General features: G+C 38.5%; 60 protein-coding genes (1 of these 60 running past the window's edge). 53 read left to right on the forward strand and 7 right to left on the reverse strand.

Annotated features, from left to right (window positions below; all coding sequences use genetic code 11):
• Window positions 1-223 precede the first annotated feature (223 nt).
• The 7 genes from QME45_02860 (at window position 224) to QME45_02890 (ending at window position 6,675) form a co-directional block, all read left to right on the forward strand.
• A complete protein-coding gene (locus QME45_02860; GenBank protein MDI6617601.1) occupies window positions 224-964 on the forward strand; it encodes a hypothetical protein in 741 nt (246 codons plus the stop codon).
• A 21-nt stretch (window positions 965-985) separates the two neighbouring features.
• Entirely contained in the window at window positions 986-1,483 is a 498-nt protein-coding gene (locus QME45_02865) for an HD domain-containing protein (protein ID MDI6617602.1), read from the forward strand.
• Between the two features lie 202 nt (window positions 1,484-1,685).
• Window positions 1,686-2,159, forward strand: a complete 474-nt coding sequence (gene nuoE / locus QME45_02870; GenBank protein MDI6617603.1) for an NADH-quinone oxidoreductase subunit NuoE — start codon at window positions 1,686-1,688, stop codon at window positions 2,157-2,159.
• Window positions 2,125-2,715, forward strand: coding sequence for an ATP-binding protein (locus QME45_02875; GenBank protein ID MDI6617604.1), 591 nt, complete (start codon window positions 2,125-2,127; stop codon window positions 2,713-2,715). Before nuoE ends, QME45_02875 begins: the two co-directional genes overlap by 35 nt.
• Window positions 2,712-3,083, forward strand: coding sequence for a (2Fe-2S) ferredoxin domain-containing protein (locus QME45_02880; GenBank protein MDI6617605.1), 372 nt, complete (start codon window positions 2,712-2,714; stop codon window positions 3,081-3,083). The genes QME45_02875 and QME45_02880 overlap by 4 nt, the downstream gene beginning before the upstream one ends.
• Before the next feature lie 44 nt (window positions 3,084-3,127).
• A complete protein-coding gene (nuoF, locus tag QME45_02885; GenBank protein ID MDI6617606.1) occupies window positions 3,128-4,921 on the forward strand; it encodes an NADH-quinone oxidoreductase subunit NuoF in 1,794 nt (597 codons plus the stop codon).
• Between the two features lie 17 nt (window positions 4,922-4,938).
• Window positions 4,939-6,675 carry an NADH-dependent [FeFe] hydrogenase, group A6 gene (locus tag QME45_02890; protein ID MDI6617607.1) on the forward strand — a complete coding sequence of 579 codons (1,737 nt, stop codon included), beginning with the start codon at window positions 4,939-4,941 and terminating at the stop codon, window positions 6,673-6,675.
• 113 nt (window positions 6,676-6,788) lie between these two features.
• On the opposite strand, the gene QME45_02895 is transcribed toward QME45_02890, so the two are convergent.
• Genes QME45_02895 through QME45_02910 form a run of 4 tightly spaced genes read right to left on the reverse strand, consistent with a single transcriptional unit; the run spans window position 6,789 to window position 9,944 of the window.
• The gene (locus tag QME45_02895) at window positions 6,789-7,502 is read right to left on the reverse strand and encodes a PHP domain-containing protein (protein ID MDI6617608.1); all 714 of its coding nucleotides are present in this window, start codon (window positions 7,500-7,502) and stop codon (window positions 6,789-6,791) included.
• 5 nt (window positions 7,503-7,507) lie between these two features.
• Window positions 7,508-9,130: a [Fe-Fe] hydrogenase large subunit C-terminal domain-containing protein gene (locus QME45_02900; protein MDI6617609.1), complete on the reverse strand. Its 1,623-nt coding sequence runs from the start codon at window positions 9,128-9,130 to the stop codon at window positions 7,508-7,510.
• Window positions 9,131-9,143: 13 nt separating this feature from the next.
• Window positions 9,144-9,572 (reverse strand): ATP-binding protein, encoded by a 429-nt coding sequence (locus QME45_02905; GenBank protein ID MDI6617610.1) that lies wholly within the window; start codon window positions 9,570-9,572, stop codon window positions 9,144-9,146.
• Window positions 9,573-9,590: 18 nt separating this feature from the next.
• The gene (locus QME45_02910; GenBank protein ID MDI6617611.1) at window positions 9,591-9,944 is read right to left on the reverse strand and encodes a DRTGG domain-containing protein; all 354 of its coding nucleotides are present in this window, start codon (window positions 9,942-9,944) and stop codon (window positions 9,591-9,593) included.
• A gap of 328 nt (window positions 9,945-10,272) precedes the next feature.
• On the opposite strand from QME45_02910, the gene QME45_02915 reads away from it, so the two are divergent.
• From QME45_02915 to QME45_02940, 6 genes are all read left to right on the forward strand, one after another.
• Window positions 10,273-10,485, forward strand: a complete 213-nt coding sequence (locus tag QME45_02915) for a DUF3006 domain-containing protein (GenBank protein MDI6617612.1) — start codon at window positions 10,273-10,275, stop codon at window positions 10,483-10,485.
• Between the two features lie 69 nt (window positions 10,486-10,554).
• Entirely contained in the window at window positions 10,555-11,880 is a 1,326-nt protein-coding gene (locus QME45_02920) for an LCP family protein (protein ID MDI6617613.1), read from the forward strand.
• Window positions 11,881-12,081: 201 nt separating this feature from the next.
• Window positions 12,082-12,771: a metallophosphoesterase gene (locus QME45_02925; GenBank protein MDI6617614.1), complete on the forward strand. Its 690-nt coding sequence runs from the start codon at window positions 12,082-12,084 to the stop codon at window positions 12,769-12,771.
• 163 nt (window positions 12,772-12,934) lie between these two features.
• On the forward strand, window positions 12,935-14,254 hold the full coding sequence (lysA, locus tag QME45_02930) for a diaminopimelate decarboxylase (protein ID MDI6617615.1): 1,320 nt from the start codon (window positions 12,935-12,937) through the stop codon (window positions 14,252-14,254).
• A 20-nt stretch (window positions 14,255-14,274) separates the two neighbouring features.
• Entirely contained in the window at window positions 14,275-15,210 is a 936-nt protein-coding gene (locus tag QME45_02935) for an LD-carboxypeptidase (protein MDI6617616.1), read from the forward strand.
• Window positions 15,207-16,406: a M20 family metallopeptidase gene (locus tag QME45_02940; GenBank protein ID MDI6617617.1), complete on the forward strand. Its 1,200-nt coding sequence runs from the start codon at window positions 15,207-15,209 to the stop codon at window positions 16,404-16,406. Before QME45_02935 ends, QME45_02940 begins: the two co-directional genes overlap by 4 nt.
• A 5-nt stretch (window positions 16,407-16,411) precedes the next feature.
• Here the strand turns inward: QME45_02940 and QME45_02945 are convergent, their stop codons facing one another.
• The gene (locus QME45_02945) at window positions 16,412-17,317 is read right to left on the reverse strand and encodes a putative manganese transporter (protein MDI6617618.1); all 906 of its coding nucleotides are present in this window, start codon (window positions 17,315-17,317) and stop codon (window positions 16,412-16,414) included.
• A gap of 321 nt (window positions 17,318-17,638) precedes the next feature.
• On the opposite strand from QME45_02945, the gene ftsH reads away from it, so the two are divergent.
• From ftsH to QME45_02960, 3 genes are all read left to right on the forward strand, one after another.
• Window positions 17,639-19,387 carry an ATP-dependent zinc metalloprotease FtsH gene (gene ftsH, locus QME45_02950; protein ID MDI6617619.1) on the forward strand — a complete coding sequence of 583 codons (1,749 nt, stop codon included), beginning with the start codon at window positions 17,639-17,641 and terminating at the stop codon, window positions 19,385-19,387.
• A gap of 147 nt (window positions 19,388-19,534) precedes the next feature.
• Window positions 19,535-19,801 carry a hypothetical protein gene (locus QME45_02955; protein MDI6617620.1) on the forward strand — a complete coding sequence of 89 codons (267 nt, stop codon included), beginning with the start codon at window positions 19,535-19,537 and terminating at the stop codon, window positions 19,799-19,801.
• A gap of 147 nt (window positions 19,802-19,948) precedes the next feature.
• Entirely contained in the window at window positions 19,949-22,666 is a 2,718-nt protein-coding gene (locus QME45_02960; protein ID MDI6617621.1) for a cation-translocating P-type ATPase, read from the forward strand.
• 29 nt (window positions 22,667-22,695) lie between these two features.
• Here QME45_02960 and QME45_02965 read toward each other — a convergent pair whose 3' ends face one another.
• Entirely contained in the window at window positions 22,696-23,088 is a 393-nt protein-coding gene (locus tag QME45_02965) for a hypothetical protein (GenBank protein MDI6617622.1), read from the reverse strand.
• Between the two features lie 348 nt (window positions 23,089-23,436).
• Between QME45_02965 and hypF the strand changes: the two genes are divergently transcribed.
• From hypF to QME45_03065, 20 genes are all read left to right on the forward strand, one after another.
• On the forward strand, window positions 23,437-25,758 hold the full coding sequence (hypF, locus tag QME45_02970; GenBank protein ID MDI6617623.1) for a carbamoyltransferase HypF: 2,322 nt from the start codon (window positions 23,437-23,439) through the stop codon (window positions 25,756-25,758).
• Complete coding sequence (locus QME45_02975; protein MDI6617624.1) at window positions 25,712-25,957, forward strand: HypC/HybG/HupF family hydrogenase formation chaperone; 246 nt, start codon at window positions 25,712-25,714, stop codon at window positions 25,955-25,957. Before hypF ends, QME45_02975 begins: the two co-directional genes overlap by 47 nt.
• Window positions 25,923-27,008 carry a hydrogenase formation protein HypD gene (hypD, locus tag QME45_02980; protein MDI6617625.1) on the forward strand — a complete coding sequence of 362 codons (1,086 nt, stop codon included), beginning with the start codon at window positions 25,923-25,925 and terminating at the stop codon, window positions 27,006-27,008. The genes QME45_02975 and hypD overlap by 35 nt, the downstream gene beginning before the upstream one ends.
• Window positions 27,009-27,022: 14 nt before the next feature.
• Window positions 27,023-28,030 (forward strand): hydrogenase expression/formation protein HypE, encoded by a 1,008-nt coding sequence (gene hypE / locus QME45_02985; GenBank protein MDI6617626.1) that lies wholly within the window; start codon window positions 27,023-27,025, stop codon window positions 28,028-28,030.
• A gap of 21 nt (window positions 28,031-28,051) precedes the next feature.
• Window positions 28,052-28,420, forward strand: a complete 369-nt coding sequence (locus tag QME45_02990) for an NADH-quinone oxidoreductase subunit C (protein ID MDI6617627.1) — start codon at window positions 28,052-28,054, stop codon at window positions 28,418-28,420.
• An 18-nt stretch (window positions 28,421-28,438) separates the two neighbouring features.
• Entirely contained in the window at window positions 28,439-29,521 is a 1,083-nt protein-coding gene (locus QME45_02995) for a nickel-dependent hydrogenase large subunit (protein MDI6617628.1), read from the forward strand.
• Window positions 29,522-29,534: 13 nt separating this feature from the next.
• A complete protein-coding gene (gene hypA, locus QME45_03000) occupies window positions 29,535-29,876 on the forward strand; it encodes a hydrogenase maturation nickel metallochaperone HypA (GenBank protein MDI6617629.1) in 342 nt (113 codons plus the stop codon).
• A 1-nt stretch (window position 29,877) separates the two neighbouring features.
• Window positions 29,878-30,537, forward strand: coding sequence for a hydrogenase nickel incorporation protein HypB (gene hypB, locus QME45_03005; GenBank protein MDI6617630.1), 660 nt, complete (start codon window positions 29,878-29,880; stop codon window positions 30,535-30,537).
• A gap of 20 nt (window positions 30,538-30,557) precedes the next feature.
• Entirely contained in the window at window positions 30,558-31,076 is a 519-nt protein-coding gene (locus QME45_03010) for a Na+/H+ antiporter subunit E (GenBank protein ID MDI6617631.1), read from the forward strand.
• Window positions 31,073-31,333: a monovalent cation/H+ antiporter complex subunit F gene (locus tag QME45_03015; GenBank protein ID MDI6617632.1), complete on the forward strand. Its 261-nt coding sequence runs from the start codon at window positions 31,073-31,075 to the stop codon at window positions 31,331-31,333. Before QME45_03010 ends, QME45_03015 begins: the two co-directional genes overlap by 4 nt.
• Window positions 31,330-31,680 carry a monovalent cation/H(+) antiporter subunit G gene (mnhG, locus tag QME45_03020; protein MDI6617633.1) on the forward strand — a complete coding sequence of 117 codons (351 nt, stop codon included), beginning with the start codon at window positions 31,330-31,332 and terminating at the stop codon, window positions 31,678-31,680. Before QME45_03015 ends, mnhG begins: the two co-directional genes overlap by 4 nt.
• Window positions 31,677-31,928, forward strand: coding sequence for a DUF4040 domain-containing protein (locus QME45_03025; protein MDI6617634.1), 252 nt, complete (start codon window positions 31,677-31,679; stop codon window positions 31,926-31,928). The genes mnhG and QME45_03025 overlap by 4 nt, the downstream gene beginning before the upstream one ends.
• Window positions 31,925-32,221 carry a hypothetical protein gene (locus QME45_03030; protein MDI6617635.1) on the forward strand — a complete coding sequence of 99 codons (297 nt, stop codon included), beginning with the start codon at window positions 31,925-31,927 and terminating at the stop codon, window positions 32,219-32,221. The genes QME45_03025 and QME45_03030 overlap by 4 nt, the downstream gene beginning before the upstream one ends.
• Complete coding sequence (locus QME45_03035; protein MDI6617636.1) at window positions 32,199-32,672, forward strand: MnhB domain-containing protein; 474 nt, start codon at window positions 32,199-32,201, stop codon at window positions 32,670-32,672. The genes QME45_03030 and QME45_03035 overlap by 23 nt, the downstream gene beginning before the upstream one ends.
• Window positions 32,669-33,019, forward strand: coding sequence for an NADH-quinone oxidoreductase subunit K (locus QME45_03040; GenBank protein ID MDI6617637.1), 351 nt, complete (start codon window positions 32,669-32,671; stop codon window positions 33,017-33,019). Before QME45_03035 ends, QME45_03040 begins: the two co-directional genes overlap by 4 nt.
• The gene (locus tag QME45_03045) at window positions 33,016-34,932 is read left to right on the forward strand and encodes a proton-conducting transporter membrane subunit (GenBank protein MDI6617638.1); all 1,917 of its coding nucleotides are present in this window, start codon (window positions 33,016-33,018) and stop codon (window positions 34,930-34,932) included. Before QME45_03040 ends, QME45_03045 begins: the two co-directional genes overlap by 4 nt.
• Window positions 34,933-34,958: 26 nt before the next feature.
• The gene (locus QME45_03050) at window positions 34,959-35,948 is read left to right on the forward strand and encodes an NADH-quinone oxidoreductase subunit H (protein ID MDI6617639.1); all 990 of its coding nucleotides are present in this window, start codon (window positions 34,959-34,961) and stop codon (window positions 35,946-35,948) included.
• Between the two features lie 18 nt (window positions 35,949-35,966).
• Window positions 35,967-36,407, forward strand: a complete 441-nt coding sequence (nuoB, locus tag QME45_03055; protein ID MDI6617640.1) for an NADH-quinone oxidoreductase subunit NuoB — start codon at window positions 35,967-35,969, stop codon at window positions 36,405-36,407.
• Window positions 36,408-36,824, forward strand: a complete 417-nt coding sequence (locus QME45_03060) for a 4Fe-4S binding protein (protein ID MDI6617641.1) — start codon at window positions 36,408-36,410, stop codon at window positions 36,822-36,824. It abuts the gene before it with no gap.
• 213 nt (window positions 36,825-37,037) lie between these two features.
• On the forward strand, window positions 37,038-39,419 hold the full coding sequence (locus tag QME45_03065; GenBank protein ID MDI6617642.1) for an AAA family ATPase: 2,382 nt from the start codon (window positions 37,038-37,040) through the stop codon (window positions 39,417-39,419).
• Window positions 39,420-39,650: 231 nt separating this feature from the next.
• Here the strand turns inward: QME45_03065 and ychF are convergent, their stop codons facing one another.
• Window positions 39,651-40,748 carry a redox-regulated ATPase YchF gene (gene ychF / locus QME45_03070; GenBank protein ID MDI6617643.1) on the reverse strand — a complete coding sequence of 366 codons (1,098 nt, stop codon included), beginning with the start codon at window positions 40,746-40,748 and terminating at the stop codon, window positions 39,651-39,653.
• Window positions 40,749-41,164: 416 nt separating this feature from the next.
• On the opposite strand from ychF, the gene QME45_03075 reads away from it, so the two are divergent.
• The 17 genes from QME45_03075 to sigE form a co-directional block, all read left to right on the forward strand.
• Window positions 41,165-41,338, forward strand: a complete 174-nt coding sequence (locus QME45_03075) for an aspartyl-phosphate phosphatase Spo0E family protein (GenBank protein ID MDI6617644.1) — start codon at window positions 41,165-41,167, stop codon at window positions 41,336-41,338.
• A gap of 248 nt (window positions 41,339-41,586) precedes the next feature.
• Window positions 41,587-42,015 (forward strand): division/cell wall cluster transcriptional repressor MraZ, encoded by a 429-nt coding sequence (mraZ, locus tag QME45_03080; protein ID MDI6617645.1) that lies wholly within the window; start codon window positions 41,587-41,589, stop codon window positions 42,013-42,015.
• A 15-nt stretch (window positions 42,016-42,030) separates the two neighbouring features.
• Window positions 42,031-42,966, forward strand: coding sequence for a 16S rRNA (cytosine(1402)-N(4))-methyltransferase RsmH (gene rsmH, locus QME45_03085; GenBank protein ID MDI6617646.1), 936 nt, complete (start codon window positions 42,031-42,033; stop codon window positions 42,964-42,966).
• Window positions 42,967-42,998: 32 nt separating this feature from the next.
• Window positions 42,999-43,484, forward strand: coding sequence for a cell division protein FtsL (locus tag QME45_03090; protein MDI6617647.1), 486 nt, complete (start codon window positions 42,999-43,001; stop codon window positions 43,482-43,484).
• A 21-nt stretch (window positions 43,485-43,505) separates the two neighbouring features.
• Window positions 43,506-45,680, forward strand: a complete 2,175-nt coding sequence (locus tag QME45_03095) for a stage V sporulation protein D (protein ID MDI6617648.1) — start codon at window positions 43,506-43,508, stop codon at window positions 45,678-45,680.
• A gap of 167 nt (window positions 45,681-45,847) precedes the next feature.
• Window positions 45,848-47,296 carry a UDP-N-acetylmuramoyl-L-alanyl-D-glutamate--2,6-diaminopimelate ligase gene (locus tag QME45_03100; protein ID MDI6617649.1) on the forward strand — a complete coding sequence of 483 codons (1,449 nt, stop codon included), beginning with the start codon at window positions 45,848-45,850 and terminating at the stop codon, window positions 47,294-47,296.
• A 12-nt stretch (window positions 47,297-47,308) separates the two neighbouring features.
• A complete protein-coding gene (gene mraY / locus QME45_03105) occupies window positions 47,309-48,265 on the forward strand; it encodes a phospho-N-acetylmuramoyl-pentapeptide-transferase (protein ID MDI6617650.1) in 957 nt (318 codons plus the stop codon).
• 81 nt (window positions 48,266-48,346) lie between these two features.
• Entirely contained in the window at window positions 48,347-49,417 is a 1,071-nt protein-coding gene (gene spoVE / locus QME45_03110; protein MDI6617651.1) for a stage V sporulation protein E, read from the forward strand.
• A 145-nt stretch (window positions 49,418-49,562) separates the two neighbouring features.
• Window positions 49,563-50,813 carry a UDP-N-acetylglucosamine 1-carboxyvinyltransferase gene (gene murA, locus QME45_03115; protein ID MDI6617652.1) on the forward strand — a complete coding sequence of 417 codons (1,251 nt, stop codon included), beginning with the start codon at window positions 49,563-49,565 and terminating at the stop codon, window positions 50,811-50,813.
• 55 nt (window positions 50,814-50,868) lie between these two features.
• The gene (locus QME45_03120) at window positions 50,869-51,630 is read left to right on the forward strand and encodes an FtsQ-type POTRA domain-containing protein (protein ID MDI6617653.1); all 762 of its coding nucleotides are present in this window, start codon (window positions 50,869-50,871) and stop codon (window positions 51,628-51,630) included.
• A gap of 17 nt (window positions 51,631-51,647) precedes the next feature.
• On the forward strand, window positions 51,648-52,373 hold the full coding sequence (locus tag QME45_03125) for a DUF881 domain-containing protein (GenBank protein ID MDI6617654.1): 726 nt from the start codon (window positions 51,648-51,650) through the stop codon (window positions 52,371-52,373).
• Window positions 52,374-52,766 (forward strand): small basic family protein, encoded by a 393-nt coding sequence (locus QME45_03130; GenBank protein ID MDI6617655.1) that lies wholly within the window; start codon window positions 52,374-52,376, stop codon window positions 52,764-52,766.
• Complete coding sequence (locus QME45_03135) at window positions 52,753-53,478, forward strand: DUF881 domain-containing protein (GenBank protein ID MDI6617656.1); 726 nt, start codon at window positions 52,753-52,755, stop codon at window positions 53,476-53,478. Before QME45_03130 ends, QME45_03135 begins: the two co-directional genes overlap by 14 nt.
• Before the next feature lie 96 nt (window positions 53,479-53,574).
• Window positions 53,575-54,840, forward strand: coding sequence for a cell division protein FtsA (gene ftsA / locus QME45_03140; protein MDI6617657.1), 1,266 nt, complete (start codon window positions 53,575-53,577; stop codon window positions 54,838-54,840).
• Between the two features lie 47 nt (window positions 54,841-54,887).
• A complete protein-coding gene (ftsZ, locus tag QME45_03145; protein ID MDI6617658.1) occupies window positions 54,888-55,976 on the forward strand; it encodes a cell division protein FtsZ in 1,089 nt (362 codons plus the stop codon).
• A 220-nt stretch (window positions 55,977-56,196) separates the two neighbouring features.
• Window positions 56,197-57,090 (forward strand): sigma-E processing peptidase SpoIIGA, encoded by an 894-nt coding sequence (gene spoIIGA, locus QME45_03150; protein ID MDI6617659.1) that lies wholly within the window; start codon window positions 56,197-56,199, stop codon window positions 57,088-57,090.
• 11 nt (window positions 57,091-57,101) lie between these two features.
• Window positions 57,102-57,671, forward strand: the 5' portion of a protein-coding gene (gene sigE, locus QME45_03155) for an RNA polymerase sporulation sigma factor SigE (protein ID MDI6617660.1). 165 nt of this gene lie beyond the right edge of the window; 570 of the gene's 735 nt are visible here — the first part of the coding sequence; the start codon lies at window positions 57,102-57,104; its stop codon lies beyond the right edge, outside the window.

Consider the following 57,671-nt stretch of genomic DNA (forward strand, 5'->3'; position numbering starts at 1 on the left):
TTCTTGGCCTGCTGCCGCATAAGAATCCTTAGAGCTTTTGAATGTCTGAACGCAGGTGAGTTTCAAAAGCTCTTGGATTCTTAAGGCTGCAGGCTTTAGAACTTACAAGACTTGAATCTGTCGAATGAGTGTTCAAAATAACATAAGTTCATATTGCGAATAGAAGTTTAGCCTTATCTTACAATCTGATGTCAGTTAGTTTTTTAATGGGGGGTCATATAAAGTGGATTATACTGTAATATCTGCCTTGGAAAGTCCCGAACAGAGAAATGTACATAATGAGCTCACATCTCACATCTGGCCTGAGTTTATTCTTCATGATCCGGTTTCAAATGGGAATTGGGGAAACTTATACAAGACATTTCCGGAATATCAGCTTACTATAATGATAAATGGTGAAGCGGCAGGTCTTATAAATTCCATACCGCTTTGTTTTAACGATAGTTTGGATATGCTGCCAGAAAAGGGTTGGGATTGGGCTTTGCTTAAAGGGTTTAAGGATAATGGGGACGAAAAGGAACCTGATATTTTATGCGGTCTTCAGATAGGGATAAGCAAAAAATTTCAGGGGAAAGGGCTAAGCTATCTGCTTGTCGATGAAATGAAGTCTTTTGCTGTTCGAAAAGGTTTTAAATCTTTAATTGTACCAGTAAGACCAAATCTAAAGAGCAAATATCCGTTAATTCCAATGGAGACTTATATCGGATGGAAAAGAGAAGATGGATTTCCATTTGACCCATGGCTCAGGGTTCACGTCAAACTTGGAGCAAAAATAATTAAAGTATGCCACAAAGCCATGTATATTCCCGGGAAAATAAAGGACTGGGATGAGTGGGCAGATATAAAAATGCTAAGTAGCGGCGACTATGTGATAGGCGGGGCATTAGTTCCGGTTAAGGCCTATGTTTCAAAGAATATCGCAGAATATATAGAACCTAATGTATGGGTATTGCATGAGCTGTAATATTAATCTGGAGTGGTGGAAATGGTAAACTTGATAAGTGAGATTACAGAGAAAATGATAATATATTTTGACGGCGATGTTAAGCGGATAAATCATGCGCTTAAGGTTCACGGATTTGCAAAAACTATAGGAGAGATAGAGGGCATATCCGGTGAAAAGCTTAAAATCCTTGAAGCGGCTGCCATTTTACATGATATAGGGATTAAGGAGAGCGAGAAAAAATATTCGTCATCTGCAGGCAAATATCAGGAAATGGAAGGGCCGCCTATCGCTCGCGATATTTTGAGAGAGTTTAATTTAAGAAAAGATTTTGTAGATAGGGTCTGTTATCTGATAGGGAATCATCATACATACGACAGAATTGACGGCATAGACTTTCAGGCGCTCATAGAAGCAGATTTCATCGTAAATATATTTGAAGATGGAATAGATGGGGAGCATGCAAGCAAAATTTGCCAAAAATACTTTAGAACCGATACAGGCATATCTTTTATTAAAAGCATGTATCGCATAAAATAGACAGAACGAAGTAAAAGTTTGATGAATTGAAATATTATAAATTGTTTCTATATGATTTCATAAAAAAAAGTGGTAAAATATTATAAGTCGCTATTTTACTGCTTTTTTTGCTTACATAAGTTAAAGAATTAACAAATAAGAAAAGGAGAGATTTGAAGTGAGTGATGCAACTTTAAACGATGGACAAAGCTGCGGATGCAAGGTGAAAACCCAGTCACAGATTGGAAATGAAAAGGTAAAAAAAATAATTGAAAATCATAAAAATACCAAGGGTGCTTTGATGCTTGTATTAAATGGAATTCAAGATGCATTTGGGTATCTTCCGAGGTTTGCACTTGAAGATGTATCGAAGGCATTGAATATTTCTCTTGCGGAAATATATGGTGTTGCGACATTTTATTCCAGGTTTACGCTTAAACCTAGAGGTAAACATACAATAAGCGTGTGCCTTGGTACTGCATGTTATGTAAAAGGTTCTAAAGAAATCTTTAGTAAACTCTTAGAATCGCTTAAAGTCAAGGGTAGCGGAGATACAACCGATGACGGCAGATTTACGCTTGATGCTACAAGATGCCTTGGCTGCTGCGGTCTAGCACCTGTTATGATGATCGATGGGGAGGTATACGGACGTTTAGTGCCCGATGACATTCCCAAGATACTGGAAAAATATAATTAAAATGAAAGAACTTTCACTGCATATACTGGATTTAGTACAGAACTCCATATCGGCAGGTGCCGATATGATAGAGATTTTAATTGATGAAAATACATCAAAGGATATTCTGGTTATTTCAGTTAAAGACAATGGCAAGGGAATAGATAAAAAACTTATAGAAAAAGTCAAAGATCCTTTTTATACTTCGCGAACAGAGAGAAGAGTAGGGCTTGGGATATCTCTTTTATCCGCTGCTTCTGAAAGGTGCGGTGGCTGCTTAAATATAGAATCCGAGATAGGGAAGGGAACAAAGGTCACGGCAAGCTTTATAGACAGTCACATAGATAGGGCGCCGATCGGTAACATGTGGGACACAATAGCTGAGATAATAGCATGTAATAATGATATAGATATTGTTTATAAGCAAAAGTATAATGAAAGTGAGTTTTGCCTGGATACGAGGGAGATAAGAAGAATATTGAAGGGAGTTCCAATTGATTCTCCAGAAGTATATAAATGGCTTGTAAATTTTCTGAAAAGCGGGATTAAGAATTTATATGGAGGTGTAGATGATTGAAGACAATTCAAGAGCTGGAGGAAATAAGAAAAAGAACGCTTCAGACGATAAATATCAGGAAGGATCGTTCAGGGACGAGGATCGTTGTTGGTATGGCAACATGCGGAATCGCTGCTGGGGCAAGACCAGTCCTTGCCAGTATTATGGATGAGGTAAGCAAAAATAATTTATCCGATGTCGTTGTGGCACAGACAGGATGCATCGGAGTATGCAGATTGGAGCCGATAGTTGAAGTTTATAGGCCCGGCGAGGAAAAAGTCACTTATGTAAGGATGACTTCTGACAAGGCCAAAAGGGTTGTTAGGGAACATGTGATGTTAGGCAAAGTTGTAAATGAATACACAATTGGTTCCGAAGAGAAAAAATAACTTATACTGCAAAAATAACATGTGATGGAAGGGGAGATAGATATATGAAGATGTATCGTTCTCATGTAATGATTTGTAAAGGTACAGGCTGCAGCTCTTCAAATTCGGAACAAATTGCACAGAATTTTGAAAAAGAACTCAAAGAGTATGGCCTTGATAAAGAGATAATTATAGAAAGGACAGGGTGTTTTGGCCTTTGCGCCCTTGGACCGGTTGTAATTGTTTATCCTGAAGCGGCTTTTTACAGCAGGGTGAAGCCTGAAGATGTTCATGAAATCGTAACCGAGCATCTTTTAAAAGGAAGGGTTGTTAAAAGATTATTATACCATGAGGCAATCGATGAGGGAAGGTTAAAATCGTTAAATGAGGTTCCGTTTTATAAAAAACAGGTCAGGAGAGCCCTCAGAAATTGCGGAGTTATAAATCCTGAAAATATCGATGAATATATAGCATTTGATGGATATAAGGCTCTTGAAAAGGTACTGACGCAGATGACTCCGCAGGAGGTTATAGATACTATTTCCCGTTCGGGTTTAAGGGGAAGAGGCGGAGCAGGTTTTCCAACCGGCAGAAAGTGGCAGTTTGCAGCGGCATCAAAGGATGATCAGAAGTATGTATGCTGTAACGCAGATGAAGGAGATCCAGGAGCATTTATGGACAGGTCCGTGCTTGAAGGTGATCCCCATTCTGTTCTTGAGGCAATGGCTATCGCAGGTTATGCCATAGGTTCAAATCAAGGATATATATATGTACGTGCCGAATATCCAGTGGCCGTCAAGAGGCTTACGATTGCAATTGGACAGGCAAGAGAATACGGACTTCTCGGTAAAAATATACTCGGCATGGGTTTTGACTTTGATATAGAAATAAGGTTGGGCGCAGGGGCATTTGTATGTGGAGAAGAAACCGCTCTTATGCGTTCGATAGAAGGCAAGAGAGGAATGCCGACGCCAAGGCCGCCTTTTCCGGCTGTCAAGGGGTTGTTTGCAAAACCTACAATACTCAATAATGTTGAAACTTATGCGAATGTTTGCCAGATCATATTAAAGGGACCCGAATGGTTTGCAAGCATAGGAACGGAAAAATCCAAAGGTACTAAAGTTTTTGCCCTCGGAGGTAAAATAAATAATACCGGCCTTGTCGAGATACCTATGGGAACTACAATGAGGGAGATAATATTCGATATAGGAGGAGGAATTCCGAACGGCAGAAAATTTAAGGCTGCGCAAACCGGAGGACCTTCGGGCGGATGTATTCCTGCATCCAAACTGGATGTGCCCATAGATTACGATAACCTTATAGCGCTCGGCTCCATGATGGGGTCAGGCGGACTAATAGTAATGGATGATACAACCTGCATGGTTGATATTGCAAGGTTCTTCCTGGAATTTACTGTCGATGAATCCTGCGGAAAATGTACGCCGTGCCGTGAAGGTACAAAAAGGATGCTGGAAATACTGGAGAGAATATGTTCCGGCAAGGGAGAAGAAGGAGACATAGAAAAACTTGAACATTTAGCAAAGATTATAAAGGATTCGGCACTTTGCGGATTAGGTCAAACAGCTCCAAATCCTGTATTATCGACGCTTAAGTATTTTAGGAATGAATATGAAGCCCATATAAAAGAGAAGAGATGTCCTGCCGGTAAGTGTCAGGCACTCCTGAAATACACAATAGATCCATCGCTTTGCAAAGGGTGCGGTTTATGCGCAAGAAACTGTCCTGCACATGCAATATCCGGGAAGATCAGAGAACCTCATACAATAGATCAGAAAAAATGCTTGAAATGTGGTTTATGTATGTCAAAGTGCCCGTTCAAAGCGATAAGTAAAAAATAAGGGAGGAGTGTTTGAACATGCAAATGGTTAATATAACAATAGATGGTATCAAGGCACAGGTGCCTTCCAATTATACTGTACTGAAAGCAGCAAAAAGTTTGAATATAGATATTCCTACTCTCTGCTATCTTAAGGGTATCAATGAAGTCGGGGCTTGTAGAATGTGCGTGGTGGAGGTTGAGAGAGCCCGCACGCTTCAAGCTTCATGTGTTCTCCCTGTAAGTGAGGGCATGGTAGTTAAAACAAACACGTTTAGGGTAAGAGAAGCAAGAAAGATGGTACTTGAACTCATACTTGCAAGGCATAACAGGGAATGTACGATATGCCCCAAGAATTTGAACTGTGAGCTTCAAAGGCTATGCGATGAGATGAATATTAAAGAAGTACCATATGAACCATATAAAATGGATAATAAAATAGATGATCTTTCACCCTCGATAGTAAGGGATCCCAGCAAATGCATACTCTGCGGAAGGTGTGTAAATGTCTGCAAAAAAGTACAGGGTGTAGGGGTCATAGATTTTACCATGAGAGGTATAAGGACGACTATTTCTCCTGCATTCGGGAAATCCTTGAATGAAGTTGGCTGCATAAACTGCGGTCAGTGCATAAAAGTATGCCCTGTAGGAGCACTAAGCGAAAAAGATGATACGGAAGAAGTCTGGAGAGCATTGTCAGACCCGGATATGCATGTAATTGTACAAACCGCACCTGCTGTTAGAGTAGGGCTTGGTGAAGAGTTCGGGATGGAAAGAGGAGCAAAAGTTACGGGTAAGATGGTTACCGCATTAAGAAGGCTTGGATTTGACAAGGTATTCGATACGGATTTCGGAGCGGATCTTACAATAATGGAAGAGGGAACAGAACTGCTGAACAGAATAAAAAATGGCGGAAAGCTTCCGATGATTACATCATGTTCCCCGGGATGGATTAAGTTCTGTGAACATTATTTTCCTGAATTCTTAGATAATCTTTCTACATGCAAATCTCCTCATGAAATGTTCGGCGCTATTGCAAAGACTTATTATGCAAAAAAGGCAGGTATTGACTCATCGAAAATATTTGTGGTTTCAATAATGCCATGCACGGCAAAGAAATTCGAATGCAAGAGACCAGAGCTTTCGAATAATGGCCTTCCTGATGTCGATGTGGTATTGACGACAAGAGAGCTTGCGAAAATGATTAAAGAGGCAAGGATAAATTTTGTAAAGCTAGAAGACAGCAAGTTTGATAATATACTCGGAGAATCGACGGGAGCGGCTGTAATATTCGGCGTTACAGGCGGTGTAATGGAAGCGGCCCTTAGAACTGTTTCAGAGGTTGCTACCGGCAAGGAACTTGGAAATATCGAATTTACATCTGTGAGGGGATTTGAAGGAATTAAAGAGGCACAGGTTGACATCGGAGATATGAAAGTAAAAGTAGCGGTTGCGCATGGAACAGGCAATGCTAAAAAACTCCTTGAGAGGATTAAAAACGGTGAGGCGGATTACCAGTTTATAGAGATAATGGGATGCCCAGGCGGATGTATAAATGGCGGAGGTCAGCCGTTTATAGAAGATAAGGATGAGATCGCAGATTCCAAAGTGAAAAGAATGGATTCGATCTATGAAATTGATAGAAGTATGCCCATAAGAAAATCCCACGAAAATCATGAAGTAAAGGTTTTGTATGATGAGTTTTTAGGTAAGCCAAACAGCAGCTTAGCCCATGAACTTCTCCATACGCATTATACAAAAAGAAGCAGATTTTAATATTTAAATACTAAGGAGCTGTCTCAAAATAAAGAAATAATACAAAATGTTGAGCAACTAAAATTTATGGAGTCAGTATTTTGTATATAAAATTTATTTAGAGACAGCTCCCTTCATTTACCCTTTATATAATTAAAAATTGCAGTACAGGTGAAATCGTCTATGTCCATAAAACTTTGCCTTTCAAAAATATCACCAAGGTAATGAGCATCCGATGATGTAATAGTTCTTAATCCCTTTAAATACGGGAACTTTTCAATAAAGGATTCAAAATGTTCGTATTTTGAAATCTCCACTGTTTTTATATTCAAAGTGGATGGAATGAATCCCAAGTTTGATATTATACTGTATGACGCCCTGTCTACATGTGCTGGTATGCACACGCCTTTAAAGCTTTTAACTATATCCCAAAGGTTGTCTATCAGGATATCCGCAGATGATAGAAGCAGTTTGCAGGCTTTTCCTATTACATTATCCATATCATCCATAATCAGCTGTTTTCCAAACAGCTGTTCATCATTTTCCACATCGGGCAAATTTTCATATATTATATTTCCGAATTCGATAGCGTTTCGAACATTTTTAAAATAGCATAGCATATGAACTTCCTCTTTTGTCTGGACTTCTATTCCCGGTATGAGCATAATCCCATTCCTTACAGACACATTGTATAGAGCCTGCAAATTAAAGGAACTATTGTGGTCTGTGACAGATATTATGTCCAATCCCTTGATTATAGACATATTCACTATATTGTTTGGAGTCATATCGTCATCAGCGCATGGTGAAAGCGCCGAATGAATATGAAGGTCATAGGCTGCTTTCATGTCGGTTACCTTATAAGTTCTTGGTGCAATTCATAGCATATTTTATAAGCATTTTCATCCGAGATGAGAAGGGGTATCGATTCATCGTCCGCTTTATTTTTTGTTTCGTCAGATATCTCAGCATTTTCAGGTATAATAATGCATGATAAATCAAGAAGTACTGCGACAGCAACTATATTAACATGAGTCTGTATCGTAACCCAGGCGCTTTTTGCATCAGCATGTGCCATCACCCAGCTTAGGAGGTCACATGTATAAACATCTTTTATTTCCCTTTTAAGGCCGCTTTCACCCGCAGCCAATTTTAAATTCAATCTATCCATTATATCTTTTACAATCATATTATTTTTCTCCTTTAAGCCTTTTTTTCGCTCTATTTCCTGTACGGGACATATATAATCGCTTCTGTTGCCTGTAACAAAATCTTCTGCAAATGCCTGGCATGTTGGAGATCCGCAGATGCCGCAATTTATCCCGGGCAATTTATCTAAAATATTCTGTATGAGATTCAATTTTTTTATAGATTTTTTAATATCCAAGTCGAGCCTTGTAACGGACCTTGGCTCGATGCTTTTAACGAGTCTGATCGAACCGTTATTGTACATTTCAAAATAACTGTTTATATTGCTTTTATCTATCACATGATTTTTTAACTTTTTGGCGATATTTTTTATATTATTCAAAGCTATATATCTGTTTTCCACTACAAGAGGTCCTCCAAGGCAGCCTCCCGGGCAGGCCGCGATCTCTATAAATGAAAGGTTATTCAGCCTTCCGAGTTCAATTTCCTCAAGTATGGAAATCGCATTATGGATTCCATTGACGGATAATGACTTCCGGTAACTTGAAAACATTGAAAAGTCATCCGAGTTATTGCATATTATACCGTTTAATGTAGGCATAGAATGTTTTGTTTCATTTACATTGCCGGAAGAAAGAGCTTTTAAAATTGGTACATATATATCTTTTATGGAAATTGAACTGTCGATAAATGAATGTTCAACGCCAATCGGATTTTTTATGCTTGTAACTCTGGCAGTGCAAGGAGTTATAAGAGTTATGCCGATATCTTTAATATCCAGGCCTTTTTCTTTTGAGATGCGGTTTTTAATGATCCTTGCGCTTATTTCCGTGGGCGTTTCTATATCAAGTATATTAGGTATAAGCTCCGGAAATCTGACCTGTATGAGCCTTAATATTGCAGGGCATGAAGAACTTATCACAGGTTTTGTACTGTGATTTTTGATTATATCTTCAGCAATTGCCCCGATAATTTCTGCTCCCTGGGATATATCGTATACGTCATCGAATCCTAAGTATTTTATAGCCGACAGTATTTTATCGGGGGAGTATATAGTATCGAATTGACCGTATAAAACCGGGAGTACAAGAGCCACATTGTATTTAAACTTGCCTTTGATATCTTCTATATTATCTGTGATTGCACTCTTTGCATGATTTGGGCAAATCCTGATGCATTCTCCGCAATCGATACAGCGCTGCGCAATTATGCTTGCTTTTTTATTTTTCAACCTTATAGCTTCAGTAGGACATACTCTGAGGCAGTACGTGCACCCGATGCATCTTTCAGGTTTCAGTATTACTGAGTGAAAATATTTATTTTCCATAAATATCACCAACTTATAGAAATAATTTCATCGTTACCTTTGTATATTTGCCTTTTTCAGTATCAATATTGAAACAATCCGAGCATTTTTTCATATTGGATAATCCCATACCGGCTCCAAAGCCCATTTCTCTTATCCAATCAGGAGCCGTCGAATAACCGTCTTGCATGGCAAGTTCTATATTGTCTATGCCGGGGCCTTTATCTTCTGCGATGATTTGTATGAATGAGGGATTAATGTTTATGGAAATCGCTCCGCCATTTGAGTGTATCACTATGTTTATTTCAGCCTCATAGGCTGCTATCGCCGCTCTTCTGATTATCAAAGGGTCTATGCCTATTTTGCTTAAAAGCTTTTTTATCGTGCTCGATGCCTGACCGGCTCTTATAAAATCGCACTTTTCAATATCAAATTTGTAACCAACGCCGAGTGAATTATTCATATATTGTGATTCCCGTCTTCAGGAGTCTATCTGTATTCCCTTAAGCCCGGATGCATAAAGAAGTCCCGACGCAGTATACAGACTATGTGATGTGCTAAGTATTACGAAATTATTTTCATGTGCAAGTTTTATTATGATATCGCCGGGTTTTTTGTTCCTGACAAAAACGATCGCAGGCATATCGATCATCTCCGCCGTTCTCACCACCTGCGGATTTATAAGGCCGGTGAGCAAAAGAGTTTTTTTATTGGCATACGAAAGTACATCGCTCATGAGATCTGAACTGAAAGCATAATATATTTCCAGACCAAGCTTGTCCCTGCCGCATAATATATCAGCGCCCAAAATATCGGCTACCTGTCTCAATCGCATAAAAAGTTCACCCCCGTAAAATCAAAGACATGTATTTATACATATATTCTATCATACAAAATTTGAATATTAAATGTAATCTTGCGTGGTATTTCAATTTGTCAGGACTTGAATCTGGCGAATGAGTGTTCAAAATACACAAGTTTACAGATTCTATATACTTCGAGCTTGGCGATTTAGAATAATTATTCCTCGAGTCTAACACATACACCCCCATGGCAAGCATTTTCACGGTAATCAAATAGATGAGTTGCACAACATATATAAAATATAAAAAAGTGTAGTATAATTAAATATAGATATTTTTTCCATGGAAGGAAGGGTATATGTGAAAGGTGTAATAGACAGATTCGAAGGGAAATATGCTGTGGTTGAAATGGATGGAGGAAAGATGGTGAATATTTCGATGTCTGAGATCGAAAGCTGTGCCAAGGAGGGGGATGTGATCAAAAAAGTAAAGGGGAGTTTTATTGTGGACAGGGAGGAAACAAAGAAGAGAAAATCAAAAATACTAAAAGACACAAAAGATTTGTGGACTTAATTTTTTGATTTTTAAGAAATGTTATTGTATAATATAGTCTATATTAATCCTTTATTAAGGGGAATGAAGATGGAGAAGAGAATAACATTTAGCAAAAAGAGAATCTTATGGATTGTTATCACATGTATAATGATACCTATTTTGGCATATTGCATATATTTTACTTATCTATTATATTTCAGAAAATCCCCCACAATAGTAAAAACTTCTATAAACTCCGATGAAGAATCGATGGGGCAGCTTTTGGATGTGCCGAATGAAAAGGAGAGCGGAGTTGAGAATATTGTGCTTTTCGGTGTGGACAACAGGACTCCTACCGAGCACGGAAGAACGGATTCAATAATAATAGCAACCATAGATAAAAATTCAAAGGCGATAAAATTAATTTCCCTTATGAGGGATTTATATGTTGATATCGGTAATGGGAAGTCTATGAACCGGATAAATTCCGCCTATTCCATAGGAGGACCTGAAATGGCCATAGATACTATAAACAATAATTTTGGGCTCGATTTGAAGTATTATGCGATAATTGATTTTGAGGCCTTTCAGGAGCTTGTGGATAAAATGGGCGGAATAGATATCGATGTCAAGGATTATGAACTAAAAGAAGTCAATAAGTATATATCTGAAGTCAATGGGAAAAATGCAACACTGTTAAAAGAAAGCGGATTTCAACATTTGAACGGCCAACAAGCCCTTTCCTATTCAAGAATCCGTAAAGTGGGCAATGGGGATTACGAAAGGACGGAAAGACAAAGGCTTGTCTTAAAATGCTTGATGGATAAGGCTAAAACTGTCAATGCTCTCAGAATCCCAGATCTTTTGACCACGCTTGTATCATATGTGCAGACGAATGTGCCTCTTCAAAATATTGTGAGTTTAGGCCTTTCAGCATATAAGTTTAATAATGCCGTACAAACATTAAGAGTGCCTGTTGATGGCTATTTTAATTCGCAAAGGGTGAATATAGGCGGTGACATGGCAGATGTTCTTGTCCCTGATGTAAAAGCAAATGGCCAGTTTATCAAAGAATTTATATATAATGTAAAAATTGCCGACAGCAAAGATGTTCCCATGTATATGCAGAATAACTTTCATGAAGATGACAGTATCGCACAGGAATCTTCAAAGCCAAAACCTAATATACCAAACTACAGCAGAAGATATGTTCAAAAGAATACGAAAGATAACAAGACGGAAAAAAAGGATTCCAAGAGCAAACCAGATAATGCAGTGGGCAATAACAGCGACAGTCTTAATGCACCAGGAAGCGTTATAGACAAGGGAAACAACAATGCCAATTTGCAGGATAAACCGCAGAGTGATGCACAAGATAAGGGTAAGTCCGATGTTCCCGCAGAAAACAAGCCGGCAGAAGAGAATAAGACATGAGATATAAGAACATGCGTCGATTATGCCCGGCATAGAATTGATGATGTTTCTTTGCATACTCGCATGACTTTAGTTATTAGATGTTCAAAATAGAGAATAAACACCATTGCATACAGGAAAACTTGCAAGAAAAATTAAGATTTTAATTTTTTTACTGCTGATTTCAAGTTAGCAGTTTTTTATATATAGAGGAGCTTTGATATGAGTATTTTTGCTGTGAGCGATTTGCATTTATCAGGTGTAAATCCCAAACCTATGGATATATTCGGTCAAAAATGGCAGAATCACTGGGACAAAATAAAAAATGCCTGGCAAAATAGCGTAAAGGAAGACGATACTGTATTAATTCCCGGCGATATTTCATGGGCGATGAGCTTAAAAGACGCAATGTACGATATAAATGATATATCAAAAATGCCTGGCAAAAAGATATTTTTACGCGGTAATCATGATTACTGGTGGGCGTCACCTGCAAAATTGAAAAGAACGCTTCCAGAAAATATAGACATAATCCAGAATAATAACATAGAGCTTGACGATTATTATATATGCGGTACAAGAGGATGGATACTTCCCGGCGACGAAAGATTTAAAATGGAAGATGAAAAAATATACAAAAGAGAGATTATAAGGCTGAAGCTCTCATTTTCAAGTATACCGGCTAATCCTGCAAAGGCTGTAATCGTAATGATGCATTTTCCTCCCGTAAATGAAAAAAGGGAGGCCAGTGAGTTCATTGATATAATGAAAGAGCACAAAACAAGCATATGCGTTTACGGGCATTTACATAATGCCAATAGGGAAACAGTAGTTGAAGGTCTGTATGAAGGTATAAGATTTCATCTAGTATCCTGCGATTATTTAGATTTTAAATTAAAAAAAATAGTATGATTTATTTTAATTTGTACGATTTTGATGTATAATATTTATTTAAATCGAATCGCTTTATACAAATTAAGTGTATCCAAATTATTTGTGGATGCATTTACCAATATAAAGAGCGTTTCACAGCGATTTGAATATAAATAATTTAGAGGGTTGGGTGAAAGAAATAATGAGACTGCATGGGACGGCAAGAATCAATCAGTTTAACCATCTGGAAATTGGAGGATGCGATACTGTAGAACTTGTTAAAAAATATGGTACACCTTTATATTTAATAGATGAGTACCTTATACGAAAAAACTGCAGGGATTATATAAACTGTTTTTCGAGCAATTATGACAGAGTAAAAGTAGTATATGCCGGGAAGGCTTTTCTGGACCTGGCGATGTGCAGGATTGTCGAAGAGGAAGGACTTTGCCTGGATGTTGTTTCCGGAGGCGAGTTATATACTGCACTTAGAGCGGGTTTTCCGCCGGATAGAATAATATTTCATGGCAACAACAAAACAGATAGTGAATTGAAAATGGCTGCAGAGCATGGAGTCGGAAGAATAGTCGTTGACAACATGTCTGAATTAATGAAAACAGGCGCATTTGCAAAGCAGTCGGGGAAAGTTATCAATATTTATATAAGAGTATCCCCGGGTGTTGAGGCGCATACACATGATTATATAAAAACCGGCCAGATAGATTCAAAGTTCGGATTTCCGTTACTGAACGACCAAGCGCTCAATGCTGTCAAAATAGCTAAGAGTATGGAAAATATATCCCTTATGGGGTTACACTGCCATATAGGGTCACAGATATTTGAAATACAGCCATATATAGAAGCTGTAAATGTTATGATGAAGTTTGCAAGTATAATAAAAAAAGAATTTGAAGCGGATATTCCAGAGATTGATTTTGGAGGAGGGTTTGGCATATATTATTCTGATGGTGATTCTCCCCTTCCAAAGAAAGTGATTGCGGAATCGATAACAGATTGCGTAAAGAAAAATGCTGATATTTATAATCTGAAGAGACCGTGCATACTGGTGGAACCCGGAAGATCCATCATTGGCAATGCAGGTACGACTCTTTATAACGTAGGGGCTATTAAAAATATACCCGGCATAAGAAAATATGTAATAGTCGACGGCGGCATGACAGATAACATCCGTCCTGCATTATACAGGGCAAAGTATGAGGCTGCCGTTGCAAACAGGATGAACTCATCGGATTGTGAAGTTGTCACGATTGCAGGCAAATGCTGTGAGTCCGGCGACATACTGGTAAAGGATATAAACATGCCTAAGGTAAATACGGGTGATATAATATCCATATTCAGCACCGGTGCTTATGGGCTGTCCATGTCAAGCAATTATAACGGAATACCCAAGCCCTGTGTCGTACTTATAAATGATGGAGGCAGCTATGTCATATCGAAAAGAGAGACTTATGATGAAATAATAGAAAATGATATAATACCGGATGAGTTAAAGAGAATATAAAACGCGCAGGTGATTTAATTATGATGATAAAACCGAACAAATTAAGAAAAGGGAGTACTATTGGGATTATAGCTCCGGCCGGCCCAATCATCAATGCAGAAAGAATTAAAAAGGGCGTAGATGTCTTAAAAAGATTGGGGTTCAATGTAGTTGAAGGAAAAAACATATACAGTAAAAAGGGTTACTTTTCATCTGGCGATGGACAGAGAGCCGATGAATTCAACAGTTTTTTTGAATCCGATGGCATAGATGCTGTTCTGTGTTTGAGAGGCGGGTATGGTACGCTCAGGATTCTTGATAAAATAAACTACAGTACGATTTCTGCAAATCCAAAGGTCTTTATAGGATATAGCGATATAACGGCCCTGCATATAGCTATAAACAAGATGTGCAATATGGTTACATTTCATGGGCCCATGCTGAACTCCGATTTTGGCGGGGATATTGATGAATATACACTAAATAGCTTTCTGAGGTGTGTCACTGACGAAACACCCATTGGTGAATTTGAGAACCCTCGTGAATACGGGGAACTCAAGGTACTTTATCCAGGTACAGGATGCGGCAGATTGGTAGGCGGCAATCTGACTGTAATGGTATCGACGATAGGGACGCCATTTGAGATAGATCTTGACGGCTCTATACTCTTTATAGAGGATGTAGGCGAAGAGCCGTACAGGGTCGATAGAATGCTGACCCAGCTTATATTAGGCGGCAAAATGGATAACTGCCGGGGAATCGTCCTCGGGCAGTGGACGCATTGCAGCAGCAATAATCCCGATAGGAGCTTTACACTCGAGGAAGTATTTGCCGACAGATTAATTCCTTTAAAAATCCCTATATTATATAACGCGGCTATAGGCCACCAGAAAATGAAAGCTACGCTTCCTTATGGTGTAAATGCCATGATAACTAATGACGGCCGTCTTATTATAAAAGAAGGCGGCGTAGTATGATCGATAAAAAAAGGATCAGACGCGAAGCTTCAAAGATTAAAGAGAGCATAATAGGAATAAGACGTGATATACATATGCATCCTGAGCTTGGCATGGAGGAAAAAAGGACTTCAAAGCTTGTCAGGACATATCTCGACAATCTTGGAATAAAAAATAAAATTATCGCAAATACAGGCGTTATAGGAACTATATATGGCAGAGATCCCAAGGGCCCTACGATCGGCATAAGAGCGGATATGGATGCCCTTCCGATACTTGAAGCCAATAATGTGAGCTATGCCTCAAAGTGCAGCGGAAAAATGCACGCATGCGGGCATGACGCCCATACGGCTATTTTATTAGGCACCGCAACAGTGTTAAACAGTATGAAAGATGAACTTCCGGGAAATATCAGGCTTATATTTCAGCCTGCTGAAGAAACGACTGGCGGAGCGGAAATAATGATAAATGAAGGCGCTCTTAAAGATCCTGATGTAAACGGAGTTATAGGTTTGCATATGGAAGAGAGCATAAAGGCAGGATGCATAGGTATAAAGTACGGAATAATGAACGCATCTTCAAATCCTTTTGAAATAACGATAAAAGGGAAAAGTTCCCATGGAGCATATCCGCATGAAGGCGTGGATGCCATATTGATATCCGCATATGTCTTAACTGCGCTCCAGAGCGTGGTAAGCAGAGAAACAAATCCGCTGAATTCTGTAGTCTTAACGATCGGAACCGTAAATGGAGGTTATGCACCAAATGTTATCTGCGATAAGGTCGTATTAAAGGGTATACTGAGAACTATGGATGCCGGTCTTAGAAAATCCATACCTAAAAGGATCGTAAAGATTACGGATGGGATCACAAAGTCTATGAATGCTTCATTTGACTTTGACATGTATGAGGGATATCCATGCCTTATAAATGATAAGGGAATGACGGATTTAATTATTAAGTCCGCTGCGGAGCAGATAACCAGGGAAAATGTATTGATGCTTGAGAATCCATCTATGGGAGTGGAAGACTTTGCCTATTTCTGTTATAATGTGCCTTCAGCCTTTTACAGGCTTGGATGCAGAAACGAAAAAAAGGGGATTGTAAATTCTGCCCATAGCCCTTTGTTCGATATTGATGAAGATTCCATCGAAATAGGAATGATTACAGAGTGTCAGGCAGCAGTAAATTTTATATTTAATTTTGCATCGCGTTGACTTCTTCAATGTAAAATCATATATAAATAATTTGAAGGCAATATCCTGTTTAATATGATTCCTGCAATCGAGCTATAGAGCACAAGCAGGAATATTATATTGAATATTCTTTTTTTGCTTTTAGCCTCTTTTAAAAGCACAATAAGGCCTAAACCTGCCGAAGAAGAGAGACCCGCGATTGCCGAGCCGAATGTGATGCCGCCCTTTAAAAATATTTCAGTTATGGCAACGGATGCGGCACAGTTTGGAATAAGGCCTATGAAACTCAATACTATTGGCTGAAGGATACTGTCCTTCAAAAATAATTTAGCGAACATATGGCTTCCTGTAAAATAGATAATTATATTTATTGCCAGTGTTATAATAAAAACATATATAGATATTTTAAATGCATGATAAAAAGAGTGCTTAAGAACTTCCCTGATGCTGAATTTCTCATCTATACATGTCGATCCGCAGCATCCTTCATTTTCATGGCTGTTTGTGATAATCCTGTGCTCGGTATTTTTTCCTTTCCTTAAATATGTTAATAAAAGATCCGTTATATATCCGGAAACTACGGCTATAATAAAATTTGTAACCAGAATAGGGATAAGCACGTTGATTTTATCAGGTTGCGATAAAATCACAGGTATTGCTTCATCCGAAGTCGACATATAGACGGAAATGAGGGTACCGGTTGTAATAGCGCCCTCTGCGAAAAGTATGGTCGATATAACCGAAAAACCGCACTGCGGAATTATACCGAATATAGCTCCGGCAAATGGGCCTATATATCTTGATTTCCTGAGAAGGGGCCTCAGTCCGCTTCCAAACTTATGTTCAAATATTTCAATTACTAAAAAAATGACTATCATAAATGGAATCATCTTTAATGTGTCAAAGAAAGCATCAGTCAGCACGTTTAGCATAATATTACCACCTCTAAAAATTGAATACAAACCATTTGCAATTGCAATAATAATTTATCACAAATCTTACCATCGGTAAATAGCAAAATTCAGAATGGGGGTATTAAGACTTTCCGCTAATTGCTCTTCCCATAATATTCTTCAAATACACAAGTTCATTTATACTTGATTTCAAATTATGAATTGAAATTCAGTATAAGCATCGCAAGCACATATTAAAATATAAGTTTCCTTATATTTACATTGAACCTGACAATGGATAAGATATATAATATTTTATGTAAACTATTGTAGAAAAGGAGCGGTATTATGTTTTGGAAAATGAACAAAAAGAATATTATATTGGTTGTGTCAGCTATATTTTTAATATCACTTCTTTTTATCGGTTACCGTTTAAAAAAGCCTGAGAAAATAAATGTTGCTTATAATAATTTTTTGCTGGATGTGGATAAGGGCAGAGTAGATACAGTTTATCTTTCAGATAAAGCAGAACTTAAAGTAAAGCTTAAGGATGGGAGTATCATTTATACTGATAATCCAAGAGATGATAAATTCAAGGAAGAATTATTGAAGAAGAATATAAATGTTGAAGAGGTCAGCTCATCAGCTATCGGCGATCAGGCAAGCGGCATGTTTTTATCGCTGCTATTGTTTGCGACTGCCGGATATTTTCTATTTAAATTTACTGCCAAGCAAAGAAGCGGCGGATTACTCGACATAACCAGGGTTCAAAATGAAACTGAATCCGAAGTCAATATAGGATTTTCAAATGTGGCGGGTAACGAAGAAGCCAAAGATAGCGTAAGGGATATTGTCGACTTTTTGAAGGATCCAGAAAAGTATTTAAAATATGGCGCAAGGATGCCAAAGGGTGTAATATTTTATGGTCCTCCCGGTACAGGTAAAACTCTATTGGCTAAAGCTGTAGCCGGTGAATCCGGCGTGCCTTTTTATGCTCTTTCAGGTTCTGATTTTGTACAAGTTTATGTGGGCGTAGGTGCCGGAAGGATAAGGAATCTGTTCAAAAAGGCGAGAGAAAAAGGGAAATGTGTTATTTTTATAGATGAAATCGATGCTCTCGGTAAAAAGAGGGAATCTGGAGGCATAGATGGAGGAAATGACGAACGTGAGCAAACGTTGAATGCACTTCTTTCAGAAATGTCTGGATTTAAGGATAGCGATGGAATAGTTGTGATCGCCGCAACAAACAGGCTGGATATACTTGATGAAGCATTGCTAAGACCCGGTAGATTCGACAGGTGTGTGGAAGTTGGACTTCCTGATGTAAAGAGCAGATATGAAATATTAAAAATACATGCAGCTAATAAACCTATTTCCAGCGATCTGGATTTATATAAAGTAGCCGAGCAGTCAGTTTATTTTAGCGGAGCTATGCTTGAAAATATGGTAAATGAAGCCGCAATTTTTGCAGCCAAAAGAAATGCCGGTTCGATAGGTAAGCAGGATATGGATAAAGCATTTTATACAGTTGTCGCGGGCGCTGAAAAGAAGGATAGAAGTTCCATAAATAAGGCTGATATGAAGATAACCGCTTATCATGAAACAGGGCATGTGGTTGTTTCAAAACTTATAGTGCCTCATAACACAATTCCAAAGGTAACCATAATTCCAAGCACTAGGGGGGCAGGGGGATATACCATGAATATACCACCTGACAGGATGTATAAGACAAAAAGTGAAATGGAAAAAGATATAATGGTTTCCCTTGGGGGAAGATGCGCTGAGGAGATAGTCTTTGGTGAAGAAAATATAACAACAGGCGCATCTGGCGATATCGATAGAGTTACCGAAATAGTGTTGTCCATGGTGAAAAAATTCGGCATGAGCAGAACTACAGGCATTTTAAGCTATGATGTGTTATATAAGAATAGTTTTGGCGGAATCAACAGCGAAATATTAAATGAATGCAGACAAATAGTTGACGGTTTGTATAATAAAGTAAAAGATTTGCTCATATCGCACAGATATTTACTGGATAAAATGGCTGAGGAGCTTTTAAATAAAGAGACACTCGATGAAAATGAAATAGATCGCATCATTGCGGCGTAAACCTTTGATAGATGTCTGGATAACATGATATGTTGATTGCCGGATTCATTAGAAAAGGTTTATGCCTTTTTAAATTCCATTATCATTAATGTTGCTGCATGCATATGCATATAAATTACATAGAGATGAATGAAAGGAGAATAATATATGTTTCCTATGATGGACAGGGATAGTGACAAGATGGCTGCCCCTATGCACCCTATGGCCTGCCCTTTTATGCAAGGCATGGCAAGTCCGATGATGCCGGGGATGGTAAATCCTATGATGATGCAAAGCATGTTAAATCCAATGATGGCTTGCCCGATGATGCAGGGAATAAGCCCTATGGCGCAGGGCCCTTTTATGTTTTGCCCGATGATGCAGGGAATGGCGAATCCTATGATGTATTATCCGGAGACGTGTGAAAAAAAGTAATAAATTACATTACCAAATAAAGCATGGCGATTGCCATGCTTTATTTGGTAATGTAATTTATATACATGCTTGAATTAATTTTTTATAATATATGCGCACGCCTTTAAATATAATTAATCATAGAAAGCATAAAAGGGGTGCATTGAAATGCTGTTTAGAAAACGCACAGAAGAAAAAAAAGACATATATTTTTATAATTCCAGACCAAAGAAAAATGGACTGACAACTGATGAAGCCATCCATAGACTTCAGGTGTATGGTCAGAATGTTTTAATCAAAAAGAGAAAAAAATCCGCTTTAAATATTTTTATCGAACAGTTTAATGATTTTATAATCTGGGTACTGCTAATCGCGGCAATAATTTCGGGACTGATGGGTGAAAGAGCAGATGCAATAACCATAACAGCCATAGTAATACTGAATGGCATAATGGGATTCATACAGGAATACAGGACGGAAAAATCCCTTGATGCATTAAAGGAATTATCGGCGCCTACCGTAAAAGCTGTAAGGGACGGTAAAGTGGTTATAATACCTGCTCATGATATAGTGCCGGATGATCTCATTATATTGGAATCGGGGGATAGAGTCCCTGCCGATTCAATGCTTATAGAATCTAATGGCATTCAGGTAGATGAATCGCTGCTGACAGGAGAATCAGCGCCGGTTGAGAAAATGCCGATAGAAAATACGGGCAAGCAGGCCATAAAATATACCGAACAGAATATGGTCCATATGGGTACCGTATTAACCGGTGGCAGAGGCAAGGCAGTGGTGCTATTGACAGGGATGGCAACAGAGATGGGCAAGATTGCTGATATGTTGCAAAATGTGGAGGAAGAACAGACACCGCTTCAGAAAAAATTGGACAGAATGGGCAAAGTGATGGTATTCGGATGCATATTTGCGTGTGCGATAGTAACTATAATGGGTATTTTAAAGGGAGAAAATATATATACAATGTTTTTGACAGGCGTAAGCCTTGCAGTCGCAGCAATTCCTGAAGGGCTGCCGGCGATAGTTACCGTTTCCCTGACCCTTGGCGTACAGAGGATGCTTAAAAGAAATGCTCTTATAAGGAGGCTTCCTGCCGTCGAGACTTTAGGGTGTACCAATATTATTTGCTCGGATAAAACCGGAACCCTTACAGAGAACAAAATGACTGTAAAAAGACTGTATTATGATGGCGCAATAGCCGATGTGTTGGGTAACGGATATGATGCGGAAGGAAAATTTATAAAAGCAGGGAAGAAAATATATCCTAAAGGGGACAGATCTCTTCAATTGCTTCTGGAAAGCGCTGTATCGTGCACTAATTCGGGAATCGAAACCGCTAAGCCATCGGATAAGATATTTGATTTAAAAAAATATAACAGGGAAATTGTTTCCGCATCCGGTGATCCTACCGAGATAGCCCTTCTTGTTTGCGGGTATAAGGCCGGCATATCAAAAGAAGAAGTCGATAAAAAATATAAAAGGGTTGCAGAACTGCCATTTGACCCAACAAGAAAGAGGATGTCGGTGATTGTAAGATATGGCGGGGACTATTATGTGTTTTTAAAAGGAGCGATAGACAATACGATCGATCTGTGCAGCAGCATACATTCTTCAAATGGAATATCGGCTATGACCCAAGGCATGAAAAACACGATCATGCTTTATAACGGGAAAATGGCGAAGGATGCACTTCGTGTCATTGCAATAGCTTATAAAAAGCTGCCAGGGATGCCTTTCAAGATAAATGTCCAATCGGTCGAAAGAGATCTTACATTCATAGGACTTATGGGTATGATAGATCCGCCGAGGAAAGAGGCAATTGAGGCAATAGAGATCTGCAGCATTGCCGGGATAAAACCTGTTATGATAACCGGCGATCATAAGGACACGGCAATTGCAGTCGCAAAACAGTTGAAACTTATGAAGGGTGAAGACAAGGTATTGGTCGGCAAAGAAATAGATGCCATGAGTGAAAAGGCGCTCCAGAAGGAGGTAAGAAATGTTTCGGTCTATGCAAGAGTTACACCTGAACATAAGCTGAGAATCGTAAGGGCCTATAAGAAAAACGGATATATAGTTGCCATGACAGGGGATGGAGTAAATGACGCTCCGGCTGTAAAAGAAGCCGATATCGGCGTATGCATGGGGAAGTCGGGAACGGATGTTACAAAAGAAGCTTCTGCAATGGTGCTTCTTGATGACAATTTTGCAACTATTGTAGCGGCTGTCGAAGAAGGAAGGGTAATATACGACAATATCAGAAAATTTATCAGGTATTTGCTTTCATGCAATCTCGGAGAAGTATTGACGATGTTTATAGCATCGCTGCTGAACTTTCAGACGCCTCTTATTCCAATACAGATTTTGTGGGTAAATCTTGTAACCGACGGCTTGCCCGCAATTGCACTTGGAGTTGACCCTCCAGATAAAAATATAATGCTGAGGCCTCCGAGAAAAAAGGACGAGAGTATATTTTCCCATGGACTTTCTTCAAAAATAATAATAAGAGGTATATTAATAGGTATATGTACCATTGCTATATTTGCCATTACTCTAAATATTACCGGAGGAAATTTATTAAAAGCAAGGACCATGGCCTTTGCAGCGCTTGTCATGTCCCAGCTTATACATGTTATTGAATGCCGCTCTGAAAGGTATTCGATATTTGAAATCAATATTTTCAGCAATATTTTTCTTTTAATTGCCATCTTGATATCAACTGCGATGTTAGCATTGGTCATATATGTACCGTATTTTCAGCCGTTATTTAAAACCGTTCCATTAAATTTCGGAGATGTAGTAGCGGTATTGTTCTTCTCAGGTGCTATTTCGCTGATTGTAAGTTTAAAGACTTACATAAAGTCATGATAGTAAAATAAAACCACGTTAACGTGGTTTTATTTTACCCCTTTTTTGCCCTTTTGTTTTTGCTTGAGTTTGTCGATGTCGATTATACTCTTTCTTGTCGTAAGGTTTTGTATATTCAATATCTCGATGGCTTCTCCCTTTTTATCTTTTAAACCTTGAACGATTATAAGATGACCCATCTGTAAATTTATAAGGTTATACTTTTTGAACCAAGTTATTTTTTTAAAATGGCACCTTACGATGTTTCTGCTTCTTTCAGGCCTTAATAGAATATTTACTTTTAATATATGTATCAAAAAAAGGAATCTTTTTTCGGTTATTTTTATATTTACTATATTTCCTCTTTGCGCAGTCATCCTGTCGCCGTATTTTTTAAGATACCTATCCTGCACCATCTGATTTAACGTGTCTCTGAAACCCATATTAAAAAACCCCTTTACAAATTATATTTAAGCGAATCATTTCATTCTATGATTTATTATAGCATACAGGCGATACACTATAAAACTAAAATTTTAAGTTATTTCAATTCGTAATTTGAAATCAGGCATAAATAGGATTATGTTATTTTGAGCGGCGAATGAGTGTTCAAAATAGCATAAGCTCATATTGCGAATCAAAGTTAATTTCAAATTATGAATTGAAGTATGCGTACAGTATTTGTATAATTAAATTTGTATATGTGTTTTGAAATATCAGGGCTATCGAAATATAAAATATGTCCTGAAAGTATCATGAAAAATTTGCTTAAACTTAGGATAGTGGTCTGATTGACAAAGGCAAGAGGAATAATCAAGATATTTGGAATCGTGCAGGGTGTAGGGTTCAGACCTTTTATTCATAAACTCGTAAATCAGTTTGGTTTTAAAGGATGGGTCAGGAATTCGACTGAAGGTGTTATAATCGACATCGAAGGAGATAAAGACAGTATAAGGGAATTCGTGAGTGTCATACCTGACAAGGCGCCTGTACTTGCAGTGATTGAGAATATACATCTGAAGTTTGAAAGACTAAAAAACTATACCGATTTTAAGATAATAAAAAGCGATTGTGATGATGAGGGCTTTGTTCTCGTATCCCCCGACGTCTCGATATGCGAAGATTGCCGCAGAGAACTTATGGATCCTAAAAACAGGAGATACAGATATCCTTTTATCAATTGCACCAATTGCGGCCCGAGGTTTACGATAATAAAGAGCCTTCCGTATGACAGGTATAGAACTACCATGAAAAAATTTAAGATGTGCCGTGAATGCGACAGAGAATATCATGATATCGAAAATAGAAGATATCATGCGGAGCCAGATTGTTGCTTTAAATGCGGCCCTCATTTGAAATTCTGCGATAATTCCGGGAGGGAGATAAGAGGTGATGCTATTTCCATGACTGCCGAAAAGTTGAAGAGGGGGTATATCGTCGCGATTAAGGGCATCGGAGGCTTTCATTTGGCATGCGATGCATTAAATGATTCAGCTGTAAAAGAGCTTAGAAAAAGAAAACACAGGGAGAAAAAACCTTTTGCGATGATGTGCAGGGATATAGAATCCGTAGAGAAATACGCTTATGTTTCAGATGATGAGAGAAGAATACTCGAAAGTTATCATAAACCCATAGTTATCTTAAAGAAAAAGGAGAATTGCGGTATTTCAGGAGAAATTGCACCTGATACCGACTCTTACGGTTTTATGCTTCCATATACTCCCATTCACTGCCTTCTTTTTGAAGAGAAAAATATGGATGCCCTTGTGATGACAAGTGCCAATATCTCCGATAATCCCATCATCTATAAAAATACAGATGCGCTTTTAAATTTAAAAGGCATTGCCGATTATTTCCTCCTTCATAACAGGGACATACATACCCGCTGCGATGATTCCGTCGTCAGGGAGATTTATGGCCGTGAATATTTTATGAGGAGATCCAGAGGGTATGCTCCCCTGCCCGTAAAATTCAATATCGAGCTGAAGCCTATTTTAGCCTGCGGCGCAGAACAAAAGGCATCTTTTTCTTTAAGCAGGGGAAGATATGTTTTCCTGAGCCAGCATATAGGCGATTTGAAAAATTTCGAATCTCTCGCTAATTATGAAGAGCAGATAGAGAATTTCAAAGCTCTTTTTAATATAGAACCCGAAATAGTCGCCTGCGACATCCATCCGGATTATCTGTCCAGCATATATGCAAATGAAAGGTATGCAGTTAAAAAAGTCCGTGTGCAGCATCATCATGCACACATGGCAAGCTGCATGGCCGATAACAATCTATCCGGCGATGTTATAGGGATAACATGGGATGGAACAGGACTCGGAACGGATGGAAACATATGGGGGGGAGAAATACTTACAGGCAATTATAGAGAGTTCAAAAGAGCTGGAAGTTTCTTAAATACTCCAATGCCCGGAGGAGATAAGGCTGCAGAGAATATATATACAATGGCATTAAGCTATATCATAAAAGCATATGGCTCCGGGTTTTATAAATATATAAAAATATTTCCGGAGCTTAAAGATGATCATATAAAGACTGAAGTTCTGTACAACATGATACGGCATAATATAAATTCTCCTTATACGTCAAGCTGCGGAAGACTGTTCGACGGAGTTTCGAGCATTGTCGGGTTATGCAGCGTGGCAGACTATGAGGGACAGGGTGCTATGAAACTCGAATCTGTAGCTGATTGCAATATTGAGGATAGTTTTAATTGTGATATAATTAAGAAAAGTGGCATATATGTATACGATTGGCGTGAAACCATAAACGATATATTGAATTCACTTAGAGACAAAAGGGAAATATCATATATATCAGCGGCATTTCATAATACATTGGCCACAGTCGCGTTAAAAATGTGTATTCTCATTAGAAATGATACCGGCCTTAATAGAGTTGTTTTGACAGGCGGTGTTTTTCAGAATATCTTTCTCTTGAAAAAAACAATAAATATTTTAAAATCAAACGGTTTTGATGTATATATTCATAGAAGGGTTTCAGCAAACGATGAAGGATTAAGTTTAGGACAGCTTGTTATAGCACAATATGGAGGTGGTTATGATGTGTCTGGCAGTTCCTTTAAAGATAGTATCGATAGAGGGTAAAAATGCGCAGGGTGAAATAGATGGCATAAAAAGAAAGATAAGGATAGATTTTTTGCCTCGGATATCAATTGGTGAATATGTCCTTGTACATGCGGGATTTGCAATTGAAAAGCTTACGGCCAAGGCAGCGGAAGATAACCTGAAGGCTATCAGGGAGGTAGAAGATGCTCTATCAGGATATGTTCAAAGAAAAGCATGATGTTGAGGATATTGCCGGTTTGATAAAATCAATCGGTCCGACGGATATCAATATAATGGAGGTATGCGGCACTCATACGATGGCTATAGCGCAAAACGGCCTGAAAGAGATATTGCCGAACAATATAAGGCTTATATCGGGGCCGGGATGTCCAGTATGCGTTACCCCGGCGGAAAGAATAGATGATATATGTTCGCTATCTAAATATAAAAATATAATAATCGCAACATACGGTGATATGCTAAGGGTGCCGGGTACGAGAAGGGAAATATCCTTAGAAAGGAGCAGGATGGATGGGGCTGATGTCAGAATCGTTTATTCATCTATGGATGCGTTGAAAATAGCAAAAGAAAATAAAAACATGCAGGTCGTCTTTTTAGGCGTCGGGTTTGAGACTACTGCCCCCGCAACGGCTGCCGCCGTTTTGGAGGCATTTGAAGATAACATCGATAATTTTTCTGTGTTTTCCATCCATAAGCTTATAGGGCCTGCTATGCGTTCTCTTCTCGATGCAAAGGAAGTAAGAATAGATGGATTTTTGCTTCCAGGCCATGTGGCCGTAATCGTAGGTGAAAGGGGATTCGAGTTTTTGGCAAGAGATTACCATATACCCGGGGTTATTTCTGGATTTGAACCTGTTGATATAATGGACGCTGTTTTAATGATCGCTATGCAAATAGCAAGAGGCAGCGCAGAGGTAGAAAACGAATATACAAGACTTGTTAAAAAAAATGGAAATATAGCCGCTCAAAAAGTCATAGATGAGATTTTCGATACTTGTGATGATCTGTGGAGGGGGCTTGGCATGATAAAATCGAGCAGTTTGAAACTGAAGAGGAAGTATTCAAAGTTCGATGCAGCTTTAAAATTCGGGATTGAATACTCATTTGAGCAGAAGCCTTCGGCATGCAGATGCGGGGATGTATTGAAGGGATTAATTGAGCCGGAGGGATGCAATATGTTTGGGCGTGAATGCACGCCGGATTATCCCGTGGGGCCCTGCATGGTATCCTCTGAAGGAGCCTGCGCTGCGGCATATAAATATATGTAGGTGTGGTGGTTTGTATGGATGAGTTTATTTCGCTATCTTATGGAAGCGGCGGCAGGAAGACATCTGAATTAATAAATGAAATACTTTTGCCAGAATTTTCAAATTCAGAATTGAATAAGCTAAATGATGGAGCTTGTATAGATTTAAAGGCCGAAAATATAGCGGTAAGCACCGATAGCTTTGTTGTGAAACCTGTATTCTTTTCCGGCGGCGATATAGGCAAGCTTGCCGTTTGCGGAACAGTCAATGACCTGTCTGTTTGTGGTGCGCGTCCCGAGTATCTTACTCTGGCATTCATTATAGAAGAGGGCTTTAAAACAGAGGATTTCAAGAGAATAGTAAAGTCCATATCCAATACGGCTTCCATGTGCGATGTCAGAATCGTTACCGGAGACACAAAGGTCGTTGAAAGGGGACATTGTGACGGAATATATATAAATACATCCGGAATAGGGATAATGGACAAAGGTGTAAGACTGGGGAAAGAAAGGATAATGGAAGGCGATAAAATCATAGTAAGCGGTACCGTTGGCGACCATGGGATAACCGTGATGTCCGACAGGAACAGCTTATTTGAATCCAGTGTTCTAAAATCCGATTGCGCGCCTGTATATGATCTTACGAAAGCTGCTTTAAAGCACAGTGATTCAGTCAAGATAATGAGGGATCCTACAAGAGGCGGGATCGCCACGACATTGAATGAATTCATTGAAGGCGGCGATCTTGATATAAAAATATATAAGGATTTGATACCTGTAAAGGGGGAAGTCAAAAGCGCCTGCGATATACTCGGGATAGATCCACTCTATGCCGCAAACGAGGGTAAGATAGTCGCAGTTGTTTCAGCTGATGAAGCGGAAGGCGTCCTGTCTGATTTAAAGGTTCACGAAACAGGAAGGGATGCGGCGATCATAGGTGAAGTGCATGGAAACGGCAGGGGCAGACTTCTTCTTGATACGGGATATGGCAGTACGAGGATTTTAAATAAACTTTCCGGATCTCAGCTTCCCAGGATATGTTAATTTGTTTAAGGGGGTGAAAATATGCATAAAGCGGATTTCACTGAAATTACAAAGGATAAAATACTCGATATAGCATCTGAAAAGAACAGAAGCGGGTGCCCGATAGTGGTAATAGCAGGTTATATAGATACTGAAGGAAGGCCTGTTGTTTCGTACAGCTACGATGTTATGGGGCAGATAGAAACTTACAAATGCATAGATGAAAAGGTCCTTCCTTCCATTACAAAAGTATACGGTACCGCGGCAGAATGGTTCGAAGAGGAGATATCGGAACTTATGGACGTTGAATTTGAGGGCCTTGACAGTAAAAAAAGGCTGTTTCTTCCTGAGGAATTTGATGGGACAGGCCAGATACTTGTATCACCGCTTTCAAAACTTAAAAAAAATTAAAACGGCAGGAGGGTTATTATGGGATATACAATACCGATAGGACCGTATCACCCGTCTCTTGAGGAGCCTGTTTATGCAAAGCTTTATACTGAAGGTGAGATAATAAAGGATGCCGATGTATATATAGGTTATAATCACAGAGGGGTAGAAAAACTTGCGACCGAGAAGAATTTCATACAAACGCTGGCCCTTGTTGAAAGGGTATGCGGGATATGCTCGCATTCCCATCCTTTTGCATATTGCCTTGCAATAGAAAATATAGCCGGCATGGAGGTGCCTAAAAGAGGGCAGTATATAAGAGTTATTACGGCGGAGCTTGAAAGGCTGCATTCACATTTTCTATGGTTGGGTGTGGCTGCCCATATTATAGGATTTGACAGCGTGTTTATGTTTGCATTCAATGCAAGGGAAAAAGTGATGGATGCTCTTGAAATATTGTCCGGAAACAGGGTAAATTACGGTATGAACATAATAGGCGGGGTAAGAAGGGATATCGATACGGGCAAAAAGGAAGCCATAAATAAAGCTATCGATGATCTCTGGGACGCCAATGATTCCCTTAAGAATATATTTTTAAAAGATAAGACAGCGGCAATGAGGACAAAGGGAATAGGCATTATAAAAAAGGAGGATGCCCTAAAGCTTGGAATAGTAGGGCCGCATATGAGGGCGTCCGGTATAGAATATGACGTCAGGGTCAACGATGCCTATTCGTGCTATGAAGATTTTGATTTTAATATATCTACCTATCCTGAGGGCGATGTATTTTCAAGAATAGTTGTCAGGATACTGGAAAACTATGAGAGCATTAAAATTATCAGACAGGCTCTTGAAAAACTACCTGAAGGATCTATAAATCTGGGGATTAAAATACCGAAAGTACCTGCGGGCGAATTTGTAAGCAGGGTGGAGGCACCGCGAGGCCAGGTGGTATATTATGTAGTGACCGATGGAGGACCAAAAAATTACAGGGTGAGCATACATGTTCCTACATTCAGAAATGCAGCATCCGTCCCGTTTATGCTAAAGGGGAACTCGGTTGCCGATGCAAGTTTGATAATAGCCTGCATCGATCCGTGCTTCTCATGTCTTGATAGGTAAGGAGAAATATAAATTGCATGAACTTTCTGTAACAGAAAATATACTGAAGATTGCAGTAGACGAGGCTAAAAAAAGGAAGTTGAAAAATATATTAAAAATAAATATCAGGATGGGTGTTTTATCTGATCTTTTGCCGGAGTGCATAAACTATTATTTTAAGATAATAAGCAAGGGTACGGAGGCTGAAAATGCATGCATCGTGATAGAAAAACTTCCTCTCAAAGTAAAATGCATTGATTGCGGCGGGGAATCCGAAATAGCTGTAAACAACTTCAGGTGTCCGATATGCAGCAGCCAGAATCTAAAGATAATACAGGGAAATGAATTCTATATAGATAGTATGGAGGTCGAATGAAATGGAAATAAAGGTTGTAAGGCAGATAATGGAATGGAATGAAGACTGTAATGAAGAGTTAAAAGCTATTTTTAAGGAAAACAAGGTATTCGTCATAAACTTAATGGGTTCTCCGGGAGCAGGAAAGACAACCCTAATCACGAATATGATAGGTTCGCTGAGGCATAAATTTAATATAGCTGTAATAGAAGCCGATATAGCCGGAAAAATAGATGCCGAAAAGATAGGCAAAATGGGAATCCCTGTTGTACAGTTGAACACCGAAGGAGCGTGCCATATAGAGGCCATGTCGGTTAAGAACATAATAAAGGAATTCGATCTTAAAAAAATCGATCTCATATTAATCGAGAATATAGGCAATTTAGTCTGCCCGGCTGAATTTAACATTGGAGAGGATCTAAAGGTTGCGATGCTTTCTGTCCCTGAAGGCGATGATAAGGCAATAAAGTATCCTCTTATGTTTACGAAGGCAGGCTGTGTTATTATAAACAAATTCGATACGGTTAAATATTTCAACTTCGACACCGATAAAGTAATAAAAGATATAAACAATGTAAATCCAAAGGCAAAAGTTTTCAAGGTTTCATCGCTGAATGGCGATGGGATGGACTCAGTTTCGTCATGGATAGAAAAAAGAGTCATGGAGAAGATAGGTTCATGATTTAGAAAGGAGAGCCTGATATGTTCTATAAAAAGCTGTCATGTTTTATATCCACATTTATTTTTTGCTTTATCATATGGATTGCGCTTACTCTGACATTTAATATCCAGGAACTTTTGGGCGGAATCTTGGTAAGTATCATAACAGCATTATTTTCAAGCAAATTTTTTATACATAACGATGCATTTTATCTTTTCAATCCTAAAAGGCTGTTTTATTTGATAGCATATATATCTGTATTTATAAGAGAACTTGTCAAGGCAAATATAGATGTGGCCAAAAGGGCTTATAATCCCAAATTACCTGTAAATCCCGGAATCGTTAAAGTGAGGACTTGGCTTAAATCAGAATATGGACTTGCCATGCTGTGCAACTCCATAACGTTGACACCGGGGACTATTTCCCTTGATGTTGTCGAAGAGGATGGAAGAAACTATATATATGTGCACTGGATAGATGTTCAGTCAAGAAATCATACGAGGGCGGGAAATATTATCAAGGGTTCTTTAGAATCCGGTATAAGGAGGATTTGGAATTGAGCAATATTCATCTTATTATAACTTCATGCTTTTATGCCGCTCTTTGTCTCATGCTCATATATAGAGTGGCAAAAGGTCCCCATGCGGTGGATAGGGTCGTTGCAGGAGATACGATCGATAGCATAACAGTTGTAATAATGGTTTTGTATGGGGCGATATCAAACAGAGGGATATACTTAGACATTGCTCTTATAGTTTCACTTCTCGGATTTATAAGCACGGTTGCAATATCTAAATACCTGGAGGGAAGATTATGAAAATTTTGCTGACGATTATAATTGATTTGTTTTTCGCAACAGGAGGTTTTTTTGCTCTGGCTGGGGTTATAGGCATAATAAGGATGCCTGATTCATACTGCAGGATGCAGTCGAGCACAAATACGGCAACATTGGGTACCATTTGTGTTCTTATAGGAGTTTCATTATATGGTTTCTTTATATTGAACTCTGTTGCGATAGGGGTCAAGCCGATCGTAATAAGCCTGTTTATTTTGTTTTCGAACCCTGTTGCTTCCCATTCCATAGCTAAAGCCGCAAAGAAATGCGGAGTTTTCATGCTGAACAAATCCAGAGTTGATGAGTATGGGAGGGATAATCCGCAATGACAGGCATTGATGTGTTAAATACTATTATAATTGCAGGAATAGTCATAAGTGCGATTATTACGGCAGTCGTGGAAGATACGCTGTCGTCTATAATATCCATGGGCGCTGTCGGCTCTTTTGTCGCCCTTGAATTTTTGCTGCTGCATGCGCCTGATGTTGCAATAGCAGAGGGTTCGGTAGGTGCGGTGCTGACGCCGATAATTTTCATTATAGCCCTTAGAAAAGTCAAAGGGGGTAATAAGGATTGAAGCGGTTTTTTATCATATTATTCCTTACTATAATTGCAGTCTTATCTTTTTATGTGTGCTATGTGATAAGCAAAATGCCTCCGGCATACGATGGGGTGGCAAAATATATGGTAGATTATACAATAGAGAAAACCCACGCATTAAACTCAGTAACAGCAATAGTATTCGATTTCAGAGGCTATGATACGCTGGGTGAGTCGTTTGTTTTATGTACGGCTGTCACAGGTGTTGCTGTGATACTCAGAAAAGCTGGCAAGGGAGGCTTTGAAAATGAGAAAAAACAGAAAAACTAAAAACATTATTGTAAAATGTGGCAGCGATTTTCTGCTTCCCGTGACGCTCATCATGGGTTTCTATATCATACTTCACGGTCATCTGACGCCAGGCGGAGGCTTTCAGGGAGGAGTTGTTGTAGCGGCAGCGATTGTCCTGATATTTTTAGCATATGGAAACAAGGGAATAAAAAAGACATTTCCTGTGCCAGAATTTTTAAAGGAGACGGAAAATGTGGGATCCTTGATGTATTCATATTTTGCGATGCTGGGGATTTTCATGGGGGCAAACTTTTGCCGCAATACGATATTTAAAATAGGCAGGCCCGGCGAACTATACAGTTCGGGAACTATTTTCTGGATGAACTTCTCCGTAGGACTTAAGGTCATGATGGGAATAGGATTTATGTTAATCGTCATGCTCGCTGTCTTAGATGTCAAAAATGCTGAGCAAGGGGTGAACAAAAATTGATTATAAACTATGCTGGAGCTTTTATAGTCATAATAACCGGGCTTTACATGGTTCTTACAAAGAAGAACCTTATAAAGATCGTTCTAGGGCTATCGATGATAGATAGCGGTACGAATTTGCTTCTTATATCTTTTGGCTACAGAGATAATGCGACGGCACCGATATTCGATACGGCTGCCCAAAAATTGGATCACGCTCCGTTTGTCGATCCTGTACCCCAGGCTTTGACGTTGACATCGATTGTCATAGGCGCATGTGTAACGGCGCTTGCCCTGTCGCTTGTAATAAAGGTATACGAGCACTACGGAACAATAGATGCTGATAAAGTAAGGAGGCTTAACGGATGACTTCGAATTTACCTATTTTAAGTATTATAATACCATTCATAGCTGCGTTTGTTACCGGAATAATAGGAAACAGGATAAAGTGGCTCAGAAATATTCTTGCGGCAGCCTCTGTCGGAACATCTTTTTTATTGATGATTGTCCTGTTTAAACCTGTAATGATTGATGGTAAAATTATTTATTACTGGTTTGGAAACTGGGCGCCGGTCGATAAATGGGCAATAGGAATAGGCCTCGGCGTGGATCAGCTTAGTTTGCTTCTGGGGCTTATAGTTTCGTTTACGACCATGCTTTCCTGTATATATTCTATAAAGTACTTATCGTATGATGACGGCGTTGAAAGATATTATCCCTTATTTCTTCTTTTATCAGGAAGCATGCTGGGATTCGTGCTTACAGGGGACTTCTTTAATATGTATGTAATGCTTGAGATAATGACATTTGCAGCCATATCCCTTGTTTCTTTCAGAACAGAAAAATATCAATCGGTCGAAGCCGCCTTTAAATATATTGTAATTGCTTCGATAGGTTCTTCGCTTATACTTTTAGGAACGATAGTTTTGTATGAGAGGTTCCACACATTGAATATAGCACAAATCGGTGCGAATTTGGCGAATCACAGCTATGATATCATAAGTATTTTTGCCCTTGCGCTACTCTTATCCGGATATGCCGTAAAGGCATTTCTTGTGCCGTGTCATACATGGCCGCCTGATGCGCATATGGCTGCGCCGTCGTCTGTCAGCATGATTTTATCGAGTGTTATGAGCAAAACAGGCGTATATGCCATAATAAGAATAATATATACGATGTATCAGTCTATGAATCTCAGTTCTATGCAGCATCTTATGATTTTCTGGGGAACGATTACGATGGTTGTCGGAATTACCATGGCGATAATTCAGACGGATTTTAAAAGGATGCTGGCGTTTTCTTCAGTATCACAGATAGGTTATATTATAGTCGGGATAGGGCTTGCAACGCCTATTGGCATAACCGGCGGGATATATCATATGATAAACCACGTGGTTTTCAAAAGCCTCTTGTTTTTGAGCGCAGGTGCTGTTTATTACAAGACTCATACGACTAACATGGACGAACTCGGGGGTCTGGCAAAAAAAATGCCTTATACGACGGTGATGTTTATAGTTGGTATGCTGTCTATAGGAGGAATACCGCCGTTCAACGGTTTCGTAAGCAAATGGCTTCTGTATAAGGCGACATTTGAAGACGGATATGCGATTGTAACCATAATCGCCGTGCTGTGCAGCGTTTTGTCCCTTGCGGCACTTTTAAAAGCCATGCAATCGATATTCTTCGGAAAGATGCCGGAAAGGTTTCAAAATGTCAAAGAAGTACCTAAAACCATGCTCATTCCAATGGGCATCCTTTCGGTAACATCGCTTGTGGAAGGCCTGTTCCCACAATTGGTCGATAAATTTATTACAAGGCCTGTCACATCTGCCATACTGAATCCGGGAAAATATATAGATTCGATACTGGGAAAGGGTTATTTTGAAGAAATCGCGAAAACAGACGTTCAAGTGCAGAAGCTCACATATGAGATCGCCGGCTATAATCCCCTTGGGTGGCTGCTGATTTTCGGAATCGCTCTTTTAGGATTTTTAATATTTGCAGTTTTTATGTATTCGGACAATAAAACTGCTCGGACTGAAACTTTAAAAGAAACCGCTCCATCTTCGGAAGAAACATCAAAATACGATATATATACAGGAGGAGAAAATATCGATCCTGTAACTATAGGTGGTTCAGATCTCTTCTGGGGTTTAAAATATGATTTGAGAAAATATTTTGCTTTTATAAAAAATGCCCACAGTGGGGTTGTAAACGATTATTCTCTGTGGGTGGTAGGTACGCTTGTCGTATTATCGGTGTATCTGCTGTTTGTCCTTTAATTATTAGGGAAGGAAGGTAATGAGGCATGATTAGTATTCTTAAGGGTCTGTTTTATGCTCTTGTTTTCCCGGGCTTTTTATTTTGTACAACCATAGGGCTTTTACTTCTCGGAATAGACAGAAAATTAGTTGCCCGCATGCAAAACAGAATAGGACCTCCCGTTATTCAGCCCTTTTATGATTTTTTCAAGCTTGCGGCAAAGGAGAGGATAATACCGTCTACAGCTTCAAGAAAAATTTTCATAGTGGCGCCTATCATAGGACTTTTAAGCATAATCACAATTTCTCTTTTTATTCCTATAAACCAGATTAAAACTATATTCAACAATTATGCGGATTTGGTTGTCATAATATATTTACTGTCAATACCGGCACTGTCGATTGTAATAGGAGGTGCATCATCGGGATCGCCTTTTGCTGGGGTCGGTATTTCAAGAGAGGTAGTTTTAATGCTTGCATATGAGCTTCCGCTTATAATAATTGTGCTGGCAGTTGGGTGGAAGATAGGGGTTAAGGCAGGTACGGGCGTCACATTTTCTCTGGCGAACATAGTGAATTATCAGGTTAAAAATGGACCGTCTATATCCATCTTAAGCCTTGTTCCCGCAGCGATTGCATTTTTGATGATAATACCATGTGAGGTGGGGACGACTCCCTTTGATATAGCCGAGGCCGAAACGGAGATATGTGAAGGCCCTTTTGTTGAGTATGGCGGCTTGAATTTAGGATTATATAAATTAATGCAGGGCATAAAGATATTTGTGATGATAAGCCTGTTTATCGCCCTTTTTGCAAGCGGAATCATTCCCGCATCGATAACAGGTGTACCCTTTATAAATTCGTTAATTGCCATAGCATGGCATTTGATATTTGTCGTTATTTTATTATTTTTAGTTATATCACTGGTGAGGACGATAACTGCCAGAATAAAAATCGAACAGGCCTTTAAGTTTTTTTGGACGTATCCGACTATATTTTCGCTGATAAGCCTGATACTTGTTTGGGCAGGACTATAGAACAATGGAGGTAAAAAGATGTTTGATAAAATAGTTGAAGAGAGCAAAATAAAGTCTCCATGGTTGTTTCACTTGAATATGGGGTCTTGCAATGGCTGCGATATTGAGTTTGTCGCACTTTTGACTCCAAGGTATGATGTGGAAAGGTTTGGGATTAAGCTTACAGGGTCTCCAAGGCATGCGGATATAGTTGTAGTATCCGGCCCCCTTACATCACAGGTTAAAGACAGGGTGCTCAAAGTCATATCACAGGTACCGGAGCCTAAGGTGATCGTATCACTTGGTTCCTGCCCCATGTCCGGAAATGTTTTTAAGGGAAGTTATTCCGTCGAAGCTCCGGTTGATCGCTTCTTTCATGTCGATGTATCCGTCGCGGGGTGTCCTCCAAAGCCTGAAGCGATGATAGATGGCATTTTAAAAGCCGTTGAAATATTAAAAGAAAAAAGGGGGATAAAATAAATGGGATTTCCCTTTATAAAGTATGCAATAAAAAATTTGTTTTCAAAACCTTCTACGGAGAGGTATCCATATATAAAAAAGGAAACTCCAAAAGAATACAGGGGAAAGATAAAATATTATCCTGATAGGTGCATTGCATGCGGATTATGTATAAGGGTCTGCTCACCTGCGGCAATCACTATGATAAAGGGTGAAAAAGGCGAGGAGGGCCAGAAAATCACCATGCAATTCAACTTGAATTCGTGTACATTTTGTAAAATGTGTGCCGATTTCTGTCCCAGAAAATCGATAGAGCTTACAAATGAATATTCCATGGTAGCTACAGATAAAAACGAGCTTATCGTATCGGGAAGTTTTATAAAAAAGAATCCGCCAAAGAAAAATATAAATAAAACCGGCGGTGTTCAGGCCGTTTGAACTTCGATTTCGCCAAACCTCAGGTTTGCAAGTTACAAAGCGCTGTTGAAAAATCAGCGCTTTTTTATATGGACACATAGAAATTACAGGCGAAAAAAATTAAAATAATATTCTTCAAATATAATACATACGCTCTAAAATTACACTATTTTTATATGTAAAATTTTTAATCTCTGAATAATATATATTAAGGTATAGAAAAGAGGTGCTTATATGACAAAAGAATTTGAATTATCATACAGGAGATTGTTAAGCATTGACAACGGTTATAAAAGAGTGTTGAAGTTTAAGACGACCGAAGATATAGAAGGAAGTGATCAGCTGGTAGGCCAGGAAAGCGCTGAAAGGGCCATGAAATTTGGAATAAGTATAAAAGAAAAGGGATACAACATTTATATATCCGGGGAAAGTGGAAGCAGTAAGACGCGGTATGCAAAAATGATTTTAAAAGAAGCGGCCAAATACTGCCGGCCTGCGGACGATTGGTGTTATGTATATAATTTTGATAATAAATATGAGCCCGTAGCATTAAGGTTCAAGAATGGTTACGGAAAGATGTTTAAGGAAGATATGGAGCACCTTTTGAAAGATGCTGTAAAAAAAATCCCCGATGTATTCGAAAGTGAAGAATATGAGAGGCAAAAGGCATTGATACTTGAAGGTTATAATAAAATCAAAAGTCAGCTTGTTGAAAAGCTCAATGAAATCGCAGAGAGCAACAATCTTTCATTCAGGGTGACAAGCACCGGATTTGCATTTGTCCCTCTTAAAGGCGGTAAGCCTGTAAATGAAAGGGAATATGACGATATGGATATTTCCGAGAAGGAAAAAATACTGAAAAATATTTCCGAAGTTAGGACTAAATCCATAGATATACTGAAAAAATTAAAAACATTAGAAAGAAAAACCGATGAAAACGTAAAAAAGCTTGACAGCGATATAGGAAGATACATTATTGAAAATATAACGGCGAATTTTACGGGAAAGTACAATTCTGATGAAGAGATATTAAATTATATTGAATCGGTAAAGAAGGATATGCTTGACAATTTGAGTGTTTTTATAAATTCTGAGGATGGGAGCTCTTCGGATAAGGATGCTTCCGAGCTTTTCTTAAAATACGGCATCAATCTCATAGTAGATAACAGCGATACAAAGTGTGCGCCAGTAATATTCGAGGCAAATCCTACTTATAATAATCTGATCGGAAGTATTGAATATGAAAGCAGGTCTGGGACATTAGCTACAAATTTTATGATGATAAGGCCTGGCTCCATCTTAAAAGCAAATGGAGGATATCTTATTATCGAAGTTGAGGATTTACTGAATAATTATCAGGCATTATCAGGAGTAAAAAGAGTTTTAAATACGGGTGAAATAGCGATTGAGGGTCTGAGAAGCCAGCTCGACCTTATAACCATCACAACTATGAAACCGCAACCTATACCTGTCGATGTAAAAATAATACTGATAGGAAGCGAATACCTCTACCAGCTTTTATACGAATATGGTAACGATTTTAAAAATTTATTTAAAATAAAGGTTGCTTTCGATACCGAAATGGAAAAAAATGAAACCAATATATATAAAGTCGCTCAATTCATAAGCAATTATTGTTCTCAAAATAAAAAGAAACATCTTGAAAATGGAGCTGTCACCGCTGTAATCGATTATAGCTCAAGAATCGCAGGAAGCAGCAGGAAAATATCGACTTGTTTTGAAAAAATAGTAGATATAATAAACGAGGCTGATATCTGGGCGAGTATTTCAAAGAACAGATATATAAGAAACTCAGATATAAAAAAGGCGGTAGAGGAAAAAAATAAAAGAGACAGCCTGATTGAAGAGAAAATGCTATCACAGTATAGCGATAAAAAAATCATAATAGATATAAATGGGAAGGCTGTAGGCCAGGTAAACGGATTATCCGTAATTGAAATAGGAGGCTATTCTTTCGGCAAGCCTTACCGTATCACTGCGTCCACTTATACCGGCAAAAGTGGGATTATAAATATTGAACGCGAAGTCAAGATGAGTGGAAATATTCATAACAAGGGCGTAATGATAATCTCGGGATATATCGGCAGCGAATATGCAAGAAATATCCCATTGTCTCTAACCGCGCACATTTGCTTTGAACAACTTTATGGATTTATCGATGGAGACAGCGCTTCGGTTGCTGAATTGTATGCGATACTGTCGAGCATCTCAAGGATACCGCTTAAGCAAAGCATAGCCGTTACCGGTTCACTGAATCAAATGGGTCAAGTTCAGCCGGTGGGCGGTATAAATGAGAAAATAGAGGGCTTTTATAAAGTTTGCCTGATGGAAGGATTAAACGGCAATCAGGGTGTCATAATCCCCTATCAGAACATTGATGACATAATTCTTGATGATCGTGTTTTAAATGATATTAAAAATGGTTTATTTCATATATATGCGATAAAAGATGTAAAGGACGGAATAGAGATTATGGCAGGAGTGCCCGCAGGTGAAAGAAGAAGTAGCGGAGAATTTGAAAGGGGGACTTTTAATTTTTATGTAGATAAAGGGTTAAGGGATTTCATAAGAAATTTCAACTCTCCTGATTTATAAAGGATGTATATTTTATTATTATTTCAATCACTGGGTTCACAGTCCAGACTCTGTAAACTTGTTCAGGGCAGAATCAAAACTCGTTTGGGCAAAAGTCTGATTCTGCTTATCCTGAACTTAAACTCAGCACCGATCTAAAGCCTTTCCACGATGCTTTTTTATAATATTCCTCAAATGATTTTGATGCGCCAGCTTACAAATTTTCAACAATTAAGTCCGGCATGGCATGACCTAAACATTGAATCTAAAATAAACGACATCTCCGTCCTGCATTACATAATCTTTGCCTTCAGAGCGTACAAGACCTTTTTCTTTTGCAGCCGCTTCACTTCCAGTTTTAGCCAGCAAATCATATGGTATGACCTCGGCTCTTATAAAGCCTCTTTCCATGTCTGAATGAACTTTTCCGGCAGCCTGCGGAGCTTTTGTCCCTTTAACGACTGTCCAAGCTCTAACTTCGTCGGACCCTCCCGTTAAAAAGCTGATTAAACCGAGAAGCTTATAGCTCTCTTTTATAAGTTTATCAAGTCCGGACTCTTCCAAGCCATATCCTGAAAGAAACTCTTTCTTTTCATCTTCGTCGAGTGCGGCTATCTCTTCTTCAATCTTTGCACAGATGACTATGGATCCGGATTTTTCCTTTTGTGCGTATTCGCGTACTTTTTTTACATATTCATTTTCATCAACATTGGAAGATAAATCATCTTCAGAAATATTGCATACGTAAAGAACCGGTTTTGAAGTTAATAAGAACAGCTCTTTTACAAATGGCTGCTCATCCTCGGTGAACTGAACACTTCTGGCTGGAAGGCCGCTTTCAAGGGCTTTTTTTATTCTTTCCAGTATATCGAGTTCATTGTATAATTTTTTTTCACCGGCCCGGTATACTCTTTTAGTTTTTTCGAGCCTTTTATCTATAATTTCAAGGTCTGAAAAAATCAACTCGAGATTGACTATTTCTATATCCCTTACAGGATCTATATTCCCCTCGACGTGGACGACATCATCATCTTTAAAGCATCTGACTACGTGTACGACAGCATCAACTTCTCTTATGTGCGAAAGAAATTTATTTCCTAATCCCTCTCCCTTACTGGCCCCCTTGACGAGCCCGGCGATATCTACAAATTCAATGGAAGTTGGGGTTGTTTTTTTTGGTTTGTACATGTCTGTAAGTACATCTAATCTTTTATCGGGCACAGCCACTACGCCGACATTAGGTTCTATGGTACAAAAAGGATAATTTGCAGCTTCTGCCCCGGCTTTAGTAATCGCATTAAAAAGAGTGCTCTTGCCCACGTTAGGCAATCCTACGATTCCAAGTTTCATTATAATACCACTTCCTGCAGTCAAATTTATATAAATTATACATTAATAAATACAGTATTTCAAGTTAAGCGGCTCAAAGTGGATGCATATATATTACTCGAATAATCTGCATACACGAGCTTTGGCATTGAAATAGATATAAATATTGACCATAAATAGCATATTACGATATTTATGGTAATATATGTTGACAAATTATACAATGTATTATAGTATTATGACATACACTGCTTTTCACCACTTTTTATTTATGTGTTTAAATATTTTGTATTTACGCCACATAAATTTTCATGGATTGTTCTCATTATTTGTAAATTGGATTTTTAAAATGAAATAATTAGCCGATAATTCTACTATAAGGTTTATCAATCAAATTTTGAGAATGTATTTTCATTATTTTTTACGGTGGTGATAAAATGTTATTGCGCGATATAGAGAGTCTTAAAGAAAGATTGTATGCAGCAATGGATAACAATAACAACAGTGAAGTCTATGCGATTAGTTTAAAGCTTGATTTGCTTATAGTAAAATATTATAAAGAGAGTGCGAATGTAAAGGGTTCGAATATAAATGTTGCCATAAGGCCTTAAATGTAAAATGGCAGGTATAAATGATTGAGTTCATATATTGAACTCTTTTTTTATGCCCGTAAACGTTAAATATGGTTCCCTGCATGAATTGGACATGCCTCTCCAAACAGTCAATATAAAATAAGAACCCGTCCAAATACATATTTTTTTATTTTAAAAAGTAGAAGGAATTTAGCCTTTCGTATAGAATAAAAATAGAAAGTGGTTATAAGTGGTGTAAAGTGGAGAACAATCCCTAGGAGGAAAAGATGTTCATAGGCGAGTACCAGCATTCTATTGATAGCAAAAATAGAATAATAGTACCATCAAAATTCAGGGATGAATTAGGGGAAAAATTCGTCATAACAAAAGGACTGGATAGTTGTTTGTATGCATATCCTATGGGTGAATGGGCAAACTTGGAGCAGAAACTGAAAGCTTTGCCGCTTACAAGCAAAGATGCAAGAGCCTTTGTAAGATTTATTTTTTCCGGGGCAAGTGATTGTGAACTCGATAAGCAGGGCAGGTTTGTAATTCCTGCTAACCTTTTGGAATATGCGAATATAAAAAAGGATGTCGTAACTATCGGTGTGGCAACAAGATTTGAGATATGGAGCAGGGAAAATTGGGAACAATACAATAATTCAAATATCGATTTTGATGAGATTGCCGATAAAATGTCACAGCTTGGAATATAGTAAGGGATGATTATCATGGAGTTTTTACATGTACCTGTGATGCTGAGAGAGACAATAGACAATTTAGTATGGAAACCTGATGGCATATATGTAGATGGAACTATCGGAGGTGCCGGTCATTCTATTGAAATATTGAAAAGACTGAACGATAAGGGCAGGTTAATAGGCATAGACCGTGACATAAACGCTATAAACGCGTCATATGGCAGATTAAACGAATATAAAGACAGAGTGATTTTAGTACACAGCAAGTTTAGCAATATTAAAAATGTGCTTAAAGATAATGGCGTCGATAAGGTCGATGGGGTATTGCTGGATCTCGGTGTATCTTCACCTCAGCTGGATGATGCCAAAAGGGGCTTCAGTTATATGAATAATGCGCCTTTGGATATGAGGATGGATAGCGATTCGTCAATTACAGCAGGATTTATCGTCAATAACTATACCAAGGAGCAGCTTAAGGATATCATTACAAATTACGGGGAAGAAAGATGGGCTTCAAGGATTTCAGAATTTATAGTAAATGAAAGGGAAAAACATCCGATAACAACTACTTTTGAACTCGTGGATATAATAAAAAAAGCCATACCTTCTTCGGCAAGGAGAAGAGGCCCTCATCCGGCGAAAAGGACATTTCAGGCAATAAGAATAGCAGTAAACGGGGAATTGGATGAAATAAGTAATGCGATACCGGATATTATCGACGTTTTAAATAAAGATGGAAGATTATGCATTATTACATTTCATTCACTGGAAGACAGAATAGTAAAAAACTCTTTTAAGAAATACGAGAATCCATGTACATGTCCTCCTGATTTTCCTGTTTGCGTATGCAATAAAAAGCCTGTTATCAAAGTGATTACTAAAAAGCCGATTACACCGGGCGAGACAGAATTGAATGAGAACCCGAGAGCCAGAAGTGCAAAACTAAGAGTTGCTCAAAAGCTGTGAATTGTTCTAAATTTTTAAAGGGGTGAATAAATTTGATAGTAGTTAAAAAAGCGGATAACAGTTTTGAATATCCCGTATACGGGAATAATGCTTATAAATATAAAAGGTATGATCCAGAAGAGAAAAAGCAAAGGAAAATAAACAAAAATAGTGCCGGTCAATTGAAAAGGAAACTGAAATCACTATTTGTTGTTATTTTGTTATTTGCCGCAGGAATGCTCATAGTTGGAAGATATGCGATGATTTTAAGCTTGAATAATGAATGCAACGAATTGAAATCCGAGTTGGATTCCAAGCAGAAAATCAATGAAGAATTATCGATAGAATTGATGGAGCATTCTGATATAACACAAATAGAAAAATATGCGACTTCAAAACTCAATATGATTCGCCCCGATGGTTCAAATATCGTACATATACAAATTGCTGATGCGGGTAAGAATGCCAAGGATAATAAAACTAGCAACTCAACTAAAGGGGTGAGCTTTCTTGAAAGGTTTATCGGTATGTTCAATTAGTCTTTTAAAGGAGGCAAGATTTTGGGAGGGATCAATAATTCAAATATTAACCTGACTGTAAGGAAAAGGTTGGTATTGCTTTTTATAATAATATTTTTTATTATGTTTGCACTGATCGTGAGGCTCGGATGGATACAATTAGTACGCGGGCGCGAACTTTATAACCTTGCCAATGAGCAGTGGACAAATGACGTCAAAATAGATGCCAAGAGAGGAAAGATACTCGATAGAAACGGTGCGGAACTTGCGGTAAGCGCAAGTTGCGAACGTGTCGACGTCTTTATGAAGGATGTTTTAAATGCAGAAAAGGAAAATAAAGACATAAAACAGCAGATAGCGAGCAAACTTTCAGAAATACTTGGAGACAAAGAGGAGGATTTGCTAAAACTTCTCAATAAAAAATTGTCCAATGGAAATCCCATTAATAGTGTCACTATAAAAAGGAGAATAGATGACAGCCAGGCAAAGAAGATAAGAGAGCTGGATCTTCCCGGTATTGTGATATCGGATGACTCAAAGCGATATTATCCCAACGGCAACCTTCTTTCACAGGTGCTCGGATTTACGAATATAGACGGGGATGGACAGGAAGGCGTTGAACTCAAATATGATAAGGAACTCAAAGGCACACCCGGCAGAATCATAATGGAGGCGGATTTGTACAGAAGGCAGCTTCCCTATAATATATCGAAATATATAGATCCTATTGATGGTAAAGATATCCAACTTACTATAGATGAAAGTGTGCAGCTATATGTAGAAAAAGCCATAGAAGATGCTTTGGTTGTCAATAAGGCAAAAGCTGTCACGGCTATTGTAATGGACCCGTCTACAGGAGATATACTTGCGATGGCGAGCAAGCCGGATTTTAATCCGAACGACCCCAGGAATATGGGAAATCTTACAGATTTTAAAGAGGTTCAAAAGCTATGGAACAACAGGGCTGTGACATTTACATACGAACCTGGGTCCATATTCAAAGTGGTTACGGCAACCGCAGCATTAAGCGAGGGAAAAGTAAGCGACAACGATAGGTTTGTATGTAACGGAAGCAAAACTGTTGCAGGTACGACGATGCACTGCTGGAAATATGGAGGCCATGGAGTTCAGACTTTTGCCCAGATAATACAGAATTCCTGCAATGTAGGTTTCATGATCCTTGGGGAAAGGCTGGGGAAAGATTTATTATATAAATATATCGATGCATATGGCTTTGGTGCGAAAACAGGAATAGATGTGAATTTTGAAGAAACGGGAATCAAGATGCCCATTAAAAAAGTAGGGCCTGTTGAACTTGCAAATATAGCTTTCGGACAGGGAATAGTCGTTACTCCGATTCAGATGGTATCGACATATGCGGCCATAGCCAATAACGGCAAAATGGTTAAACCACGTCTCGTGAAGAGCATTGTTACAACCGACAAAGATGGAAACATTACCGATAAAAAAGATGTGAAACAGGTTGTAGAAAAACAAGTAATAAGCGAAGATGTCGCAAAAAAAATGAGGGGATACCTTGAGTCGGTAATCAGCATAGGTGGAGGCCATAAAGCATATGTTGAGGGATACAGAATAGGGGGCAAAACCGGTACGGCGCAGAAAGCCATGAACGGATCTTATGTACATGGGAAGTATGTGGCATCATTTGTAGGCATAGCACCTATCGATAACCCTAAGTTTGTCGTTTATGTATCAATAGATGAGCCTGATCCTTCAAAGTATTATGCCGGCCAGATAGTTGCACCTGTGGCAGGACAGATTTTTAAGGATTTATTTATAAGTTTGAATATACCTCCTGATAATAGTGCAAAATCATCAATAGATGTAATAGTTCCCAATGTATCGGGATTATCAAAGAGTCAGGCAATAAACAAACTTAAGAGCGATGGTTTCACAGTTGAAGCAAAAGGCGAGGGAAATGTAGTCTCGGATATGCTGCCAAGGCCTGGAATGTCAGTGAAGGCAGGCTCCAAAATAATACTTTACATGGGAAGTAGCGGGAATTATAATGATAAAGTGGTTGTGCCGGACTTAACAGGGAAAGATGATAAAGAGGCATCCGATATTTTAAAATCCGTAGGATTGAAAATCAAACCCAATGGTGAGGGAATGGTTACGGATCAAAAACCGGAGCCCGGTCAGGAAGTAAAAAAGGGAACAACCATAGATGTTGATTTTGAAATGTATTTAGATTAATTCTAGCGATGGGATATGAGACTTTATTCCATCGCTAAAGCTTTAAGGCGGGAGATATTTTGCAACTTCAATTCGCAATTTGAAATCAGTCATAAATAAGCTCATATTACGAATCGAAGATTTTACAAAAGCCGTCAATATGAAATTTTTAATTTATGGAGGAAAAAATGAATCTATCTGAATTGATTGCTGATTTAAATAATGCCAAGGTAAGAGGTCCCATTGATATCGATATAACGGGCATCGCTTACGATTCAAGGCAGGTTGAGATGGGTAATATTTTTGTATGCATTTGCGGATTTAAAACCGATGGACACAAATATATCCAGGATGCTGTAAAAAAAGGTGCAGCCGCGGTACTAGTCCAAAATGATATACCATATCATGAAGGAATAACATTTGTAAAGGTCGATGATACAAGGAAGGCACTTGCCATAATATCCGCCGCATATTTCTGCTACCCTTCCAAAAAGTTGAAACTTATTGGCGTGACAGGTACGAATGGCAAGACGACGACCACATATATGATAAAATCGATACTGGAGCAGCAGGGTTATAAAGTTGGACTTATAGGAACCATTTCAAATATAATAGGCGATAAAAAAATTGAATCCAAGAGGACGACGCCTGAATCATATGACCTTCAAAAAATGTTTTATAAGATGGCTGGTTTACACACCGACTATTGTGTGATGGAAGTATCTTCACATTCATTAGCACTGGAGAGGGTATACGGATGCTTTTTTAATGTAGGGATATTTACAAATTTAACAAGGGATCATCTGGATTTCCATAAAACATTTGAAAACTATCTGAATGCCAAGGTAAAGCTTTTTAACCAATCAAAGATTGCCGCTGTTAATATTGATGACAACTACAGCGATGATGTAATTAAAAAAATAAAAATACCTGTAGCCAGTTATTCTGTGAATAATAAGGCTGATGTGACGGCGTGCGATATTGAGATCACATCGACGTTTTCAATTTTCAAAATAAATTATAAGGAAGAGAGCATAAAAGTCAATTTGCCTCTACCTGGGAGGTTCAATGTCTACAACGCCCTGGCGGCAGCATCTGCCTGCATATATGAAGGCGTTCCATTAAGCACGATAAAAAAGGGGCTCGAAAGCATTAAGGGAATACCAGGAAGATCCGAAGTAATAAAAAGTGATAAGGGTTTTACAGTTATAATCGATTATGCGCATACACCTGACGGACTTTTGAATATATTAAATACTGTAAAAGAATATGTAAAAGGGCATATCATCACTGTGTTCGGATGCGGAGGAGACAGGGATAAAACCAAAAGGCCGATTATGGGCGAGATCGCAGGCAGGCTTTCGGATTTTTGCATGGTGACTTCAGACAATCCAAGATCCGAAGACCCAGATGCCATAATAGATGACATTTTGCCGGGAATAAAAAAGGCAACGCATGATTATAAGGTGATCGCAGACAGAAAAGAAGCGATAAAAGAGGCAATAGGGCTTGCTAAAGCAGATGATGTCGTAGTGATAGCAGGCAAGGGACATGAGACGTATCAGATTCTTAAGGATAAAACGATACACTTTGATGAAAGAGAGATTGTAAGAGATATTTTAAAATCAGCTAACTAGGAAGGATTATAAATGAACAGAATTATTTATTCGATATTAATAAGCGCATTTGCCGGGTTGATTCTTGGCCCGGTGATAATACCTATTTTGAAAGTACTGAAGTTCGGGCAGAACATAAGAGAAGATGGTCCGAGATCACATTTGAAAAAGTCCGGAACACCCACGATGGGCGGGATTTTAATAATATTGACTATAATATTATCCACGATAATCGTAAATGGAAAATTCGACAGCATATATGCAATAGCCATGATAACCACACTGGGGTACGGGCTTATAGGTCTTCTTGACGACAGCATAGGAATAATCAAAAAAAGATCCCTTGGACTAAGGCCGTATCAAAAAATAATAAGCCAGTTTATTTTTGCTGTTATACTCGCATATTATGCATATAATAACCCTTTGATAGGAAGCAAACTTTTGGTACCGTTTACCGGAAACTATATCGATTTGGGAATGTGGTACATGCCGTTTACGGTATTTGTAATAATAGGAACTACAAACAGCGTCAACCTTACAGACGGACTTGACGGTTTGGCGTCATCGGTTACAATGGTCGTACTATTATTTTTTGTTTTTGTATGTCTGTCGCTTAATAAGGATGAACTTGCGGTTTTAGCTGCCGCAGGAGCAGGAGGGTGCCTTGGATTTTTAAGGTATAATTCCTATCCAGCCCAGGTATTTATGGGCGATACCGGATCTTTGGCATTAGGAGGCTTGATAGCTGCGCTTTCCGTATTAACCGGATTGACGCTATATCTGCCTATAGCCGGAATAATATATGTCGTAGAGGCGCTTTCAGTAATATTACAGGTAGCTTCATACAAACTAACCGGCAAAAGAATTTTTAAAATGAGTCCCCTGCACCATCACTTTGAACTTTCAGGATGGAATGAAAGCAAGATTGTATCGGTTTTTGGAATAGTTACGGTGTTGTTCTGCTTGGTAGGATTATTAGGGCTTTTATAACATATTATTTATTGATTGCAAACATATTTTTAGGAGGACGGTTAATTGACCAAAAAAAGAGGGTCTTGTGATTTTGTACTTATGATAACGGTTTTGATACTGCTGTGCATAGGACTTGTTATGGTATTCAGCGCAAGTTCCGTTGCCGATTTTACTTATCAGCATGATGCCTATTTTACTTTGAAAAGGCAGCTTGCATGGGCGGGAATAGGCTTTATAGGAATGATTTTCACGATGAACTATGATTATCATAAGCTCAAGAGATTTGCTAAACCCCTTCTTTTGTTATCCATAATATTGTTGATCATAGTATTGTTTATGCCGGAAAAAAACCATGCACGCAGGTGGATAGGCATGGGAGGAGATTCTCTGGGTTTCCAGCCTTCCGAAATTGCCAAGTTTTCCGTCATATTATATTTAGCCGGCAGTATGAGTAAAAAAAAAGGCAAAATAAAATCTTTCACATATGGTATTCTTCCGTATATCATAGTCGGGGGAATAGTATTTGGACTCATACTTATAGAGCCCAACCTGAGCGTTGCGGGCTCAGTACTTATTGTGGTGTTTTTAATGCTGATAGTGGCAGGCGCGAGGGGATCCCATTTAGCTATGCTTGCTCTTGCAGGAGGCGCTGCTGCTGTCTTGTTCACGGTAACTGAACCATATAGGCTCAAAAGGCTCACTGCTTTTCTGGATCCATGGAAAGATCCGATGGATACGGGATACCAGGCGATACAATCTTTATTTGCTCTTGGCTCCGGGGGCTTGACAGGTGCAGGGCTTGGAAAATCGCATCAGAAATTTTTCTATATACCCGAGCCGCAAAACGATTTTATATTTTCAATAATCGGAGAGGAATTGGGCTTTTTAGGGACGACGGCTGTCATAATTTTATTCTTGGTATTGACATGGAGGGGCATAAAGATTGCCCTGAATGCAGTCGATACGTTCGGATGCCTTTTAGCTGCGGGCATAATATCGTTGATTGCAGTACAGGCGATAATTAATATAGCGGTTGCCACATCTTCGATGCCTATAACAGGGATACCTCTTCCGTTTATAAGTGCCGGAGGTTCATCTCTGATATTTATGATGGCTGCGGTAGGCGTTTTGCTTAACATATCGAGATATGGAAGGTCTAATAAGATATAAAATAAAAATATTATGGTAACTTGTAGTACAAGGGAATGGATTTTAGCTTGGCATATGGAATACTGCAAGGAACACTCGCATAAATGGCTGCATAATATAATATGTAATATATCCTAATGCAATTGCGGCTTTCGGGGGTGTTATCTTGGGTAAATATATTATAAATGGCGGAAGAAGGCTCCAGGGTCAATTAAGAGTAAGCGGAGCAAAGAATTCTGTTCTTCCCATCTTTGCAGCTACGATTTTAAGCGGCAGGGAAAGTGTTATATATAATTGTCCTGTTTTAAAAGATGCCGAAATAATGATTGAAATATTAAGATCCTTGGGTTGTAAAGTAAAGAGAGAGGGTAAAGTAGTTACGGTAGATTCATCGGGTGATATGGGCTATAAAGTGCCTGATGAACTGGTTCGAAAGACACGCTCATCCATTGTCTTGCTGGGAGCGCTCGTATCAAGAGTAAAAAAAGCAATAATTTGTTTTCCCGGAGGCTGTGATATTGGACCAAGGCCTATAGATCTGCATTTAAAAGGCCTTGAAAAATTAGGCGTAAGAGTGGAGGAGCATAACGGCTATATCTACTGTGAAGCAGACGAAATCAAGGGTTCTAAAATACATTTGGATTATCCAAGTGTGGGCGCTACTGAAAATATATTGCTTGCAGCGGTGTATGCAAAAGGTACAACCATAATAGCAAATGCCGCCAAAGAGCCGGAAATAGTCGATCTTCAAAATTTTTTAAATAAGATTGGAGCTAATATAGAGGGTGCTGGAACCGATAATATAATAATTGAGGGCGTAAAACATTTAACAAGCGGTGAACACACTATAATACCTGATAGAATAGTCGCCGGGACATACTTGATTGCAGCGGCGGCAACCGGCGGAAGCGTTAATCTTGTTGATGTTAATATTGAACATATACGTCCCATTATATTTAAATTAAAAGAAAGCGGCTGTACATTCAAGACTTATGGCAACATGGCATATATGGTGGCGCCTGAGCGCGTTAAGGCATTAGATATAGTAAGGACATTGCCTTATCCAGGATTTCCTACGGACATACAGGCACCTTTGATGTCGCTTTTATCTATTGCCGATGGAACATCCATGATAATCGAGACGGTATTTGAAAACAGGTTTAAACATGTTGATGACCTCGTATCCATGGGTGCGGATATCAGAGTTGATGGTAGAATAGCAGTCGTAAAGGGCAAGAGGAATCTTACAGGGACGGAAGTTTCGGCAAAAGATTTAAGAGGCGGAGCGGCTCTCGTTATCGCCGGATTATGTGCAGAAGGCAGGACAATTGTCGATAATACGGAACATATAGACAGAGGCTACGAAAACTTAAATTTATCTTTGCTGCAATTGGGAGCAGATATAACAAAAGAATAGGCAGCTTTTGCTGCCGTTTTTACAATATATGATTTTGGACAACCCATTGACTGGAGTGATTTTTATAACATATACAGATATACAAAAACGCATAAGAAAAAGAAAACTCAGATTCAAGATAATTTTAATCATCATGCTTATCTCTGCTGCCGTCGTTTTTTTGTTTGAAAAGCCGGTACTAAAGGTTGCCGATATTTCTGTCAGCGGGAATAATACAATTGAAGCAAAAAGAATCGTCGACTTATCGGGCATCAAAATAGGGGACAACCTATTGAGGATGAATACTTACGCGATTAAAAAAAATATATTGAGGAATTCTTATATCTCTGACTGTAAAATAAAACGAAATCTCTTGGGTAGCGTGAGAATAATGGTAGAAGAGAGAAAAAGCGTTTGCATAGTTAAATTCGAAAATAAATATTTGATACTGGACAGAAATGGGGTAGTGATGGATATAATCGATAGAAATAATAATATAAAACTACCCATGCTGACGGGTCTTGGCATAAAGAGCATAGAAAAAAATAAAGTTATCGATATAAACGATGAAAGGCAATTAGATACATTAAAAATAATATTTGACAGTATTACAAGGTACAATTTATCTGGTATAATTAATGAAGTGGATATTAAAAATTTGCTTTCTATTTATATTAAAACAAATTATAACGTTGATGTTTTAATCGGCACCACTGAAAATATTGATAACAAACTTTATCAGGCGAGGACTATAATAGAAAAGGATTTAAAGGGAAAGGGCCTAAAGGGCACACTTGATGTAAGCTTCGATGGAAATCCTGTTTTTAAGCCTGATTAGTTTAGGAGGAATTAGATATGAAATATTTAAAGGCGCAGTTATGTATTGCTCTTGTATGCATTATACTTGGACTGATGTTGGCGTATCAATTTCAAAATGCCAAAAACATAGCCAGTTTTTATAAAAACAGCCAGGTTGATGAACTTCAGGGGAAGTTGGAAGATATGCAGAAGCAAAAGGATTCACTTGAAAAAGAAGTGGCAAGCCTTGAAGGAAAAGTCGAACAATATGAAAAGAATGCAGGCACGGCAAATGGCATGGCAAAACAGATGAAGGATGAACTCGATAATATAAGAACAGTCGCAGGGCTTACAAATGTCGAAGGACCCGGAGTGGATATTAAGTTATCGCCGATTAATTCGAATCTAAATAGTGAAAACAGTATTCCTGCATCGATAAACAGTTCAGATATATCTGCAGTCATAAACGAGCTGAATGCATGCGGTGCTGAAGCTATTTCCATAAATGGGCAGAGGATAATAGGCGCCTCATTTATAAGGGACGTAGGATCAAATATTTCGATAAACGGGCAAAAATGGTCCGGCCTTCAGGATTTTGAAATAAAGGCCATAGGCGATCCTACAGCTTTGGAGACGGGTTTAAATATTGCGGCCGGAGTAAAGGAAGGACTTGAAACAGCAGGCATAAATGTAAAGATACAAAAGTCCAATAAAATTAAAATATTAAAATATAACGGCATAATAGAAATGAAATATGCTATAAATGCAAAAGAGGGTGAGTAAATGATACCTGTAATCGGACTTCTTATAGGATTAATATTGGGAATTTTTTTACCTCTTAATTTACAAAATTATTCTTCATATATGTCTGTTGCCATATTAGCTTGTTTAGATTCTGTCTTCGGGGGAATAAGAGCAAGTATTGAAAATAAATTTGATACGGATATATTTATGTCGGGTTTTTTTGGGAATGCAATACTTGCAGCAGGATTGACTTACCTAGGCGATAGGTTAAATGTTCCTATTTTCCTTGCTGCTGTTATAGTATTCGGAGGAAGGCTGTTCCAGAACTTCGCTGTTATGAGAAGAGATATTATAGAAAATATCAGAAATAAAAAGAAAAGTAAAAATGATGACACCATTCAGTCTGGGGGACATGGTGATGAAGTACGATGAGTCTAAACTGCTTATTTTTTTAGTCGCCACAATACTGGGTTTTTTGCTGGCTTCCCAATTTAAGCCAGGGAAGGTAACGCCAAGGGGTATACTTACATTTCAGAGTTACCAGCAGATGTCTCTTGAGATCGCACAATTGAATAATGAAATAAGCAAACTGGAAAACAAAAAGAGTGATCTTGAAAATAAGGTTTACAGGTATCAGTACAACAGCGAGTCCGTAAAAGATACAATCGACCAGCTTGAAGAAGAACTCAAAGACAACGAGTTTAATTCGGGGTTTACAGATGTAAAGGGTCCCGGGATTACGTTATCGATTTCGGATAGCTTATTTGCCAATGAAGTAAAAAACAGAGATATTGCGGTTATATATATAGTTCATGATGACGATTTGAAAAATCTTATATGGGAGCTTAAAAACGCAGGTGCTGAAGCTATTTCTATAAACGGACAGAGGATTATAGGCAGCACGGAATTTACCTGTGAAGGGCCATCCATAAGAGTCAATAACGAGCTTTTGGTGCCTCCGTTTAATATTAAGGCTATAGGCGATCCAAAGACCCTTTCTTTCGCTCTGGATAAAGATGGTAGCATATTTAAAGAAATGGAAGATTACAGAAAGATGCAGGTAAGCGTAAGAGAGGAAAAATCTATTACAATACCGAAATATGGGAGCGCTATAAACTTTAATTATGCCAAGACAGTAAAATGATTATATTTATAAAATTATGCAAAATAAAAAAGGATAATTTTACTTCGTGTTGAATTAATAGCGAAGGAGGACTGCTTAGGGGGGAAATATATTATAATGAATGAAATAGTAGCAGGAATAGATATAGGCTCATCAAAGGTATGCACTATTTTGGGTGAACTTAATAAAAATAACCAGATGCAGATACTGGGAGTAGGAACTGCAGAATGCAAGGGTATAAAAAAAGGTATCATTATAGATATAGATAATGCTGCAAAGGCGATATCGGATTCTGTTGAGCAAGCAGAGCGCATGTCGGGAATGGGAATAAAGTCGGCATATATAAATATTGCCGGCGGACATGTATCGCTTTTTAAAAACAGAGGTGTTATCGCAGTTTCTGGTGACGATAGAGAAATATCAGAAGAAGACGTAGAACGTGTTATACAAAATGCAAGAATTGCCGATATACCTGTTGATATGGAAATAGTAGATGCGATACCGCTGCAATTTATCGTCGATGGATATGAGGGAATAAAGGATCCTGTAGGTATGGTTGCAGTGCGTCTTGAAGTAGATGTATATTTATTGATTGCTACGACATCGACCGTGCAAAATCTGGTCAAGAGCGTTGAAAGATGCAACATCAATGTTTCAGGTATAGTTATCGATCCACTATCGTCAGGTGAGGTTGTTTTAAGCAAGGATGAAAAGGAGCTTGGGGTTGCCCTTATCGACGTGGGGGGAGAAGTAACCGATATATCCATATTCAAAGATGGCAATCTTATATATACGAAATTGATACCCGTAGGCGGTAATCATATAACAAATGATATATCGATAGGTCTCAAGATTCCTCTATCTGAAGCCGAAGCTTTAAAGAGGCAGTATGGTTGTGCTTCATTATCGATGATTGATTCTGCTGAGGATATATCTGTAAATAATAGAGCAGCGGCAAGCAATGCAAAAACTATTTCAATAAGTAGCCTGACAGATATAATCGAGGCAAGAGTTCAGGAAATATACTATCTTGTAAATAGAGAGCTGGAGTTATCGAGCCTTAAGAGTTCGTTATCTGCCGGTATCGTCCTGACAGGCGGCGGACTTTCATTTATAAAGGGGTCGGCAGAGGTGGGCAATTCCATAATAGGGCTTCCGATTAGAATAGGAGTCCCAAATTATATTGGAGTTGCAAGTCCGATATATTCTACTGCGACCGGTATGGTAAAGTATAAATTGACAAAGAAAAAGTATAACGTTTTAGAAAGAAACTGGGAAAATGATAATGAAGATACAAATGTGGCGGCTTTTAAAAAAAGCAAAAAAGATAATGGTAGTAATTTTATCAATAAAATAAAGGATTTTTTTACAGACTTCTTTTAAAATAATGGGCTGTGCTTTCTGCATAATATATCAAAGGAGGTAATAGTTTGTTGGATTTCGATGTAGACACTGAACAATTCGCTTCTATAAAGGTAATAGGTGTTGGAGGCGGTGGAAATAATGCTGTAAACAGAATGATAAGCTCTGGCCTTAAGGGTGCTGAATTTATTGCGATAAATACAGATAAGCAGGCATTGCGTATGTCCCAGGCTTCATTAAAAATACAAATAGGAGAAAAGCTGACAAAGGGACTTGGAGCAGGGGCAAATCCTGAAATCGGACAGAAAGCTGCCGAGGAAAGCAAAGAGCAGATTAGCGATGCCGTTAAAGGCGCGGATATGGTGTTTATCACCGCCGGCATGGGCGGCGGAACAGGCACCGGTGCAGCTCCCGTTGTCGCTCAGGCGGCAAAAGAGTTGGGAATATTAACTGTAGGAGTCGTCACAAAGCCGTTTTTATTTGAAGGAAGAAAAAGAATGCTCCATGCGGAAAAGGGCATTGAGGAATTGAGAAGCAAGGTGGATACTCTTGTGACTATCCCGAATGAAAGGCTCCTTCAGGTGGTTGAGAAAAAGGCGTCGATAATTGAAGCATTTAAGATAGCCGATGATGTTTTAAGACAGGGTGTTCAGGGTATATCCGACTTGATAACGATCCCCGGGCTTGTTAACCTGGATTTTGCAGATGTTAAGACTATAATGGTCAATACAGGTCTGGCACATATGGGTGTAGGCAGGGGAACAGGTGATAATAGGGCGGCCGAGGCTGCAAAGCAGGCAATACATAGTCCGCTTCTTGAAACTTCCATAAACGGTGCTACAGGGGTACTTTTGAATATTACAGGAGGATCGAATTTAGGACTGTTCGAGGTTAATGAAGCTGCCGAACTCGTATCTCAGGCTGCTGATCCTGATGCGAACATAATTTTTGGAGCCGTAATCGATGAAAAGCTCCAGGACGAGATAAGGATAACAGTTATAGCAACAGGTTTTGAAAAGAATAAAGACAAAGATGAGCAGAAGGAAATGGGCATAGAATTCCCCGGCAAGAAGTTGGAGAACTTCGGTACCGGCATTGATGATAGCAATCTTGAAATACCCGCGTTTCTGAGAAGAAACAAGAGAAATGAAAAGTAATAGCCATAAAAAAGAGGCTGTTGCATGATGAACTTTTTATTCATCGTGCAACAGCCTCTTTTTATTCGCAAAAATATTATGTTGAAAATACATAAAAAATGAAATCAAAGCCGTAAAGATAGAAAATATTCTTTTTTTTTATCACTATGATTTGACATAATTTTGAAGTTAAATTATGTATAATAGTCATAAAGAATAAATTAAAATTAAAGGTGATAAGATGTACATAGATGTTATTGTATTTGAAAACTTCATTATAAATTTTTTCATATTAAACATCACATCAAGATTATCAAAAATAAAGACAAGTAAAATAAAACTGTTTGCCGGAGCAATAATTGGAGCTTTCTATATAATAATATATTTTTTCCCTTCACTCAAGGTATTTTTCTCACTGATGATGAAAGTATCCGTATCAATACTTATGATAATTATCGCATTTACTCCCGAGAAATTTAAAGATTTTTTCAAAGTCTTATCGATTTTTTATATAATATCGTTTGCATTTGGAGGAGCGGCACTGGCATTTCTCTACTTTACCGGTAAAGGAACTGAAGCAAATGGCATTTTCTATATTAAAGATTTCCCCGTATCGCTGCTTGTAATGGCATTCGCCGTTGTTTCTCTGCTCTTGATATTTTGCTGGGATTATATACAGGATAAGATTTATAACGAAGGAATAATTTATAACGTATTTATCGAGCTCGATAAGAAAGTCGCAAGTTTTAATGCTATGTTGGATACAGGAAACAGTTTGAAAGATCCTATAACGAACAATCCGGTTATCGTAGTTGAGTATGATGTCATAAAGCCTATCCTGCCGCCTGCATTTTCAAAATTGTTTACAGGAAGCGAGAAAAACAATATCAATTTTGCTACGCTTTACGGCAGCAATGAAAACGATATCGCATGCAGGATAAGGTTGATACCTTTTACATCTCTTGGAAAGCAAAATGGGATGCTGATTGGCGTTAAACCTGACAGCATCGTGCTGGTATCGCAAAAAAAGAAAAACAAAAGGGTTTTGAAAGATGTAATAGTAGGAATTTATAACAATAAAATATCCAGTGATGGGCAATATAATGCTCTTTTATATTCAGAAATATTAAGGTAGGAGGTACGATCATGAAATTAAATTTCTCTAATGTAAAATTTTATATCATAATAAAATTTGTCCATTTCTTAAATAAGTTCAAGCTATTAAATCCGAAATACATTTATTATATGGGTGGAAATGATGCTTTGCCTCCGCCTTTAAATAAAGAAGATGAAATGAAACTCGTATCGCAGCTTAAGGAAGGAAACGGAGACGTACGGACTGTATTGATAGAAAGAAACCTGAGGCTGGTAGTTTATATCGCAAGAAAATTTGAAAATACGGGAGTAGGAGTGGAAGATTTGATATCGATCGGGACTATAGGCTTAATAAAAGCTGTAAATACCTTTGATCCTGAGAAAAAAATAAAGCTTGCCACTTATGCATCAAGATGCATAGAAAATGAAATATTAATGTATTTGAGGAGAAACAGCAAATTGAGATCCGAGATATCATTCGATGAGCCGTTGAATATCGATTGGGACGGAAATGAACTTCTTTTATCGGATATTCTCGGGACCGATAACGACCTTATTTATCATTGTATAGAAGATGAAGTAGATAAAGAATTGCTGGGTATAGCAATGACAAAGCTTTCA

The organism is Clostridiales bacterium, from assembly GCA_030016385.1.
Classification (GTDB): Bacteria; Bacillota; Clostridia; order Clostridiales; family Oxobacteraceae; genus JASEJN01.

Excerpts from the sequence above, each read along its gene's own strand:
- QME45_02945 (MDI6617618.1), bottom strand. The coding sequence starts at position 17,317 with ATGCTAAACGTGCTGACTGATGCTTTCTTTGACACATTAAAGATGATT.
- QME45_03075 (MDI6617644.1), top strand. The coding sequence starts at position 41,165 with ATGTTATTGCGCGATATAGAGAGTCTTAAAGAAAGATTGTATGCAGCA.
- QME45_02890 (MDI6617607.1), top strand. The coding sequence starts at position 4,939 with ATGCAAATGGTTAATATAACAATAGATGGTATCAAGGCACAGGTGCCT.
- QME45_02960 (MDI6617621.1), top strand. The coding sequence starts at position 19,949 with ATGCTGTTTAGAAAACGCACAGAAGAAAAAAAAGACATATATTTTTAT.
- mraY (MDI6617650.1), top strand. The coding sequence starts at position 47,309 with ATGAACAGAATTATTTATTCGATATTAATAAGCGCATTTGCCGGGTTG.
- QME45_02990 (MDI6617627.1), top strand. The coding sequence starts at position 28,052 with ATGCATAAAGCGGATTTCACTGAAATTACAAAGGATAAAATACTCGAT.
- QME45_02995 (MDI6617628.1), top strand. The coding sequence starts at position 28,439 with ATGGGATATACAATACCGATAGGACCGTATCACCCGTCTCTTGAGGAG.
- QME45_02920 (MDI6617613.1), top strand. The coding sequence starts at position 10,555 with ATGGAGAAGAGAATAACATTTAGCAAAAAGAGAATCTTATGGATTGTT.
- mraZ (MDI6617645.1), top strand. The coding sequence starts at position 41,587 with ATGTTCATAGGCGAGTACCAGCATTCTATTGATAGCAAAAATAGAATA.
- QME45_02895 (MDI6617608.1), bottom strand. The coding sequence starts at position 7,502 with ATGAAAGCAGCCTATGACCTTCATATTCATTCGGCGCTTTCACCATGC.
- QME45_02940 (MDI6617617.1), top strand. The coding sequence starts at position 15,207 with ATGATCGATAAAAAAAGGATCAGACGCGAAGCTTCAAAGATTAAAGAG.
- QME45_03035 (MDI6617636.1), top strand. The coding sequence starts at position 32,199 with ATGAGAAAAAACAGAAAAACTAAAAACATTATTGTAAAATGTGGCAGC.
- rsmH (MDI6617646.1), top strand. The coding sequence starts at position 42,031 with ATGGAGTTTTTACATGTACCTGTGATGCTGAGAGAGACAATAGACAAT.
- QME45_02965 (MDI6617622.1), bottom strand. The coding sequence starts at position 23,088 with ATGGGTTTCAGAGACACGTTAAATCAGATGGTGCAGGATAGGTATCTT.
- QME45_02865 (MDI6617602.1), top strand. The coding sequence starts at position 986 with ATGGTAAACTTGATAAGTGAGATTACAGAGAAAATGATAATATATTTT.
- QME45_02905 (MDI6617610.1), bottom strand. The coding sequence starts at position 9,572 with ATGAATAATTCACTCGGCGTTGGTTACAAATTTGATATTGAAAAGTGC.
- hypE (MDI6617626.1), top strand. The coding sequence starts at position 27,023 with ATGGATGAGTTTATTTCGCTATCTTATGGAAGCGGCGGCAGGAAGACA.
- QME45_02975 (MDI6617624.1), top strand. The coding sequence starts at position 25,712 with ATGATGTGTCTGGCAGTTCCTTTAAAGATAGTATCGATAGAGGGTAAA.
- hypB (MDI6617630.1), top strand. The coding sequence starts at position 29,878 with ATGGAAATAAAGGTTGTAAGGCAGATAATGGAATGGAATGAAGACTGT.
- hypD (MDI6617625.1), top strand. The coding sequence starts at position 25,923 with ATGCTCTATCAGGATATGTTCAAAGAAAAGCATGATGTTGAGGATATT.
- ftsA (MDI6617657.1), top strand. The coding sequence starts at position 53,575 with ATGAATGAAATAGTAGCAGGAATAGATATAGGCTCATCAAAGGTATGC.
- QME45_02955 (MDI6617620.1), top strand. The coding sequence starts at position 19,535 with ATGTTTCCTATGATGGACAGGGATAGTGACAAGATGGCTGCCCCTATG.
- QME45_02900 (MDI6617609.1), bottom strand. The coding sequence starts at position 9,130 with ATGGAAAATAAATATTTTCACTCAGTAATACTGAAACCTGAAAGATGC.
- QME45_03135 (MDI6617656.1), top strand. The coding sequence starts at position 52,753 with ATGAAGTACGATGAGTCTAAACTGCTTATTTTTTTAGTCGCCACAATA.
- ftsH (MDI6617619.1), top strand. The coding sequence starts at position 17,639 with ATGAACAAAAAGAATATTATATTGGTTGTGTCAGCTATATTTTTAATA.
- spoVE (MDI6617651.1), top strand. The coding sequence starts at position 48,347 with ATGATAACGGTTTTGATACTGCTGTGCATAGGACTTGTTATGGTATTC.
- spoIIGA (MDI6617659.1), top strand. The coding sequence starts at position 56,197 with ATGTACATAGATGTTATTGTATTTGAAAACTTCATTATAAATTTTTTC.
- lysA (MDI6617615.1), top strand. The coding sequence starts at position 12,935 with ATGAGACTGCATGGGACGGCAAGAATCAATCAGTTTAACCATCTGGAA.
- QME45_02925 (MDI6617614.1), top strand. The coding sequence starts at position 12,082 with ATGAGTATTTTTGCTGTGAGCGATTTGCATTTATCAGGTGTAAATCCC.
- QME45_02910 (MDI6617611.1), bottom strand. The coding sequence starts at position 9,944 with ATGCGATTGAGACAGGTAGCCGATATTTTGGGCGCTGATATATTATGC.
- QME45_03130 (MDI6617655.1), top strand. The coding sequence starts at position 52,374 with ATGATACCTGTAATCGGACTTCTTATAGGATTAATATTGGGAATTTTT.
- QME45_03045 (MDI6617638.1), top strand. The coding sequence starts at position 33,016 with ATGACTTCGAATTTACCTATTTTAAGTATTATAATACCATTCATAGCT.
- QME45_02875 (MDI6617604.1), top strand. The coding sequence starts at position 2,125 with ATGACATTCCCAAGATACTGGAAAAATATAATTAAAATGAAAGAACTT.
- QME45_03025 (MDI6617634.1), top strand. The coding sequence starts at position 31,677 with ATGACAGGCATTGATGTGTTAAATACTATTATAATTGCAGGAATAGTC.
- mnhG (MDI6617633.1), top strand. The coding sequence starts at position 31,330 with ATGAAAATTTTGCTGACGATTATAATTGATTTGTTTTTCGCAACAGGA.
- nuoF (MDI6617606.1), top strand. The coding sequence starts at position 3,128 with ATGAAGATGTATCGTTCTCATGTAATGATTTGTAAAGGTACAGGCTGC.
- nuoB (MDI6617640.1), top strand. The coding sequence starts at position 35,967 with ATGTTTGATAAAATAGTTGAAGAGAGCAAAATAAAGTCTCCATGGTTG.
- QME45_03125 (MDI6617654.1), top strand. The coding sequence starts at position 51,648 with ATGAAATATTTAAAGGCGCAGTTATGTATTGCTCTTGTATGCATTATA.
- QME45_03100 (MDI6617649.1), top strand. The coding sequence starts at position 45,848 with ATGAATCTATCTGAATTGATTGCTGATTTAAATAATGCCAAGGTAAGA.
- QME45_02935 (MDI6617616.1), top strand. The coding sequence starts at position 14,275 with ATGATGATAAAACCGAACAAATTAAGAAAAGGGAGTACTATTGGGATT.
- QME45_03050 (MDI6617639.1), top strand. The coding sequence starts at position 34,959 with ATGATTAGTATTCTTAAGGGTCTGTTTTATGCTCTTGTTTTCCCGGGC.
- QME45_03060 (MDI6617641.1), top strand. The coding sequence starts at position 36,408 with ATGGGATTTCCCTTTATAAAGTATGCAATAAAAAATTTGTTTTCAAAA.
- QME45_03065 (MDI6617642.1), top strand. The coding sequence starts at position 37,038 with ATGACAAAAGAATTTGAATTATCATACAGGAGATTGTTAAGCATTGAC.
- QME45_03010 (MDI6617631.1), top strand. The coding sequence starts at position 30,558 with ATGTTCTATAAAAAGCTGTCATGTTTTATATCCACATTTATTTTTTGC.
- ychF (MDI6617643.1), bottom strand. The coding sequence starts at position 40,748 with ATGAAACTTGGAATCGTAGGATTGCCTAACGTGGGCAAGAGCACTCTT.